This window comes from Streptomyces sp. NPDC001056 (assembly GCF_053598955.1).
Genome location: NZ_JBSFLI010000013.1, coordinates 1 through 55,132, shown reverse-complemented (window position 1 = coordinate 55,132; position 55,132 = coordinate 1). Strand labels below are relative to the sequence as shown.

The following is a 55,132-nucleotide window of genomic DNA, read 5'->3' as shown; positions in this document are numbered from 1 at the left end:
CAGGCGTCCGACTACGTCATCACCATGGGCTGCGGCGACGCCTGCCCGGTCTTCCCCGGCAAGAAGTACCTGGACTGGGCCCTGGAGGACCCGGCCGGCAAGGGCGTCGAGGCCGTCCGCCCCATCCGCGACGAGATCAGGACCCGTATCGAGGCCCTGATCACCGAGATCACCGCGGCACATGCAGGGCAGGTGGGTCCGGGAGACGGCACGGACCGGTGAGGACCACGGCCGCCACGGCCCGCGGCGCCCGACCGGCCGACGCCGGCAGGGAGTTCCGCGGCGGGCTCGCCGTGCCGCTGCGGGGGCTCGGCGACCAGGCCGTACGGGTCAGGCCGACCGGAGCCGGTCCGCCGGGCCCGCCTCCCCGAAGGCCGTCTCCACGTCCCGTCGCGGCTCCGTGAAGTGCTTCTCGATCGCCTCGCGCGCCTCCGCCCCGGGCCGCGGCTCGGCGGCGAAGCGGCCGTGGGCGTACGTCACCGGGACGGTGGCCACCGACGCGTCCCACTCCGCCGTCTCGGCGCACGCCGCCTCGTCGCCGGTGAGGGCCGCCACCGGCAGCGCCCAGGGCCGCCGCCGTGGCGTGGGCGAGGCCGATCTCGCCGGTCGGGCGGCCGGCCAGCCGGATGTCCTCGATCTCGTGGCCCATGAAGCCGTGGCTGAGCACGCCCGGGGCCCCGGCGCGGGCGTGACGGCCGACACACACCACGGCGTCGTACTCCCCGGTCAGCCTCTCCAGCGTGATCATCTGCTTGGGCCTGCCGCGCACCAGGCGGGCCGCGGGGTGCGGGCCGTCGGGGCGCAGACGGCGCATCGGGCCGTGGGCGTCGTCGACGAGGACGTCGCTCGCGCCGGCCGCCAGCGCGCCGCGCGCCGCCGCGCTCCCGTCCTCCGCCATCATGGAGCGGCCCCGCTCGTGGTCCCGGCCGCCCGGCTGGACGTCGTCCGCCTCGACGAGGCCCGTGACGCCTTCCATGTCCGCACACACATACACACGCATGGCGTCGACCGTCATGGACCCTACGTATTGTAGGTTCCCAATCGGCCACAGCCCCAAGGCCGTTCACACACCCGTTCCACCACGTCCTACGGGGGACCCATGCAGGACACGGAGACGGTGCCCGGCGGCGAGGTCTGCGCACGCAGCCTCGCGCCGACCCTCACCGTACTCGTCGTCAGCCTCTTCGTCGCCGCCGTCGGCGTGTACGAGCTGTGCGGCTTCGGGCTGCACAGCCTCGACCGGCGCCCGCACCTGTTCAGCGACGGCCTCGCCACCGGCGGGGTGATCGTCGCCGCGGTGGCCGCCGGGGCCGCGGCGGGGGACCTGGCCTGGATGCTGGCCTCCGCCCGGCGCGGCACGGAAAGGGCCGGGTAAGAAGCGGTCCCGGTACGCTCCTTTACCGTAGACCGACCGGGCGAATTTCCCTACACGCTGTAGGGTCACGCCCGTAGGCACCGTCCTCCTCCCCAAGGTGACCAGTCACCATGCCCGCTCCGCAGTCGACCGTCCCCTCCCCGCACGCCCCCGCCCGGCGCACCCCGCGCCGCGAGTTCCCGACGATCACGCCCGGCCCCCGGCTGCGCGCGGCGGCGGCCTCGGCCACGGTGTGGTACCTGCGGCTGATCGCCGTGCTCAACGTCCTCGCGGTCCTCTCCCTGCCGTTCCGCGAGGAGGTCCACGAGCACAACACCAGCAAGCTCTTCAACCAGGAGCACCCGCACCACCACGTCGGCGCCTTCTTCACGCCGTACCTGGCCACCGGCGGGCTGGTCTCGGCCGCGCTCGCGATCCTCCTGATGCTGGTGATGCGGCGCCGCAAGCGGGCCGCCTGGCTGACCAATCTCCTGCTCGCCGGGCCGCTCTTCGCGGTCTACGTCGTCGGGCTCACCCAGGACCGGTACGCCGACCACCTCTTCAACTGGGTCTCCGCCGCCCTGACCGGCCTGTTCGTGGCCGCCCTGGTGATCGGCCGGCGCGAGTTCAACGCGGTGGGCGACCCCTCCAACCCGAAGCTGGCGCTCGCCGTCGGCGCGGGCGGGCTGCTGGTCACCGGCGGCCTCGGCACCCTGCTGGTGCACGCCACCAACACGCTGCCCGGCGCGGGCCTCGCCGACGAGATCGTCTACACCTATCTGCGCGGCGTCAGCGTCGGCGTGTTCGCCGACCGCATCGAGCATGTGCACGCCCCCCGCTGGACCGACATCACGGTCAACGCCCTGCTCGCCGCGGCCTTCTGCGCCGTCGTCTACGCCTGCTTCCGCTCCCCGCGCGGCAAGCAGCTGCTCACCGCCGACGACGAGGACAGGCTGCGCGCGCTGCTCGAAAAGCACGGCGCCCGCGACTCCCTCGGCTACTTCGCGCTGCGCCGCGACAAGGCCGCGATCTTCTCCCCCAGCGGCAAGGCGGCGATCACCTACCGCGTCGTCGGCGCCGTCTCGCTGGCCTCCGGCGACCCGATCGGCGATCCCGAGGCCTGGCCCGGCGCCATCGACGCCTGGCTCACCGAGGCCCGCCGGCACGCCTGGATCCCCGCGGTCATGGGCGCGAGCGAGGAGGCGGGCACCGTCTACGGGCGGCACGGCCTGGACGCCCTCGAACTCGGTGACGAAGCCATCGTGGACATCGCCGACTTCACCCTCGAAGGCCGTCCGATGCGCGTGGTCCGCCAGGCCCACAACCGGGTCAAGCGGGCCGGCTACAGCGTGCGCATCCGCCGCCACGAGGACATCCCGGCCGAGGAGATGGCCCACCTCGTCGACCGCGCCGACCGCTGGCGCGACGGCGCCACAGAGCGCGGCTTCTCCATGGCGCTGGGCCGCCTCGGCGACCCGGGCGACGGCCGCTGCGTGATGCTGGAGTGCCGCGACGGCGACGGCCAGCCGCGCGCCCTGCTCAGCTTCGTGCCCTGGGGCGAGCACGGCCTCTCCCTGGACCTGATGCGCCGCGACCGGGACTGCGAGAACGGCCTGATGGAGTACATGGTGGTCGAACTCCTGCTGCGCGCGAAGGAACTGGGCGTCCAGCGGGTGTCGCTGAACTTCGCCATGTTCCGCTCCGTCTTCGAACGCGGCGCCCGCCTCGGTGCCGGCCCGGTGCTGCGGCTGTGGCGCTCGATCCTCACCTTCTTCTCCCGCTGGTGGCAGATCGAGTCCCTCTACCGCGCGAACGCCAAGTACCGGCCGGTGTGGGAGCCGCGGTTCCTGCTCTTCGCCAAGTCCAGCGACATCCCGCGGATCGGGCTGGCGAGCGCGCGGGCGGAGGGGTTCCTCACCCTGCCGGGGATGGGCGGGCGGTCGTAACCTCCCCGTCCGGCTCGCCCGCGGGGGCCATGACGAGACCGGGGACGCGGGGCAGGACGGCGCGGACCGCGTCGGCCACCCGGGGGAGATCGACGCCGAGCCCAGGTCCGCCGGGTCCACGACGCACAGGTCGGCGACGGTCCAGGCGTGTTGCACCTGGAGCAGGAAGGGGAGCAGGGCGATCAGCGCGGCCTCGGCGGCGGACAGCGAGGGGGACTCAAGGGCGCCCCGGATGCCGGCCAGGGTCCTGCGCGCACCGCGCCTTGATCTCGTGGGCGAGCCTCTTCGCAGTGGGTGAGCCGGCCGCCCGGTACAGCCGCTTCAGTTCGTCCTCGTACCGCTTCCGTCCCGTCATCGCGGCCCCCTCCGCCCGCCCTCCTGATCATCGCGGCGGCCGCCGTCCTGATCGTCCGCTCCGCCCTCACCGACACCGACTCCGAGGACCGGGCGTCGGTCCTGGGCGCGGTGGCGGAGGTGGTGCGGGCGCTGCGGGGGAAGCGGTGAGGGTGCGGGGGACGGGTGCGGGAGGCCCGGAACCGCTAGCCCCCGCCCACCGTGAAGCCGATCACCGCGCCCCCGCCCTCCCGCCGGTACGCGAAGGGCGCGCCCCCGTGAGCCATCGCGACCTCCCGCACGATGGACAGGCCGAGCCCCGACCCCGGCAGGGACCGCGCGTCCGCGGCCCGGTAGAAGCGGTCGAAGATGCGGATCAGGTCGCCCTCCGCGATCCCGGGCCCCCGGTCCAGGACCTCCACCCGTACCGTCCCCGGTCGCGCCGGCCCCTTGACGTGGACCTCGATCGGCGCCTTGCCGCCGCGGTCGAACTTGGCGGCGTTCTCGACCAGGTTGGACATCGCCCGCTGGAGCATCCCGGGCCGCCCGTCGGTCGTCGTGTCGCCGCTCACGCGCAGCACGATCTGCCGTCCGGTACGCCGCGACGCCAGCCCCACCACGTCCTCCGCGATGTCCGCGAGGTCCACCCGCTGCGGCGGCTCGGTGTCGGACTGCCCGGCTGCGAGGTCGACCAACTCGTTGACGAGATCGGTGAGTTCGCGCGCCTCCTGGGTGAGGTCGGCGACCAGTTCGTCCCGGGTGTCGGGAGGCAGTTCGTCGATGCGGCGGAGGAGGGAGATGTTCGTGCGCAGCGAGGTGAGCGGCGTACGCAGCTCATGGCCCGCGTCCTGGACCAGCCTCCGCTGGTCCTCCTCCGACTGCGCGAGCCGCCCCAGCATCCGGTCGAAGGCCCGCCCGAGCCGCCCCACCTCGTCGAGCCCGGCGACCGGCACCTCGATGCCCAGCCGGCGGGTGCGGGCGACGTCCTCCGCGGCGGAGGTGAGCACCACCAGGCGCCGGGTGATCCGGCGGGCCAGCCACCAGCCGAACAGCCCGGCCGCCACCACCACCGCCGCCATCAGGATCAGCGTCCGCTGCTGGAGCGTGCGCAGCAGGTCCTCGGTGTCGCTGAACTCCTGCGCCACCTGCACCGCGCCCCGCCGGTCGCCGAGCGAGACGGTGGCGATGCGGTAGAGGTCTTCGCCGACCTGCACGTCCTTGTGCTCGACCGCCTTCCCGGCCGACCGCGCGAGCGCCATCGCCCTGTCGCGGGAGGTGACGGGGAGCGAGGGGTCGCCGTGGTCCACGATCTCGCCGTGCGCGCCGAGCACCTGCACATCGGTACGGGCGGGCCGGACCAGGTCGTGGCCGGGCCGGGAGGAGGAGAAGTCCTCCGGCACCATCGTGTGCTGCCGTACCTCGTCCCGCACGTCCTGCACGACCTGGCTGAACACCGACTGCTGGTCGACGCGGACCAGCCGGGCGGCCGAGCCGTACGACACGATGCCGACGAGGATCGCGACGGCAGCGGTGACGGCGGCGAAGGAGACGGCGAAGGTGGTGCGCAGGGAGACCAGCTTGGGCCGACGCCGAGCGAGCATCCGGCGCAGGCGGCCCACTCAGTCCTCCCGCAGCACGTAACCCACGCCCCGCACCGTGTGGATCAGCTGTGGGGCGCCGGGCTCGTCCAGCTTGCGGCGCAGGTAACCGACGTAGACGGCGAGGTTCTTGGAGCCGGGGCCGAAGTCGTAGCCCCAGATGCGGTCGTAGATCGTGGAGTGGTCGAGGACGATGCCGGCGTTGCGCACCAGCAGTTCGAGCAGCTCGAACTCGGTACGGGTCAGTTCCAGCTCCCGCCTGCCGCGCCAGGCCCGGCGGGCCTGGAGGTCCATGCGGATGCCGGCGGCCTCGATCTGCCGGTCGGAGAGCTGGGGCTCGCCCCGGCCGCCGCCGTCGCCGCCGGCCGGCCCGGCGGGGACCGGGCTGGTGCGGCGCAGCAGGGCGCGCAGCCGGGCGAAGACCTCCTCGACGTCGAAGGGCTTGACCACGTAGTCGTCGGCGCCTGCGTCCAGGCCCGCGATGCGGTCGGCGGTCTCGACGAGGGCGGTGAGCATGAGGATGGGGGTGCGGTCGCCCTCGGCGCGCAGCACGCGGCAGACCTGGAGGCCGTCGATGCCGGGCATCATCACGTCGAGCACGAGGACGTCCGGCGGGGTCTTGTGGGCCTGTGCGAGCGCCTCGACGCCGTCGGCGACCGCCGTCACCTCGTACCCTTCCAGGGTCAGGGCACGTTCGAGGGCGTGGCGGATGGCGCGGTCGTCTTCGGCGAGGAGCACAGTCTGGGGCACGCACCCAGTCTGCCAAGGCCTCCGGCGGTTCGGCCGGGGTGGTTGGGCCTACGATCACCCTTTTTACCGGCCTCTCACCGTCGAACGGGCAACCGCATCGGGTCGCCTACCCTCTTCTCACCGAACGGGGGCCTGCTCCCCCGGCCGGACCGCGGCCAGTGCCGCCAGCCGCTCCGCGAAGGGCACCACCGGCGCCTCCCCCCGCCGTTCCGTCTTCGGCATCAGCGCGGCCAGTTCCTCCGCCGCCCGCTCGATCCGGTCCGGCAGTCCCTCCGCGCCCCAGTCCTCCGAGGCCGCGTAGACGCCGGTCGGGACGACGACGGCTCGGAGGTGGGAGAAGAGGGGGCGCAGGGCGTGGTCGAGGACCAGGGAGTGCCGTGCCGTACCCCCGGTCGCGGCGATCAGTACTGGCTTGCCCACCAGCGCGTCCTTGTCCAGCACGTCGAAGAAGGACTTGAACAGCCCGCTGTACGACGCGCTGAACACCGGCGTGACGACGATCAGCCCGTCCGCCCCCGCCACCGCGTCCTGCGCGGCGGCGAGCGCCTTGCCCGGGAACCCGTTGGTGAGGTGGTGCGCGATCTCGACGGCGAGGTCACGCAGCTCGATCACCTCGGTGCCCACGGGGGTCCTGCGGTCCACCGCCGCCGCCAGCCGGTCGGCCAGCAGCCGGGTGGACGACGGGACACTCAGCCCCGCCGACACGACGACGAGCTTCATCGGGCGCTCTCCTCCTTCTCCTCCGCCGCCTTCGCGGCCAGCAGCGACTGGTGGGTCGGCGCCTCGGGAACGTCCGCCGGGCGGCCGAGGGCGAACTCCTTCCGCAGCACCGGCACAACCTCCTCGCCGAGCAGGTCCAGCTGCTCCAGCACGGTCTTCAGCGGCAGCCCCGCGTGGTCCATCAGGAACAGCTGGCGCTGGTAGTCGCCGACGGTCTCCCGGAACGACAGGGTCCGCTCGATCACCTGCTGCGGGGAGCCCACCGTGAGCGGGGTCTGCTCGGTGAAGTCCTCCAGCGAGGGCCCGTGGCCGTACACCGGCGCGTTGTCGAAGTACGGCCGGAACTCGCGCACCGCGTCCTGCGAGTTCTTCCGCATGAACGCCTGACCGCCGAGGCCGACGATCGCCTGCTCGGGCGTGCCGTGCCCGTAGTGGGCGTACCGCGTCCGGTACAGCTCGACCATCTGCCTGGTGTGCTCGGCCGGCCAGAAGATGTTGTTGTGGAAGAAGCCGTCGCCGTAGTACGCGGCCTGCTCCGCGATCTCCGGCGAACGGATGGAGCCGTGCCAGACGAACGGCGCCACGCCGTCCAGCGGCCGCGGGGTGGACGTGAAGCCCTGCAACGGTGTGCGGAACGTGCCCTCCCAGTCGACGACGTCCTCGCGCCACAGCCGGCGCAGCAGGGCGTAGTTCTCGATGGCGAGGTCGATGCCCCGGCGGATGTCCTTGCCGAACCACGGGTAGACCGGGCCGGTGTTGCCGCGGCCCGTCATCAGGTCGACGCGCCCGTCGGCCAGGTGCTGGAGCATCGCGTAGTCCTCCGCGATCTTCACCGGGTCGTCGGTGGTGATCAGCGTGGTGGACGTGGAGAGGATCAGGTTCTCGGTCCGCGCGGCTATGTAGCCGAGCATCGTGGTCGGGGACGACGGCACGAACGGCGGGTTGTGGTGCTCGCCGGTGGCGAAGACGTCCAGGCCGACCTCCTCGGCCTTGAGCGCGATGGCGACCATGGCCTTGATCCGCTCGCGCTCGGTCGGCGTGCGCCCCGTGGTGGGGTCCGGCGTGACGTCGCCGACCGTGAAGATCCCGAACTGCATGGTCGCTCACCCTCCATGTTGTTGACCGTTCAACTATATCGCGGCCAACAGTCCCCCCTCCCCGGATATTCCGGAGGCCTCAGAAGGCGTACGTGTCCCCCGTGTCCAGCACCAGCACCAGCACCAGCACCGACAAGCGGTCGTTCGTACCGTCCCGGTCCGCCGCGCCCCCGGCCCACACGGTGTCCACCTCGACGGTCACCTCCGCGGCCCGCTCCCGCAGCCGCACCGGCACCCGAAGCCGCTGGCCCGGCCCGTCCGCCGGCAGCGCCCCCGTCCCGCACAGCACCGTCCGCTCGTCCTCCCGCACGCACCGCGCGGGCAGCCGCTGCGCGTCCGCCATCGGCACCGACCAGCGCAGCCGCACGTCGGCGACGGCGACGGCGACGGCGACGGCGACGGCGACGGCGACGGCGACGGCGACGGGATCGGGTCCGAGGTCGTACGGGGTGATCCGGACGTCCATCCGGTCCCCGTCCATGGTCGCGGTGCCGTGGAGGGCGAGATCCGCCTCGGGCCCGGCCCCCGCCCAGGCGCCGTCCAACAGGTGAACCCCCTCGCCCGGCCGCTCCCGGCCCCGTGCGAAGCTGCCGCCATGCCGGTCCTCCGCTCCGCCGCCCTGTTCGTCCTCGCCGCGGTCTTCGAGATCGGCGGGGCCTGGCTGGTGTGGCAGGGGGTGCGGGAGCACCGGGGCTGGCTGTGGGCGGCGGGCGGGGTGCTCGCGCTCGGGGCGTACGGCTTCGTCGCGACCTTCCAGCCGGACGCGCACTTCGGGCGCGTCCTGGCGGCGTACGGCGGGATCTTCGTGGCGGGCTCGGTCCTGTGGGGCGTGGTCGCGGACGGTTACCGGCCGGACCGCTGGGACATCGCCGGGACGCTCGTCTGCCTCGGCGGGATGGCGCTGATCATGTGGGCGCCGAGGAACGGCGGCTGAGCCTCGCCTACATTGGTGGGAGCCCGCCGACCAACCCGAGGAGCAGCCCATGGCCACGCCCGCCCCGTCCGCAGCCTCCCGCATCGCCGTCGTCACCGGTGCGAGCAGCGGAATCGGCGCCGCGACGGCCCGGCGGCTCGCCGCGGCCGGTTACCGGGTGGTGCTCACCGCCCGCCGCAAGGACCGTATCGAGGCCCTGGCCGAGGAGATCACCGCGGCAGGCCACTCGGCGACGGCCTACCCGCTGGACGTGACCGACCGCGCCGCCGTGGACGAGTTCGCGACCGCGTTCCGTACCGTCGGCGTCCTGGTGAACAACGCGGGCGGCGCGCTCGGCGCCGACCCGGTGGCCACCGGCGACCCGGCCGACTGGCGCACGATGTACGAGACGAACGTCATCGGCACCCTGAACCTCACCCAGGCCCTGCTGCCCAAGCTGGAGGCGAGCGGCGACGGCGTCGTGGTGGTGGTCTCCTCCACCGCCGGGCACGCCACCTACGAGGGCGGCGCCGGCTATGTCGCCGCCAAGCACGGCGCCCATGTGCTCGCCGAGACCCTGCGTCTGGAGATCGTCGGCAGCCCGGTGCGCGTCGTGGAGATCGCGCCCGGCATGGTCAGGACCGAGGAGTTCGCCCTGACCCGCTTCGGCGGCGACGCGGAGAAGGCGGCGAAGGTCTACGCGGGCGTGGCCGAGCCGCTGACCGCGGACGACGTGGCGGACACCATCACCTGGGCGGTGACCCGGCCCAGCCACGTCAACATCGACCTCCTGGTCGTCCGCCCGCGCGCCCAGGCCTCCAACACCAAGGTCCACCGGGAGCTGTGATGGCCGACGACACCGCCGGCGCCCCGGCGCCGCTCACGCCCGACGAGGAATTCGACCAGCGCCGCCTCGCCCAGGAGAAGAGGGACGAGCGCAAGGTCTGGTACTTCCTCGCCTACTTCCTCTTCGGCATCCACGTGGTGGCGTTCGTCATGATCTACGCCGTACGGCACGCCAAGTAACCGGCTCGCCCGTTCACTCGGCGTGGCACGTCGCGGTCACTTGGCGTGGCACGTCGGGTCGTCCACGACGACCGCGTGCGCCGGGATGATCGTGACGTCGTCCTCGTCCTCGGCCTGCACGAATCTGGTCGTGGCGTATGCCCGCCTGCCCTCGCCGACGCACTTGGTGGCGAGGTTCCCGAACCCGTCGGGGAAGTTGTAGACCTCGGCGGGCGTGTCCTCCCCGGCGCGGCCCGCCACCGGGGCGTCCGCCTTGCCGCGCTCCTCGTAGTGCTGCCGTGAGCAGCCGCCGAGCAGCAGCGCCGCGCAGAGGCCCGCCACGGCGAGCCCCGCGCTCAGCCGGCGCACGCCTTGTCCTCCACGATCTGCACGTTGGACGGACCGCCGGCGTTGGTGGTCACGTACGCCCGGAACCCGTGCCCCACGCACTTCGTGGCCAGGTTCCCGAACCCGTCGGGCATGTTGTAGACCTCGGCGGGCGTGTTGTCGCCCGCCCTGCCCTGCACGGGCGCGTCACCCTTGCCGCGCTCGTCGTTGTAGCTCTGCGAGCACCCCGCGAGCAGCCCCGCCACGATCACCGCCAGACCCGCGGCGCGGATCGCCCCGCCTGTGCGCACCCGGCTCATCGGCCGTCCCTCCCCACCGAGTCGATGCCTGCACCAGGAGGACGGCGCAGGGGGCCGGTGCGGTTCCGGCCCCCTGCGCCGGCGCGCTCGCCTCAGCCCTTGACGCAGACGACCTGCTTCAGCTTCGCCACGACCTCCACCAGGTCCCGCTGCTGGTCGATGACCTGGTCGATGGACTTGTAGGCGCCCGGGATCTCGTCCACGACGCCGGAGTCCTTACGGCACTCCACGCCCCGCGTCTGCTCCTCCAGGTCCTTCGCCGTGAAGCGCCGCTTGGCCGCGTTCCGGCTCATGCGCCGGCCCGCGCCGTGCGAGGCCGAGTTGAAGGAGCTGTCGTTGCCCAGGCCCTTCACGATGTACGAACCCGTGCCCATGGAGCCCGGGATGATGCCGAGGTCGCCGGAGCCGGCGCGGATCGCGCCCTTGCGGGTGACCAGCAGGTCCATGCCGTCGTACCGCTCCTCCGCCACATAGTTGTGGTGGCAGGAGATCTCCGGCTCGAAGAGCGGCTTGGCCTTCTTGAACTCCTTGCGGATCACGTCCTTCAGGAGCGCCATCATCAGCGTGCGGTTGTACTTGGCGTACTCCTGCGCCCAGAACAGGTCGTTGCGGTACGCCGCCATCTGCGGGGTGTCCGCGACGAAGACGGCGAGGTCGCGGTCGACCAGGCCCTGGTTGTGCGGGAGCTTCTGGGCCACGCCGATGTGGTGCTCGGCCAGCTCCTTGCCGATGTTGCGGGAACCGGAGTGGAGCATCAGCCAGACCGCGCCGGTGGTGTCGGTGCAGACCTCCACGAAGTGGTTGCCGCTGCCGAGCGTGCCCATCTGCTTGGTGGCCCGCTCCTGGCGGAAGTGGACCGCCTCGGCCACCCCGTCGAACCGCGCCCAGAACGCGTCCCAGCCGCTGGTCGCGAGCCCGTGGAAGCCGCCCGGGTCGACCGGGTCGTCATGCATGCCGCGGCCCACCGGGATCGCCTGCTCGATCTTCGAGCGCAGCCGGGACAGGTCGCCCGGCAGGTCGTTCGCGGTCAGCGAGGTCTTCACCGCGGACATCCCGCAGCCGATGTCCACGCCGACCGCGGCCGGGCACACCGCGCCCCGCATCGCGATCACGGAGCCGACCGTGGCGCCCTTGCCGTAGTGCACGTCCGGCATCACGGCCAGGCCCTTGATCCACGGCAGGGTCGCGACGTTCTGCAACTGGCGCAGGGCGCCGTCCTCGACCGTCGCCGGGTCGGTCCACATCCGGATCGGTACCCGGGCGCCCGGCATCTCCACGTACGACATGGCTTACTCGTCCCCCCGAAAACGACAACAAATGGCTTTGAAGCAACAAAAAGGAAAAGCAGCGCCAAGCGCATCGAAAGAGGACCGCGGACCGGCATCCACGGCGGCGCGTGCGATACACATTGTCTCCAGGCCCGCCCCCGCCGCGGCAAGCGAATAACCAGCGGGGACACTGAAGCGACCATCGCGCGCATCCGTCGGAGCGCATCCGTCGGAGCGCAGCCGTCGAGAGGAGTCCGCCCGTGCAGCGGAAGGCGTACGTACCCGGCACCGCCGCCCTGCTCGCGGCGCTGCTGGCGGGCTGCACCGGCGGGTCGGGCGGCTCCGGCACCGCGGACGACGCCAACCCCGGCGACGCCGGGACCTCCGCGGTGGCCGCCCAGCCCGGCAGGTACCGCACCCTCCCCGAGCCCTGCGGCGCGGTGAGCCACGGCACCCTCGACGCGCTGCTGCCCGGCATCCGGCAGATCACCGACCCCGACCAGCGGAACAAGGCCTACCAGGGCGAGGCCGAGCTGACGTACGACACCGACCGCAAGGTCGGCTGCCGCTGGAAGGTCGCCTCCACCGCCGCCACCGACCGCCTCTCGGTCGACCTGGAGCGCGTGGTGTCGTACGACAACACGGTCAGCGACGACGACCAGGCCCGGCAGTTGTTCGAGCAGAAGGAGACGGCCGCCGACCTCCCCGCGCCGAGCGGCACCTCGCCGGCGCCGACGCGGAGCGAGGACCCGGGCGGCACCCCCTCGGGCTCCCCGTCCCCCGGCGCCTCCGCTTCCTCCTCGGCCTCCCCCTCCGGCGGCGCCGCCCCGGAACTCCAGCCGCGCACCCTCTCCGACCTCGGTGACGAGGCGTACCTGGACGACCGGCTCGGCACGTCCGGTTCGACCGCCGCGCAGCGGACGGTGACTGTGGTGTTCCGCACGTCCAACGTCGTCGTCACCATCCAGTACGAGGAGCAGCCGATGGCCGCCGGCGCGGTACCGGACAGCAAGGAATTGCAGGACAGGGCGCGGAATCTGGCCGCCGACCTGGACGACGCGCTGGGTGGCTGATCCACTTCCGCACCCCGTCCGCCCCCGCCCGCGAAGCTCTCGAACGGAAACCGCACAGCTCCTTCACCGCGTACGGTGGGGCCCCGCAGGAACCCGCACGAACACCGAGCGTCATGAGTGAAGGAACCATGCAGCGAGCCATGCGAGACGACCGTGCCCAGCCGAACCGGCAGCGAACCAGGCGTCTGCGCCGTGCCCTTGTCTGCGCGGCAGCCGTTCCCGCGGTGCTGATCACCGCGGCCTGCTCCTCGGACTCCGGCGACTCCAAGCCCAAGAGCGACGGCGCGAGCGCCACGAAGTCGGCGAGCGACAGCACGACGCCGTCCGCCGACTCCTCCCCGACGGTGGCGCCGGCCGCGTACAGGACGCTGCCGAACCCGTGCGAGGCGCTGTCGCACAAGACCCTGGGCGACATGGTCCCGAAGGCCGACACCTCGGGCAAGAAGGGCAGTTCGGACGATCCGTCGTCCCGTGCCTCCTGCTCCTGGAGCAGCCTGAGCAACAACGGCGTCAAGGGCTCCCAGTTCCGCTGGCTGAACGTCTCCCTGCTGCGCTTCGACTCCGACACCGCCCGCGGCTCGGCCGACACCCAGGCCCACGCGTACTTCACCAACCAGGTCAAGGACGCCCAGTCGGTGGGCGGCGCCAAGAACGCCAAGGTCGTCCCGGTGTCCGGCGTCGGCGACGAGGCGACGTCCGTGCGCTACGACCTGAGCAAGAAGGAGGGTCTCTTCAAGCAGGAGACCATCGTCGCGCGGGTCGAGAACGTGGTCGTCACCCTCGACTTCAACGGCGCCGGTCTCGCGGGCGACAAGACGCCCGACGCCGAGGACCTCGCCAAGTCCGCGGAGAAGGCCCTCAAGGAGGCGGTGGCCTCGGTGTCGTCGGCCAACAGCGGCTCCGGTTCCGGGAGTTCGTCCCAGGGCTCGTCCGCGAAGCCCTCCGGCAGCGCCTCGCCGTCCGCGTCCGCGAAGAAGAGCTGACCGGACGGGCTTAGGCACGACCGGCACCACGTGCGCCGCACACGTGTGCCACCCTGTTGCGCGCAACAACAGGCAACGGGAGGGGAGTACGAGTGGCCGCGCCACCGCAGCTGACTCGGATGCACCGGATACTCATCGGCGTGGTCGTGGGCGGTGCCCTGATCATCGCGGGCATCGGCTTCGCCGGTTCGTACGCGGCCGTCCGCGAGCTGGCCCTGAAGAAGGGCTTCGGGAACTTCGCCTATGTGTTCCCGGTCGGCATCGACGCGGGTATCTGCGTCCTGCTGGCCCTGGACCTGCTGCTGACCTGGATCCGCATCCCCTTCCCGCTGCTGCGCCAGGCCGCCTGGCTGCTGACGGCGGCGACGATCGCGTTCAACGGCGCCACCGCGTGGCCCGACCCGCTCGGCGTCGGCATGCACGCGGTGATCCCGATCCTCTTCGTCGTCGCCGTCGAGGCGGCCCGCCACGCCATCGGCCGGATCGCCGACATCACGGCCGACAAGCACATGGAGGGCGTCCGGCTCACCCGCTGGCTGCTCTCCCCGCTGCCCACGTTCCTGCTGTGGCGCCGCATGAAGCTCTGGGAACTGCGCTCCTACGAGCAGGTCATCAAGCTGGAGCAGGAACGTCTCGTCTACCAGGCCCGCCTGCGCTCCCGCTTCGGCCGCGCCTGGCGCCGCAAGGCCCCGGTGGAGTCCCTGATGCCGCTGCGCCTGGCGCGCTACGGCGTCCCGCTGGCGGAAACGGCCCCCTCGGGCCTGCTGGCGGCGGGGATCGAGCCGGCGCTGCTGCCGCCGGCGCCCGCCACGCCGGAACTGACGGCGGCGATACCCGCGGCGGCCGCCACGGCCGCCGCACCGGCCCCCGCCACGGACCCGGCCACCGCCGCGCCGGCCCCCGTCGCAGCCCCGGCGGGTCCGGCCGCCGCGGGTCCGGCCGCCGCGGGTCCGGCCGCCGGAGGTCCGGCCGCCGGAGGTCCGGCCGCCGCGCCGGCCCCCGCCGCCGCACCCGCCAACGCCGCTGCCGCCCCCGCGCCGCACGGCGCCCAGCGCCCCGAGGGCCCCCCGCCGGAGGAGCAGAGCCCCTGGTTCCAGGCTCCGCGCGAGGTCGAGTACCACGGCGGGTACGACCCCTCCTTCGAGCCGCCCCCGGACCCCCAGTACGACCCCGAGGAGCAGTACGAGGACTGGTACGAGGGCCAGCCCGCGGAGCGGTTCCAGCAGCCCTCCCCCGAGGAGACCGGCAGCTTCCCCATCCCCGTCGGACCGGGCCGCACCCGCGAACTGGGCGAAGGCGGCGGCACCCCCGCCACCGAACCGGACGAGGACGCCTACTACCAGGTCTTCCGCCAGTCGATAGACGGCAGCTACCCCACGCCCCACATCCTGGGCGAGAACATCCAGGCGACGTACGGCACCCAGCTCAGCCCCGCCGAGCTGAAGAACCTCACCGCCCGCTTCCAGCAGCGCCACTCGGCGGAACTGGAAGAGGACCACATCGCCTGACGCTCCGTGGGCCGCTCCCCGGAGCGGCCCACGGAGCGACACGGAGCGGCACCCGCCCCTCCACACCCCCTGGCCAACGCGCGTAGCAACGAGCATCATGGCTTTCGCCAACGCACCATCCCGCACAGTGTTTTCGCGTCTCTTTTGTCATGCACCGGTCAACACTGCGACGAAGGGAACAGCAATGGCTTGCGGATCCACCAGCCTGTGGGCAGGCGAGACCTCCTGGTTCTGCTGCGGCAGCTCCTGGGGCCCCTGCGGCAGCACCGGCACCGGCGCCTGCGGCACCTGCCAGTCCGGCAAGAACATGGCCGCCTGGCCCAACCTCTCCTCGGCCTGCTGGAGCGTCACCGATCCGGCCGCCTGCGGAGAGAACATGCCCAGACGCGGCTGCGGTTCGGTCGTGAACGTCAAGCACCAGTGCTCCGGCGCCGCCGTCTGCGTCACCCTCGCCGACTGCGGCCCCAACACCCAGATGTGGTGCAGCGAGCAGACCTGCTGCAACGGCTCGTGCCGTACCCACCGGGTCATCGACCTGACCCCGGCGGCCTTCTCGGCCATCGGCAGCCTCAGCTCCGGCCTGCTTCCCGTCTACATCTACGAGTGAGGGGGAACCACCATGACCGGACGTAACGGCATCGACCGCCGCCGCCTCCTGACCAGCGCCGCGCTCGGCGGCGCCACCATCGTGGGCGCCTCCGCGCTCGGCGGCCTCGACGCGGACGCCGCCTTCGCCGCCCCCATGCCCTCCCTGGACCCGGCGATCTCCCGGTCGTCGTTCGTCGACGGCCGGGTCGGCCGGATCAAGGGCAGCACCCTCGACGTCGTCGAGGCCGACGGCACCCACCGGCTCATCCAGCTCACCAACGCCACGAGCATCTGGAAGCTGGAGACCGTCACCGCCGAGGCCATCGAGACCGGCGACGGCCTGTACGCGCGGGGCGTCGAGATGCCCGACGGCAGCGTGGCCGCCGACGCGGTCTGGGTGAACATCGTCAACCTCTACGTCACCGTCCGCGGCATCGAGCGCACCCGGCTGCACCTGAGCCACGGCCGCAACGCCCTGGTCGGCAACATCGTGGACAAGCGCACCACCGCGTCCTTCCGCGGCGGCGCGCTCACCTCCAACCTCTCGCAGCTCAAGATCGGGCACCACGCCCAGGTGCTGGGCGCCTGGCGGCCCGCGGACGACAGCGTGGACATCGCCCGCATCAGCGTCGGGCACTGACGAGGGGACTGCGATGGCATCGCTCACCACCGACCTCGCGCCCCTGCTGCTCGGCGTCCTGCTCGCCGCCACCGGCGCGGGCAAGGCGTTCGGCAGGCGGGTCGCGGGGCAGGCGGCCGGCACCGTACTGGTCCGCGTCCTGAACGACGGCCGCCGCGCCACCTGGGTCCTGCGGTCCACCGGGGCCGTGGAACTCGTCGTGGCCGCGGGCCTGTTGGCCGCGCCGGCCGGCACGGTCCCCGGCATCGCGGCGGCCGTCCTGGGCGTCGGGTTCCTCGGCTACCTCGGGTACGCCCGCGCGACCGCCCCGGAGTCGTCCTGCGGCTGCACCGCCCGCGGCAACGGCCCGATCACCTGGCGGGCCTTCGTCCGCGCGGGCCTGGTCGTGCTGGGCGGCGCCGCGGCCGCCGGGGCCCGGACGGCCTGGTGGACCCAGGGCGCCCGGCATCCGCTGGCGTCGCTCGCGTTCCTCGTCGTCGCCACGGCCGTCCTGGCCGCGGTCTCCAGCGACCTGGACCATCTGTGGCTGGTTCCGCTGCGCAGGACCCGGCTGAGGATCTTCGGCCACCCGCTCGTCCCGGGCCGGGACGAGGAGGTGCCGGTGGCCGCCTCCGTCGAACTGCTGGAGCGCTCGCTCGCCTGGGTGGCCGCCGCGCCGGTCGTCCGCTCCGGGCTGATCGACCACTGGGAGGCCGACGGCTGGCGCTTCCTCCAGTTCGCCGGGGTCCACGACCCCGACGGCGCGGCGCGCCCGGTCACCGTGCTGTTCGCGGTGGACCCGCGCGCGACGAAGGACACCACCGACAGACCGGCGGTCCGGGTCACCCTGATCGACGACCGCACCGACGAACCGGTCCCGGTGGACCTGCTCGCCTGACGCGGCGAAGCCGCACAGGACGAGGGGCCCTCCGAACGGAGAGCCCCTCGTCCCTGTCCGCCCGTGTCACTCCCCGAGCAGCGCCCGCACCCGGTCCTGCCCCACCGCGAGCAGCAGCGTGGGCAGCCGGGGACCGGTGTCCCGGCCCACCAGCAGCTGGTACAGCAGCGCGAAGAACGTCCGCTGGGCGGTCTTGATCTCCGGCGGCAGCTCCTTGGGCGTCGCGTCCGCCGAGAACCCGGCCTGCACCTTCGGCACGCCGTAGACGAGGTGCGTCAGCCCGTCCAGCGACCAGTGCTCGGCGAGGCCGTCGAGCAGCAGCCGCACGGACCGCTGGGACGCCTCGTCCAGCGACTTCAGCAGCTCGGCGTCCGGCTCCTCGCGCACGATGGTCCGCTGGTCGGCGGGCACGTGCGTGTTGATCCACGCCTCGGCCTTGTCGTACCGCGGCCGGGCCTCCGCCAGCGAGGCCAGCGGCCGCTCCGGGTCCAGCTCGGAGAGGATGCGCAGGGCCTGGTCCTCATGGCCGGCCGTGATGTCGGCGACGGACGCGAGCGTGCGGTACGGCAGCGGGCGCGGCGTCCTCGGCAGCTCGGCGGCGGCCGTGCCGACCGCGCGGGTGTACGCGGCCACGTCACCCGGCAGCGCGGCGCCGTCGGCGACCTTGGCGGCGAGCTTGTCCCACTCGTCGTAGAGCCGCTGGATCTCCTGGTCGAAGGCGATCTTGAAGGACTGGTTGGGCCGGCGCCGGGCGTACAGCCAGCGCAGCAGCTGCGGCTCCATGATCTTCAGCGCGTCGGCCGGGGTCGGCACACCACCGCGCGAGGACGACATCTTGGCCATGCCGGAGATGCCGACGAAGGCGTACATCGGGCCGATGGGCTGCTCGCCGCCGAAGATGCCGACGATCTGGCCGCCGACCTGGAAGGACGACCCGGGAGAGGAGTGGTCGACACCGCTCGGCTCGAAGACCACGCCCTCGTAGGCCCAGCGCATCGGCCAGTCGACCTTCCAGACCAGCTTGCCGCGGTTGAACTCGGCGAGCCGGACGGTCTCGGTGAACCCGCACTCGTTGCAGACGTACGACAGCTCGGTGGTGTCGTCGTCGTACGAGGTGACGGTCGTCAGGTCCTTCTCGCAGCTGCCGCAGTACGGCTTGTACGGGAAGTACCCGGCGGTGCCGGCGGAGCCGTCGTCCTCGGACGCGGCGCCGGAGCCCTCCTCGGCCTCCAGCTCGGCCTCGTCCACGGCCTTCTGCTGCGGCTTCTTCGCCTTGGGCTTGGTGCGGTACTGGGCGAGGATCGCGTCGATGTCGCCGCGGTGCCTCATCGCGTGCAGGATCTGCTCGCGGTAGACGCCCGAGGTGTACTGCGCGGTCTGGCTGATGCCGTCGAACTCGACGCCCATCTCGGCCAGCGACTCGACCATCGCGGCCTTGAAGTGCTCCGCCCAGTTCGGGTACGCCGAGCCCTTCGGGGCCGGCACCGAGGTCAGCGGCTTGCCGATGTGCTCGGCCCAGGAGTCGTCGACGCCCGCGATGCCCTTCGGCACCTTGCGGTAGCGGTCGTAGTCGTCCCAGGAGATCAGGTGCCGGACCTGGTGCCCGCGGCGGCGGATCTCGTCGGCGACCAGGTGCGGGGTCATGACCTCGCGCAGGTTGCCCAGGTGGATGGGGCCGGAGGGAGAGAGTCCGGACGCGACCACGACGGGTTTGCCCGGGGCCCGGCGCTCCGACTCCTCGATGACCTCATCCGCGAAACGGGAGACCCAGTCGGTGGTCTCGGTGCTCTGAGCCACGATCGGCACGTCCTTCTTTCTCCATCGGGCAGCCGTTGCGGTCGCACGGCTGACCGCTTCATTGTCCCAGGCGGGCCCACATCCGCGAAAACGCCTTTTCAACGCGTTGGACGGCCTTTCCGCGGCCCGCGTTCACCCGCGCACCGGAAAATTCGCTTCACCCCCCGTGGGATACTGGGCGTGACTATCCATCCCCACGAGGAGAACGGCACCTCACCTATGGCCTCGGTCACGTCCCTCAGCGACTCCGTCCAGCAGCAGCTCGCGTCCGCCCTCTCGGCCACCCTGCCGGAGGCCGCCGGCGCGGACCCGCTGCTGCGACGAAGCGACCGGGCCGACTTCCAGGCCAACGGGATCCTGGCCCTCGCCAAGAAGGCGAAGGCGAACCCGCGGGAGCTGGCCGCGCAGGTCGTCTCCCGGGTGACCACCGGTGCGGTGATCAAGGACGTCGAGGTCTCGGGCCCCGGCTTCCTCAACCTCACCATCTCCGACCGGGCGATCACCGAGAACCTGGCCGCGCGGTACGCGGACGAGACCGGCCGCCTCGGCGTGCCGTACGCCGCGCACCCGGGCACCACGGTGATCGACTACGCCCAGCCGAACGTGGCCAAGGAGATGCACGTCGGCCACCTGCGCTCCGCCGTGATCGGCGACTCGGTGGTCCAGCTCCTGGAGTTCACCGGTGAGAAGGTGGTCCGCCGCCACCACATCGGCGACTGGGGCACCCAGTTCGGCATGCTCATCCAGTACCTGGACGAGCACCCGCACGAGCTGGACCACAAGGCGTCCACCGAGGACACCGCGGCCTCCGGCGAGGAGGCGATGTCCAACCTGGACCGCCTCTACAAGACCGCGCGCAAGCTCTTCGACTCCGATGAGGAGTTCAAGACCCGCGCCCGCCGCCGGGTGGTCGACCTCCAGGCCGGCGACCCGCACACGCTCGCCATCTGGCAGAAGTTCGTGGACGAGTCGAAGATCTACTTCTTCTCCGTCTTCGAGAAGCTGGACATGGAGGTCCGCGACCCCGACATCGTCGGCGAGTCCGGGTACAACGACATGCTGGCCGAGACCTGCCGCCTCCTGGAGGAGTCCGGCGTCGCGGTCCGCTCCGAGGGCGCGCTGTGCGTCTTCTTCGACGACATCAAGGGCCCGGAGGGCAACCCGGTCCCGCTGATCGTCCAGAAGTCCGACGGCGGCTACGGCTACGCGGCCACCGACCTCTCCGCGATCCGCGACCGCGTCTTCAACCTCAAGGCCGACACCCTCCTGTACGTGGTCGACGCCCGCCAGGCCCTGCACTTCCGCATGGTCTTCGAGACGGCCCGCCGCGCCGGCTGGCTGAACGACGACGTCAAGGCCATCCAGCTGGCCTTCGGCACGGTGCTGGGCAAGGACGGCAAGCCGTTCAAGACGCGCGCGGGCGAGACGGTCAAGCTCCAGGACCTGCTGGACGAGGCGGTCGACCGGGCCACGGCGGTGGTCCGGGAGAAGGCCGAGAAGGTGGGCCTGACCGAGCAGGAGATCGAGGAGAACGGCCGCTACGTCGGCGTCGGCGCGGTCAAGTACGCGGACCTGTCGACCTCGGCGGTGCGGGACTACAAGTTCGACCTGGACCAGATGGTCTCGCTGAACGGCGACACGTCCGTCTACCTCCAGTACGCCTATGCCCGTATCCAGTCCATCCTCCGCAAGGCCGGCGAGGCCCGCCCCGCCGCCCACCCGGAGCTGGAACTGGCCCCGGCGGAGCGCGCGCTGGGCCTGCACCTGGACCAGTTCGCCGAGACGGTCCTGGACGTGGCCGCGTCCTACGAGCCGCACAAGCTGGCCGCCTACCTCTACCAGCTGGCCTCGCACCTGACGACCTTCTACGACCAGTGCCCGGTCCTGAAGGCCGACACCCCCGCCCAGATCGAGAACCGCCTCTTCCTGGTCGACCTCACGGCCCGCACCCTCCACCAGGGCATGTCCCTCCTGGGCATCAGGACGCCGGAAAAGCTCTGACCGGCGAACCCCCGGACCTCCCCGGACAGAACAGCTAGGGCGAGTTCTCGGCCACCCACTCCCGCGCCCGCCGCACCACGGCCTCCCGCACCTCGTCCGGCGCCAGCACCCGCAGCGGCGTGCCCAGCGTGAGCAGATAGCGGGCCAGCCCGTCCGCGTCCGGGCCGCCGATGTCGACCAGGGTCGCGGAGGGGCCGTCGGGGCGGTGGGTGCCGATGGTCGGGGGGACGAGGCGGAGGGCCTGGTCGAGGGGGAGGGGGAGGCGGATCGTGGCGGACAGGGGGTAGGGGCCGTTCGCGATGTTGCGGGAGACCAGCTGGGCCGGGTCCGGCGGGTCGGTGAGGTCGGCCGGGTGGCCGGTGGACTGGAGTCGGTCGACGCGGTCCGCCCGGAAGGTGCGCCACCGGCCGCGCGCGACGTCCCGGGCGACCAGGTACCAGAGCCGGCCCGTGTGGACCAGCCGGTACGGGTCGATGTCCCGGACCGTGGAGCGCCCCTCGGCGTCCGTGTACGACAGCCGGGCCCGCTCCTCCCGCCGGCACGCGCCCGCCAGCTCCAGCAGCAGGCCGGGACTGACCCCGGACCCGTCGGCGCCGGGGAGTCGTACGAAGGCGTCGTCCAGTTCGCCCAGGCGGTCCGCGACGCGGCGCGGCAGGACCTGGCGGAGCTTCAGCAGGGCCGAGAGCGCGGCCTGGTCGCTGCCCAGGGCGCGGTTCAGGGCCGCCTCGCTGAGGCCGACCGCCACGGCCAGCGCCTCCTCGTCGTCCAGGATCAGCGGCGGCACGCGGGAGCCGGCGCGCAGGCGGTAGCCGCCCCAGGGGCCCGCCTCGGAGTCGACGGAGTAGCCGAGTTCGCGCAGGCGGGCGATGTCCCGGCGGACCGTGCGGTCGGTGATCTTCAGGGACTCCGCCAGTTCGGCGCAGGTCCACGAGGGGCGGGAGGACAGGAGGGACAGCAACCCCAGCAGACGGGCGGACGCGGCGATCACGGCCGGAAGTCTGGCACATCCCGTCCATGACCAGGACCGTAACTGTCCGGGTCACGTCGTAGCGTCGCCTCCATGACAACGCACACCACTCCCGCCTTCCGCTACGTCGCCGTCACCTTCGACTGCGCGGACCCCGCCGAACTCGCCCGCTTCTACGGCGCGTTGCTGGGCTACGGAACTCTCTACGCCACCGATGACTTCGTCCTGCTCGGCGAGGAGGGCGCCCCCGGCCTCGGCTTCACCCGGATCGACGGCTACCGGCCGCCCACCTGGCCGGACCCCGCCCAGGGGAAGCAGGCCCACATCGAGCTGGGCGTGGACGATCTGGACGCCGCCGAGAAGCGTGTCGTCGAACTCGGCGCGACGAAGCCGGAGTGCCGGCCGGGCGAGGAGCGGTGGCGGGTGCTCCTCGACCCGGCCGGACACCCGTTCTGCATCACGACCCTGGCCTAGGGGCCTCGCGTCAGTTCGACGTGCAGCTGAACGTCGGCCAGGTGGTGGAGCCGTTCTTCTGCACGGTCAGGCCCCAGTTGTCCCCGCTCCCGTTGGGTTTGGCGACAAGCACCTGGGCGCTGGGATAGCTCGCGGTCACGTTCCAGGTGGCCATGACCTTCTCGGGCGCCGGGACGTTCGCGGTGACGGTCCAGTTCCCCGAACCGCTCACCGCGACGTCGAGGTTGTATCGGTCGTCCCACACCTGCCCCGCGGTGACGGTCGCCGTACAGCCCCCGGTACCGCCGCCTCCCCCGCCACCGCTCCCGTCGGGGGCGACGGCGCGGCCGGTCTGCGGGGAGATCATCCCGGAACACATCCCGCGGCTCGCGAGGTTCTGGGCGATCCGCGGGATGGCGGCCAGGGTGTTGGCGGGCCACTCGTGCATGAGGATGACCTGGCCGTCGCCGAGCCGGGAGACGGCCTGGACGATGGCGTCCGTGCTGGCGCCGTTCCAGTCCCCCGAGTCGATGTCCCAGATCACCTCGGTCAGGCCGTACTTGGCCTCGACGCTCTTCAGCGTCGCGTTGGTCTCGCCGTACGGCGGCCGGAACAGCTTCGGCGTCCCGCCGCCGGCGCTCGCGACGGCCTGCTGGGTGCGGGAGAGTTCCGAGTCGATCTGGGCCTGGCTCAGCTGGGTCAGGTGCGGATGGGTGTAGCTGTGGTTCCCCACCCACATCCCGGCGTCGACCTCGGCCTTGACCTGGGCCGGGTACGAGGCCGCGTACTGGCCCTCGTTGAACATGGTGGCCCGCAGCCCGTTCTGCCTCAGCGCGTCGAGGACGGCGGGTGTGTGGTCGTTGGACGGGCCGTCGTCGAAGGTGAGTCCGACATACCCGTTGCAGGTGGCGGCCTGCGACGGGGCGGCCCCGGCGGTCAGGGTGCCGGCCGTCGCCGCCGCGAGGGCGGCGGCGACGGCGACGGCGAGTCTGGCGGTGCGCACGCGTGTGCTCCTTGTCTCAGGCGGGCGTCAGTTGGCGGTACAGGTGAACGTCGGCCAGGTGGTCGATCCGTTCTTCTGGATGGTCAGGCCCCAGTTGTTGCCGCTGCCGTTGGACTTGGCGGTCAGCACCTGGGCGCTGGGATAGCTCGCGTCCACGTTCCAGGTCGCCATGACCTTCTCCGGGGACGGGACGTTCGCGGTGACGGTCCAGTTGCTGGCGCCGCTGACCGAGACGTCGAGGTTGTACCGGTCGTCCCACGACTGACCCGCGGTGACGGTCGCCGTGCAGCTGCCGGTACCGCCGCCCGTGCCGCCGCCCGTGCCGCCCGAACCCGAGCTGTCCAGGGTGATGTTGGAGCTGCCGCTGCTCTGGTAGCCCTCGGTCGCCATGATCATGTAGTAGTTGAAGCTGCCCAGGTTCATCCCGTGGCTGGCCCACGCGTCGAAGTGGTTGCCGGTGGTGATGGTGCCGCCGGTCCGCTTGGACTGCCGCACGCTCCAGTACTGGTTGAAGGTCTTGGTGCCCTCCACCGACGGGGCGTTGGTGCGGGTCGTCTCGTAGATGTCGTACGTGCCGCCGTCGCTGGTGACCGTGCCCTTGAAGGTGCCGGTGGGCCGGTAGGTGCCCCAGTTGTCGACGATGTAGTACTCGACCAGCGGGTTCGAGGTCCAGCCGTACAGCGACAGGTACGCGTTGCCGGACGGGTTGAAGCTGCCGGAGTAGGTGACGGAGCGGCGGCCGCCGTTGCTCCAGCCCTTGCCGGCCACGAAGTTGCCGACGTTGCTCCAGTTGGTGCTGTAGTTGCCGGCGGACCCCAGGTTCATGGAGACGGTGCCGCCACCGTCGGTCCAGAACGAGTAGTAGTAGCCGTTGTTGGTGCCGGTCTGGTTCGAGGTGATGACCGTGTCGGCGCTGGCGATGCCCGCGCCGGGCAGGGTCAGCGCCCCCACGGCGAGCAGGACGATGGCGCAGACACCTCTGAAGAGCGAGGTGAGGCGGCCCCGTGGGCCGGTTGCCCTTCTGCTGCGGATCTTCATGGACGTGCTTCCTCCTCATGGATCGGATGGAGCCGGATGAGGGTGGAGCGACGCGCTGCGCGATGGTGCCTCAGTGTTGGGGCGCACAGAGCGACAGTCAATGGTTTCGGTACTTATTTCGAAACATTCGGGTTATCAACGACCCGTATCCTGAAGGGTTTTGGCTGGTAAACGGCCTTTACGGAGGGGAGTCACAGCATCCTCCGAGGCGGTCGAACGACTGGGGCCGAGGCGGGGCAGGCCCCCATCGAAAGTTTCGAGACCCGTGGGAAGGCGTTGTCAGACCCTCCCCCTACAGTCACTCCCATGGCGACTCTTCCCAACCCGCTGCCCCGGCTGGCCACCGACCCCAGCGGCCGCAGCCTGGGGCTCAGCCTGCCGCCCGGCAGGCTGCTCGACACGACCCACGACGGCCCGTACCACGAGCCCCTGCTCTGGGTCGCGGACAAGCCGGCCGCCCCCGGCACCTGGACCGCCCTGGGCGTCCCGGCCGCGCGCGCCGGGCTGCTGCCCGTGCTGGTGGAGACGAGCGGCCCGCAAGGCGGCCCGGAGGAATGGGAGTTGATGCCGGACGACATGTCCTACCCGGGGGACCACGACCCGGAGGAGGTCCTCGCCGAGTACTGGGAGGAGGACGGGGAGGACGACGAGGACGAGGAAATCGGCGACATGCTCGCGCCGTTCGGGGCGGAATGGCCCGGACTCGCCCCCGCGAGGAAGCTCACCGTCGACCCGGCGACCTGCGCGGCGCGGGCCGCCGACGAACTGACCGGCGACCAGGGCCAGTCCGTGTTCCCCGCCGCCCGCCTCGCCCTCGTCCCCGCGCGCCGCTCCGCCGACGTCCCGGCCGCGATCGGCTGGACCGGCCCGCTGAACCACGAGAACGACGTGGCGCGGCTGTGCGCGGTCCTGCGCTCCTGGGAGGACCGGTTCGGCATACGGGTCGTCGCACTCGGGTTCGACGCCCTGCTGCTGTCCGTGGCCGCCCCGCCGACCGACCTGGCCGAGGCCGAGGCGGTGGCGGCGGAGCACTTCGCCTTCTGCCCCGACAACATCACGCAGGGGGCGGACACCCTCCACGCCTACGCGAAGGAACTGGTCGGCGAGACCACCTGGTTCTTCTGGTGGGACTGAGGACGGACGGCACGGGGGCGGTCCCGGGTCAGCCCTGCGCGGGCGCCCACTTCTCGCCGCCCAGCGGGAAGGCGTAGGACGGGCGCCCGTTGTCGCCGCTCGTGCGGAAGGGCCGGCCCTTGTCGCCGATGAGTACGGTGCCGTGCCGGCCGCCGCTGGACCAGGACAGTTCCAGGTACCAGCTGACGTCGTACGCCGAGGCGTCCGCGGTGACGTAGAAGACCTCGGGGTCGGACTCGCTCACGCTGAAGGGGAAGCCGCGCTGTCCGGCCACCGGCTGGACGGCCGGCCGCAGGGCGTCCAGCGCGACGGTGAAGGAGTGGGTGGGCACCCCGCCGCCGCAGCCGACGCCGGGGTAGCCCATGGCGTAGTCGTTCCACGCGAGCGGGGCCCGCTTGCCCGCCATCCGCACCGACATCCCCTCCAGCACCACGGTGTCCTTGCCGCTGCCCTGCACGGTGAGCGTGACGAACTGTTCCCCCGCCGAGACGGCCTGGTGCACGGCCACCCACGCGGGCGCGTCGTTCTCGACGGGCGGCGGTGACACCGCCGTGGGCGGCCGGTCGATCAGGTAGTGCTGGGAGCAGGGGCTCTCCCAGGAGTACGGGTGGGTGGTGACGGTGAGGGGGACGCCCGAGGCGGTCGGCCCGCCACTCACGCCCGGCGGCCCGCTCGTGACGGCGTCCGGCCCGGCGGCGTTCCCCGGGGTGGCGGACGCCGAGGGGTGCCGGGCGGAGCCCGAGGGGGAGGGTGAGCGGCTGTCCCGGGTGCGCGGTGCGGCGCCGACCGCCGAGGACCGGCCGGGCGCGGAGGCGGTGGCTCCCGCGGCGGCGCCCCGCCCGTGGTCCCCGTCGTCGGGCAGCCCGAACGCGAGGGCCACGGCACCGAGCACTGCGGCTCCGGCGACGAAGGCCACGAGGACGGGGCGGCGGCGGCGACGGAACCGGCGGACGGCGGTCACCGGCACCGGGGCCGGCTCGGGCACGGGTTCCGTCGCGGGCCCCGCGTCACCGCCCTCGGCCACCGCACCCTCGGCACTCCCGGCACCCACGGCGTCCGCCCCCTCGCCCCCCTCAGGCGCCGGACTCCCGTCCCCCGAAACCTCGTTCGTCGCCCCCTCGGCCGCCGCCTTCTTCCCTCTCCCCGCGTCCGCCAGCACCCAACTCCGGTGCAGCGCCACGAGTTCCGCCGCCGACGCCCCGCACAGCCGCGCCATCCGCTCCACCGGGGCGTAATCCGTCGGTACGGCATCCCCGTTGCAGTAGCGGTGCAGCGTCGACGTGCTCATGTGGAGGCGCTTGGCGAGCATCCCGTAGCTGTGCCCGGAGCGCTCCTTCAACTCCCGCAAGCGCTCGGCGAATCCGGTCCCCCCGGTGCTTTCCGGCACTGTCCTTCCCCTCCCCCTGTCCCGTTCCCCCGTTCCAGGGACGGGACGTTCTTGCAGGTCATCGCCCATGTGACCGTTCCAGCGTCCCGGATCGGCCGCCGGGGCTGGCGGGCGGGACAAAACGCCCCGCAGGCTGTGGCCATCCAAGCACTCCACGAACCGGAAGCGAGAAGCGCCATGCGCAACCGCCGTACCCGCCGCACCCGTACTCCCCTGCTCGCCGCGGCCGCAGCCGCCCTCGCCGCCCTCGCCCTCACGGCGTGCGACAACGGCACGGGAACCAAGGACGAGGGCGCCGCCCGGAACACCCCGTCGGCGAGCGCGAGCACCGACAAGCCCTCCGCCGACGCGAAGGAGCAGCAGGGGACGACCGGCTCCACGACAAACGGCACGCAGACCTCGGCCGGCACCCACCGCGGCACCGGCGGCACCGGCGGCACCCAAGGAACCCACGCCTCCGGCGGCTCCGGCGGTTCCAAGACCTCGGGCCACCCGTGGGACCCGGAGAACCGCGTCCTGTGCGACGGCTCCAACACCAGGGTCACCGCGCAGGTGCTGTCCCGCCCGCTCAACCACATGCTGCTCACGGTCAAGAACACCGGCTCGAAGTACTGCGACCTGACGTACTACCCGGTGCTCCGCTTCGACGGCATGCAGTGGGCGCCCGCTGCCGACGAGTCGACCCATCCGCAGGCGGTCACCACCCTCGCGCCCGGCGAGTCCGGCTACGCGGGCGTGCTGCTGTCCGCCGCCGACGGCAGCGGCGACGGCGGACAGACGGGCCACAAGCTGACCGTGTACTTCCAGGGCAGGACGCCGCACAGCGACGGCGGCGCCACGGCGAACGTCGCGCTGCCCTCGAAGGGCGTGTACTACGACAGCACGCTGAAGGTCACCTACTGGGTGCTGGACCCCTCCGACATCGCGAGCTGGTGACCCGGACGGGCCCCCGGAACGCCCTCGGGGACGACGGCCTAGTAGGCGATGGAGATGTGCGCCCGGGGATGCGCGTCCCGCTCGATCTCGTCCACGACGGCCAGCGCGAAGTCGGCGCCGGAGATCTCCGACCTGCCCTGCTCGTCCAGGAGGGCGACCTCCCCGCCGACGCGGTAGGTCCCGGTCCGCTCGCCCGCGGCCCAGGCGCCGTAGCCGCCCGCGGGAGAGACCAGGGTCCAGTCGAGCGAGCCGGGCGCGGCGGTGGTGAGCCACTCCCGGATCGCGTCCATCTCGCGCGCCTCCGACCGGAACCGCTCGGGGAGGTCCCCCTCGGCGAACCGGGGCTCGCCCGGCGCGGGGCGCAGCGAGGAGAAGCCGCCGATCACGATCAGCCGGGCGCCGGCGGCGTCCGCCGCGGCGGCGATGTCCTGGTACAGGCCGAGCAGCCGGCCCACCAGGTCGCCGCGCGGCGACAGGGCCGCGACCACCGCGTCCTGGCCGGGGACCAGCCGCGCGGCGTCGTCGGCCGCACCCCGCGCGTACGTCACCCCGTCGACCGGGGCCTTGGGGGCCGACCGCGCGTACGACGCCACCTCGTGGCCCCGGGCGACGGCCTCGGCCGCGATGTTGGTGCCGGTGTAGCCGGTCCCACCGACGATCAGGATCTTGCGCACGGCGACTCCCGCGGGTCAGGGCCAGGTCAGCGCCGGCCGAGCGCCGGTGCGACGTGGGTGAGGACGTTCTCCAGGACGTGACTGTTGTGGTCGACGCCGAGTTGGTTCCGCACGGTCAGCCCCCCGGCCGCTCGGCCTGTCGGCCGCTCACCCCCCGGCCGCTCACCCCTCGGAGACTCCCGCGCCTCAGCGCAGCTTCCGCGCCGCCTCGGTCGCCCAGTACGTGAGGATGTTCCGCGCCCCGGCCCGCTTGATCCCCGTCAGGGTCTCGAAGATGGCCCGGTCCCGCTCGATCCAGCCCTTCTCGGCCGCGGCCTCGATCATCGAGTACTCGCCGGAGATCTGGTACGCCGCGACCGGCACGTCCACCGCGTCCGCGACCCGCGCGAGGATGTCGAGGTACGGCCCGGCCGGCTTGACCATGACCATGTCCGCGCCCTCGGCGAGGTCCAGCTCCAACTCCCGCAGGGACTCGCGCCAGTTGGCGGGGTCCTGCTGGTACGTCTGGCGGTCGCCCTGGAGCGAGGAGGCGACGGCCTCGCGGAAGGGGCCGTAGAAGGCGGAGGAGTACTTCGCGGTGTAGGCGAGGATCGCCACGTCCTCGCGGCCGATCTGGTCGAGCGCGTCGCGGATGACGCCGATCTGACCGTCCATCATCCCGCTGGGACCGACGATGTGGGCGCCCGCGTCGGCCTGCACCTGGGCCATCTCGGCGTACCGCTCCAGGGTCGCGTCGTTGTCGACCCGGCCCTCGGCGTCCAGCACACCGCAGTGCCCGTGGTCGGTGAACTCGTCCAGGCACAGGTCGGACATGACGAGCAGGTCGTCGCCGACCTCGGCGCGCACGTCGCGCAGGGCGACCTGGAGGATTCCCTCGGGGTCGGTCCCGGCCGTGCCCTGGGCGTCCTTCTTGCCGTCCTCCGGCACGCCGAACAGCATGATCCCGGAGATCCCGGCCTCGACGGCCTCCAGCGCGGCCTTCTTCAGGCTGTCGCGGGTGTGCTGGACGACGCCGGGCATCGCGGCGATCGGCACGGGTTCGCTGACGCCCTCGCGGATGAACGCGGGGAGGATCAGGTCGGCGGGGTGCAGGCGCGTCTCGGCGACCATCCGCCGCATGACGGGCGAGGTGCGCAGCCGCCGGGGACGCGTACCGGGGAAAGATCCGTACTTCGTCATGTCTCCTACGCTACGCCCGCCCACCCCCCTCCTTTACCGACGCCCTGTCGGGCCCTCGGTCCGGCATTGAGGGGCAAACCGGAACCACGATACCGAGTCTTTGCGCCCCCCTGGTCATCTCTCGATCCGCACGCCTCCCCAGCGTTCTACGCGCGTGGTGTCATGCACCCGACACCCACCCGCCCCCCACTCCCGCATCCCACAAGGAGTCACGCAATGCTGCGGAAGGCCCTCACCCGCGCCGCCATCGCCCTCGCCGCCGGCGCCGCCACCGTCGCCGTCGCCGCCGTCCCCGCGAACGCGGCGAGCTACTCGGCGTTCGCCTTCTCCCAGGCCGGCACCGGCCAGCCGACGATCTACGACTTCATCAACTCGGCCACCACCAAGCTCGACATGACGATGTACGAGCTGGAGGACACGACGGCGGTCAACGACCTCGTGGCCCTTGAGAACAAGGGCGTCACCGTCCGGGTCGTCCTGGACCAGGCGCACAAGACCGCCAACAACTCGGCGTACACGACGCTGACGAACGCGGGCGTGGGCGTGGCCTGGTCCTCCTCGGCCTACGTCTACACCCACCAGAAGACGATCACCGTGGACGGCGTCAAGTCCCTGGTGATGACCGGCAACCTGACCTCGCAGTACTACACGACCAGCCGTGACTACGGCGTCTTCACCGACGACACCCGCGATGTCGCCGCGATCGAGAAGGTCTTCGACGCCGACTACGCCGGCACCTCGATCACCCCCACCGACGGCGACCACCTCCTGTGGTCCCCCACCGACTCCCGCAGCCGGCTGGTGTCCTTCATCAACGCCGCGACCAAGACGCTCGACGTGCAGGAGCTGGAGTTCAGCGACAGCACGGTCGTCAACGCGATCGTGGCGCGCGCCAAGGCCGGCGTGAAGGTCCGCGTCGTACTGGAGAACCCCTCCAACTACGCCAGCCAGGTCTCGGCGGTCAAGGCCGCGGGCGGCACGGTGGTCGGCTACTCCGACCCGAACGGCTTCTACATCCACGCCAAGGCCATGGTCGCGGACTACGGCCTGTCCACCCAGGCGGTGGAGGCCGGCTCCATGAACATCAGCAGCAACTCCCTGAGCAACAACCGGGAGCTGGGCATCATCCTGACCGGTACGGGCGTGGCCCAGCCGGTGGCGCAGACCATCGAGACGACGTTCAGCGGCGACTACGCGGGCGGCACGGCGGCGTAACGGCCGCGGCTCGACCGCGCTCGATCGGCCCGGGTGGGACGGCCAAGCCGTCCCACCCGGGCCCGTCCTTTGTCCAGGCCGTTTACATATGGTTTACGCAACCCTATCCTCCCAAGGGTGGGAGCGCTCCCACGGCACTTCGCACACGCACCTGTCCTGCACAAGTCGATCTGCGAAAGGTCTTCTCCCCCCATGATCAGACGCAGCAGAACAGCGGCCCTGCTGGCCGCGGTCGCCGCCACGATCTCCGCCCTGGGGCTGATCCTCCTCGGCTCGGGGACCGCGTCGGCCCACGGCGTCGCCATGTTCCCCGGCTCGCGCACCTACCTCTGCTACAAGGACGCCATCACCAGCACCGGCGCGGTCGACCCGACCAACCCGGCCTGTGCGGCGGCCATCGCGCAGAGCGGGTCGAACTCGCTCTACAACTGGTTCGCGGTGCTGGACTCCAACGCCGCCGGCCGGGGCGAGGGCTACGTCCCGGACGGCACCATATGCAGCGCGGGCGACAAGTCGCCGTACGACTTCAGCGGCTACGACCTGGCCCGCGCCGACTGGCCCAGGACGCACCTGACCTCGGGCTCCACCATCCAGCTCCAGTACAGCAACTGGGCCCAGCACCCCGGTGAGTTCCGGGTCTACTTCACCAGGCAGGGCTGGTCGCCGACCACCCCGCTCGCCTGGTCGGACCTCCAGCTCGCCTCGACGGTCACCAACCCGCCCGCGTCCGGCTCGCCCGGCACGGACGGCGGTCACTACTACTGGAACCAGGCGCTGCCCTCCGGTCGTTCGGGCGACGCGATGATGTTCATCCAGTGGGTGCGCTCGGACAGCAACGAGAACTTCTTCTCCTGCTCCGACATCGTCTTCGACGGCGGCAACGGCGAGGTCACCGGCATCCGCGACAGCGGCACCACGACCCCGCCCCCGGACGGCGGCGGCACCACGCCTCCCCCGACCGGCAGCGGCTCCTGCATGGCCACGTACAACGTGGACAGCTCCTGGAGCGGCGGCTTCCAGGCCACGGTCACCGTGATGAACCACGGCACCGCGCCGATCAGCGGCTGGCACGTGGGCTGGACCCCGGGCAGCGGCACGACGATCAGCAGCGTGTGGAACGGCGTCCTGTCCACCGGCTCGGGCGGCGCGGTGACGGTCGCCAACGCCGACTACAACGGCACGATCCCGGCGGACGGCAGTACGACGTTCGGCTTCACCGCGACGTCGTCGTCCGGCGCCGACCTCCCGTCCGGCACCCTCGACTGCACGACCCCGTAAGGCGCTTCGGCCTGTGGGCGCCCGCACGGACGCCCACAGGCCCCGGACGGCGTCCGCTCACCCCGACAACAGCGGAACCCAGTGCTCCCTCACCCGGCGCAGCCGCCGGCGGTGGTCGGCGATCCAGTCGTCCGGCGGGACGACCGGGACGCGCACGGTGACCATGGACCCGGACCCGTCCTCCACCACCACCTCCGGACACCCGCGCTCGCCGTCGAGCCGGACGGACAGGGACGGCCCCCTGCCCATCTCCATCCAGGCCGCGTCCTGCCCGGCGTCGAGCCGGTCCAGCGCCTCGTCCCAGCGCTCCAGCCGCGAGCGGTACAACCCGAGGTCGAGACGACCGGACACGAACGGCGTCCTGACGACGATCTCGGCATCGAGCCCGGCGGCCCACCTGGGGCTGCGCCCCAGCACGTCGACCCTGACGCTGTTCCCCTCGTCATCGGCGAGGTGGATCAGCTCCCTCGGCGGACCGTCCCCCATGGCTGCCCTTTCGTCGGCGCGTCATGAGCGATCCTCGCCCGGTCGCGGGGCGACTTCCACCAGGTTTCCGCCCCTCTCCACCGACCGGCCGGCGGAGGAGCCGAGCGGAGCGAACGCGCACTCCGCCCACACCGTCTTGCACGGTACCGGGCCCAGGCGGACGCCCCAGCGGTCGGACAGGGTCTCGACCAGGAGGAGGCCGTAACCGGACTCGGAGGGGGCGGCGGGGGCGGACGCGCGCACGGGGAGGGCCTCGGCGCGGGTGTCCGTGAGTTCGACGCGCAGGAGGCCCGCGACAGGCACCGTCAGGGTCAGGCGGAAGAGGCGGCCCGGGACCCTGCCGTGCAGCACCGCGTTCGTCGCGAGTTCCGCCACGATCAGGCGGGCCGGGTCCAACGGGACGCCCCACGAGTCCAGTTGCTCGGCCGCGAGGAGCCTGGCCAGGCGGGCGCCTCGGCGGGTGGCCGACAGCGGCACGGAGAACTGGTGCGGGGGCGTCCGCGCCATCACGGTCTGCTGACTTCGCTGATTCACATCACGCAGCGTGTCCGTACCTGCGTAGCCTGTGAATATTCGTGGCCCGTGCGACCAGTGCCTGTCCGTGAGCCGTCCGGTTCCGTCCGGCCTGTACGGCGTGACCGGGCACGGGCACCCACGGTTGGACCCGGGAGGGACGTCGGGAGGGTGGCAGATGTGAGCGACTGGGACGCGGAGCTGGAGGACGAGGAGGCCGGGGCCGTGATGCGCACGGTCGCCCGGCAGCTGAAGCTGTGGCGCGAGGCGGCGGGCCTCACCCAGACCGAGTTCGGAGCGTTGATCGGGTACGGGGAGGAACTCGTCTCCTCCGTGGAGCGCAGGCGGCGTATCCCCCGGCCCGAGTATCTCGACGCGGCGGACGAGGCGTTGGGGGCCGACGGCAGGATCTCCGCGATGAAGGCCGACCTGGAAGAGGTCCGGTACCCGAAAAAGGTGCGGGACGTGAAGCGCCTTGAGGCCGAGGCGGTGGTGATCAGTTCTTACAACAACTCCGTGGTGGACGGGCTTCTCCAGACCCGGGAGTACGCGCGGGCCGTCATCGGATCACGACGGCCACCGTTCACCGTGGACGAGTTGGAGCGGCGGGTGGCCGCGCGACTGGCTCGTCAGGAGATCATCAGCGCCAAAACGGCCGAGCCGCTCTTCAGCTTTGTGCTGTGCGAGTCGACGCTGCGGCGGCTGATCGGGGGGAAGATGGTGATGCGCGGGCAGCTCGAACGACTGTTGGAGGTGGCCCAGTTGCCCAACGTGGACCTGCAAGTCCTTCCCCTCGGCAGCGAAGAGAACTCGGGCCTCAGCGGTCTGTTCCGGCTGCTCAAACTCAAGGACGGGACCAGCGTGGGGCTCAGTGAAGCACCGCTCGTCAGTCGAGTCTTCTGCAACCCCAAGGAGACCATCGTCCTCGACATGCGCTATGGGATCATCCGAGCGCAGGCTCTCACGCCAAGGGAGTCACTGGCCCTTATCGACAAAGTACTTGGAGAGACATGAGCCCCAAGCTGGAGTGGATAAAGAGCAGCTACAGCACGGACGACGGCCCGTCCTGCGTCGAGGTGGCCACCATCCCGGACCACATCCTCGTCCGCGACTCCAAGAACCCCACCGGCCCCCGCCTCACCCTCACCCCCACCACCTGGGCGAGCTTCCTGCCGTACGCCGCCGGCCGCTGATGCGGCGAACAGCCCTGGCCTGCACCGGAACTCCTGGTGCAGGCCACGTCGGCGAACACGCCGCGGTCACAGCCCCCTGACGACCCGAGCCCTCCCCTGCGTGCGGAAACCCAGGGCATGCCGATAGATCTCGGGCATCCGATAGCGCCCGTCCGTGTCCCTGGCCAGCGCGCCCCACTCTTCGAGGGCTTCCACCTCGTCGGGACGCAGACCGACGTCGGACGCCTCGAACGGCATCTTCACCGACTCCGAGAAACTCGACATGTGCCGAAGAAGCTTCCCCAGACGGGGGTTCTCCTGGCCGATCTCCTCGACCTTGGCACGGCTGCACGCCACCAGTGCCCTGCGCATCGCCGCCGGGGTCAGTACTCGGTCGGACCAGCGACCGTCACCCACGGACGCCTTGGCCGCCTCGCACAGGAAGCGCACGACGTCGCGTGCCTGGATCTGCTCCTTGAAGTCCGCGAGGGCCGCCGGCACCCACCGCTCGGTCCAGGCCTCCCGGGAGGCGTCCGTGCCCAGCTTCGCTCCCCACAACGGCAGCAGATCGCCGACGATCTCGTCGAAGCCCATGTCCGCGATCGCCCGGGACGGCTCTCCGACCGCGCCCGTGTTCACCGCCACCCACAAGGAAAGCCGCAGTGCGTCCTCGGTGTCCCAGCGAAGTTCGTAGGGCGAGTAGCGGTCAAGGAACTGTCCGAGGTTCTGTCGGATCGCCGTGCGGACCAAGTCCTGCCGTACGAAGACAACGACGCCGAGCGAGCGGCTGCGCAGTCGGCGCAGCCAGGCCGGGACCTCCATCAACAGCGCCCGCAGGGCGATGCGTTTGGGCTCGGAGTCCAGCGTCTCCAGCCAGTCCTCCAGTCCGTCGATGACGAACAGTTGGGCGTCCGACGCGTGATTGGTCAGGATGAGGAAGTCCTGGGCGGGGTCGGCCTCGGCCGCGCCCGCCGCGCGAGCCAGGCACTCCAGCCAGCGGTCGCGCCAGAACTCCGCTTCCTCCGCACGCTCGTGGCGCAGACCGGCATTGAGATGTGCACGGATCTCGTCCGCGGTGATGCCGGTGCCGCCCGCCGCCGCGTCGCGCAACTGCTGGGGTGACGCGGCACCCTCTTCCGCGATGTTTGCGGGGTCCAGCACGGGCACCACTCGCGCGGAGCGCTGGACCTGCTGATCGTTCTCAGCGGCGAAGCGCTCCCACGTCTTCTGGGCACACATCCGCGCGAAGGTGAACGTCTTGCCCGACCCCTTGGCGCCCACCACGACCGCCACAGGGAGGTCGGTGCTGTGGTCGGCGATGAGTCGGCGGACCGGCTCGGTGGTGAGGAACTTGAGGCCCAAGTCCGTGCCGTGTTGCTCGGCGAAGACCAAGCGGCCCGCGCCGGCCGCCAGGGCATGCCGACGGTCGTCCAGCCTGTCGGGCGCCTCTTCCCGCACGTGGAGGAAACCGGAGAACGTCGCGCCGGGGGCGAACTCTTCCAGCAGGTCCGGCAGTCCGCACCGCCGCACTACCTCCAGCACCGCGTCCCAGCTCTGCGGCAGGGCGAGCAGTTCCTCGCGGAAGGGGCTCAACACCGGTTCGGTGAGGACCTGTTCATCCACAGCCAGCTCGTCCGGAGAGGGAGTCCCCTCCCCCGCCGTCTCCGGCACTGCGAAGGTTGTCGACAGGGCGGCGGACAGCCGCGTCCGCGCTTGCTCGGCCTGGCCGTCATGAACGTCCAACCGGTACTGGGTGATGACGGCACCCGGTGCGGGATCGATCCCGGCCACGGCCGGCGACTGCCCGCCCAGCTGCCGGATCAGCGCTTCGGTGCCTTGAAGGGACTGGCTGCTGATCGTGGTGACGAACACCCTCATGACGCGGGGGTCGAGCAGGATCGGGGCAGCCAGTTCGGACGCGCCCGCCCGAAGATCGAGGACGACCGTGTCCGCGCCGGCCGCCTCGGCCAGCGCGGCGAGCGACTCACTCAGGAAGTACGGCGACCGGTCTTCGGTCAGCAAGTCTGCCGGAGCGATCCGTGGCGGACCGAGCCGCGCCCGCCGGCTGGCGGGCAGCACCGTCACGCATCCGGTACCCGGATACCTCGACACTCGCTGGTTCGGCAGAAAGGCTGCGGCGATCTCCACGGCCCGCGTCGCGTCGCCCTGCTGGGACGAGTGCAGCAGCGCGAGGAGGTCCTCGTACGCGATGTCGCAGCGACCATGCTGTGCCTGGTACATCCAGGTGATGCCCGGTGCCTCCAGGTCCGCGTCGACGAGGAGGACGTGCTGTCCCCGCATGGCCAGGTGATCGGCCAACGCCACCGTGTGCAACGTACGCCCCACCCCGCCCTTGAAGGAGTGGAAGGCGATGAGCTGCTTGCCGCCCCGGAATTCGGCACTCTGGGGACGGGGCAGCGACTCGCCCAGTTCCCGGATGACACGCCGCTCGCTGAGTCGGGGGCGCCGCGTCACCTCTTCACGCTGCCCCGCCTCGATGAGCCTCACCTCAAGGGCGGCCGGGGCGTGGGAGCCGGGCCGGTCCAGGCCCAGTTCGAGGACGCCGTCTCGTTGTGCGATGGAGCCCAGGCCGAACAAGCCGTCCAGCCACTCCTGGACCTCGGCCTCCGCGGTCCCCGGCCGCACGGACAGCTCCAGCCCGTCCCACCAGGCGTCGGCCTCCAGCAGCCAGGCGGGCCACTCGCCCGTGATCGCGGCCTGTGCCAGGTGGGCGTCCACGTCGACCCAGGTAAAGAGCCTCTCGGCCATAACGCTCAAGTTCCCTTCCTGGCGTCGTTCAGCAGCGACTTCAGGGCTTCCAGCGCCGCTTTCTGATCATCCGCACGCAGCTCTGCACCATAACGCCACGCCTCGTGCAGTTCGCGGCACTCGATCCAGGTACCGCCTCTGTGCCGTCGGCACCTCAGCGGGTCGGGACCGGGCCCGGGATCCTTCAGATTCAGCGCCTTGGCCAAGCGCCGCAGATCGTGCGAGCGCAGATCGCTCGGCAGACCCGCTGTGTCATTGCGGTTGAGGACGCCGCGCAGCAACTCGGCCTTCAGGCCGCACTCAGCCGCGTAGAACAACAGCAGCCCGCTCGCCGGAATCTCCCCCGCTTGTTCGGCGGCCCGCGCCTGCCCCGCCAGTCTGTCGCGGCTGCGACGCAGCTCGCTCACCCCCACCTCGACCATGGGGCCAGAGTACTGACAACCGGAGGGGTGGTTCCTCCGACCAGCGGTCGAACCCGGGAACGCCAAGCGTCCCGCACCACGCGGGGGTGCGGGACGCTTGCGGCATCCGTGGGTCAGGTCGTCGAACGACGCCTGCGCGCACCCGGCCGACGCTCACTCGGACGCGTCACCGGGTCCCCCGACTCCAGCGCCGCGTCGCGGCGCTTCGCGCCGAAGTCGGCCAGGGCCGCGGCCAGCTTCTGCACCGAGGGCTCCGGGGCCATGACGTCGACACGGAGGCCGTGTTCCTCGGCCGTCTTCGCCGTCGCGGGGCCGATGCACGCGATCACCGTCACGTTGTGCGGCTTGCCCGCGATGCCGACCAGGTTGCGGACCGTGGAGGACGAGGTGAACAGGACCGCGTCGAAGCCGCCGCCCTTGATCGCCTCGCGGGTCTCGGCCGGCGGGGGCGAGGCGCGCACGGTGCGGTACGCCGTGACGTCGTCGACCTCCCAGCCCAGCTCGATCAGGCCGGCCACCAGCGTCTCCGTGGCGATGTCGGCGCGGGGCAGGAAGACGCGGTCGATCGGGTCGAAGACCGGGTCGTAGGGGGGCCAGTCCTCCAGGAGGCCCGCCGCCGACTGCTCACCCGACGGCACCAGGTCCGGCTTGACGCCGAAGGCGATCAGCGCGCGAGCCGTCTGCTCACCCACCGCAGCCACCTTGATACCCGCAAAAGCCCGAGCGTCAAGGCCGTACTCCTCGAACTTCTCCCGTACGGCCTTCACCGCGTTGACCGAGGTGAAGGCGATCCACTCGTAGCGGCCGGTGACCAGGCCCTTGACCGCGCGCTCCATCTGCTGGGGCGTGCGCGGCGGCTCCACCGCGATGGTCGGGACCTCGTGCGGCACCGCGCCGTAGGATCGCAGCTGCTCGGAGAGGGAAGCCGACTGCTCCTTCGTCCGCGGCACGAGCACCTTCCAGCCGAACAGCGGCTTGGACTCGAACCACGACAGCTGGTCCCGCCGGGCGGCGGCGGAGCGCTCGCCGACCACCGCTATCACCGGGCGGCCGCCGTCCGGCGAGGGCAGCACCTTCGCCTGCTTCAGCGTCTGCGCGATGGTGCCGAGGGTGGCGGTCCAGGTGCGCTGGCGGGTCGTCGTACCGGCGATGGTGACCGTCAGCGGGGTGTCCGGCTTGCGGCCGGCCGAGACCAGCTCGCCCGCCGCGGCGGCCACCGCGTCCAGGGTCGTGGAGACGACCACCGTGCCGTCGGAGGCGCCCACCTCGGTCCAGCAGCGGTCGGAGGCGGTACGGGCGTCCACGAACCGGACGTCCGCGCCGTCGGCGTCCCGCAGCGGCACACCGGCGTAGGCGGGGACACCGACCGCGGCCGCGACGCCGGGTACGACCTCGAAGGGCACCCCGGCGGCGGCGCAGGCGAGCATCTCCTCGGCGGCGTCCGTGTCGAGCCCGGGGTCACCGGACACCGCACGTACGACCCGCCTGCCGCCCCGCGCGGCCTCCATGACAAGATGAGCGGCATCCCGGGCAGGAGACGGGGCAGCGGCGGTGGCTGACGTGCCGTCAACCACCGTGAGCTGCGGCGTGCCCGGCGGCGACGTGGACAGGTTCCCGTCGGTGTGCACGACGGAGACGCCCTGCCGTGCGTGCGTCCGGATCACATCGAGCACGTCGGGCTCGGCGATCAGGACGTCCGCGTTCGACAGTGCCTCCACGGCGCGCAGAGTCAGCAGTCCCGGATCCCCGGGTCCGGCACCGAGGAAGGTGACGTGCCCGTGTTCCGGACCGGCGGCAGGAAGGGCGGTGGGGCTCAATGTGCTCGCTCCCCCATCAGACCGGCCGCGCCCTGGGCGAGCATCTCGGTGGCGAGGTCGCTACCGAGTGCCAGCGCACCCTCGTGCGTCCGGGGCACGGGACCGGTGGTGGACAACTGCACCATGCGGGTGCCGTCGGTGGTCCCGACGACGGCGCGCAGGCGCATTTCCTTGACAATCTGCCCGCCCCCCAACAAGTCGGCCAACGCACCCACAGGTGCGCTGCAACCGGCCTCCAGGGCGGCGAGCAGTGACCGTTCGGCGGTCACGGCGGCCCGCGTGAACGGGTCGTCGAGCTCGCCGAGCGCCGCGATCAGGTCCGCGCGCTGGGCCGCGCACTCGATCGCCAGGGCCCCCTGGCCGGGGGCGGGCAGAACCGTGTCGACCGACAGGAAGTCGGTCGCCTCCTCGATGCGGCCGAGCCGGTTGAGCCCGGCGGCCGCCAGCACGACCGCGTCCAGCTCGCCGTCCCGGACGTACCGGATGCGGGTGTCCACGTTGCCGCGGATCGGGACCGTCTCTATGTCCAGGCCGTGCGCGCGGGCGTACGCGTTCAGCTGCGCCATGCGGCGCGGGGAGCCGGTGCCTATGCGGGCGCCGCGCGGCAGGTCGGTGAACTTCAGGTCGTCGCGCGCGACGATCACGTCCCGGGGGTCCTCGCGCACCGGCAGCGCGGCCAGGACCAGCTCCGCGGGCTGCTGGGTGGGGAGGTCCTTGAGCGAGTGAACGGCGAAGTCGACCTCGCCGCGCACCAGCGCGTCGCGCAGCGCCGTGACGAACACGCCGGTGCCGCCGATCTGCGCGAGATGCTCGCGGGAGGTGTCGCCGTACGTCGTGATCTCGACCAGCTCGACCGGTCGCCCGGTCACCCGGCGCACGGCCTCCGCCACCTGCCCGGACTGGGCCATGGCGAGCTTGCTCCGCCTGGTCCCCAGTCGCAGTGCCTTGTCACTCATGCCGGTCGGTCCTTCGTTTCTGTGCTGTCCTCGGCCCGGGAGACGGAGGCGACCGTCTCGGCGTCGAGGTCGAACAGGGTGCGCAGCGCGTCCGCGTACCCGGCGCCGCCGGGCTCGGCCGCGAGCTGCTTGACCCGCACGGTCGGCGCGTGCAGCAGCTTGTCGACGACCCGGTGCACGGCCTGGCGGATCTCGCCGCGCTGGCGTTCGTCCAGCTCGGGCAGACGGCCGTGCAGGCGCCCGACCTCGGCGGCGACGACGTCGGCGGCCATGGTGCGCAGCGCGACCACGGTCGGCGTGATGTGCGCCGCCCTCATGGCCGCCCCGAAGGCCGCGACCTCGTCGGAGACGATACGCCGGACCTGGTCCACGTCGGCCGCCATCGGCGCGTCCGCGGAGGCCTCGGCGAGCGACTCGATGTCCACCAGCCGCACCCCGGCCAGGCGGTGCACGGCCGCGTCGATGTCGCGGGGCATGGCCAGGTCGAGGAGGAAGACGGCGGGCGCGGGACGCTCGGCGACCGGCTCGGGGCGGCGCCGCTCGGGGATCCGGCCCACGGTGGCGGCGGTCGCGGCGAGCGCGGTGATCAGTTCGGCGTCCGCCTCGGGGGTACGGCCGCCCGCGGTGCGCGTGTTGCCTCCCGCGGCCCACGTCGCGTGCTGCTCCAGCGTGGCCGCGTCCATCCCGGCCACGGCGGCCTCGCCCATGACGGAGAAGCCGGGCTGTGCGGCGGCCAGGTCGAGGGGGCAGTTCTCGTCGGCGGCGGGCTGCGGGGTCTCGGTCCGCACGGCGGTGTCGGCGGTGTCGGCGACGAGCGGCTGCCCGGTGCGGCCCTCGACCGCCTGCGCGACCGACTCCGCCGTGAGCACCAGGCCCGTCGCCCCGGTACAGGAGACGACGACGTCGGCACGTGTCAGCTCGTCCGGCACGGCGGCCATCCGTACCGCACGGGCGGTCACCGTGTTGTCGTCGGCCGCCACCAGGATCTCGGCGAGGCGCTCGGCGCGGTCGAAGGTGCGGTTGGCCACGACGATCTCGGCGACCCCGGCCCGCGCGAGCGTGGCGGCGGCCAGCGAGGACATCGAGCCGGCGCCGATGACCAGCGCCTTCTTGCCCCGCGCCCAGGCGGGTACGGCGATGCCGGTGGCCAGCTGTTCGAGACCGAAGGTGACCAGCGACTGACCCGCGCGGTCGATGCCGGTCTCGGAGTGGGCGCGCTTGCCGACCCGCAGCGCCTGCTGGAACAGGTCGTTCAGCAGCTTGCCGGCCGTGTGCAGCTCCTGGGCGCGGGCCAGGGAGTCCTTGATCTGGCCGAGGATCTGGCCCTCGCCGACGACCATCGAGTCCAGTCCGCAGGCCACCGAGAAGAGGTGGTGGACGGCCCGGTCCTCGTAGTGGACGTACAGGTAGGGGGTCAGTTCCTCCAGGCCGACGCCGCTGTGCTGGGCGAGCAGCGTGGACAGCTCGGCGACACCGGCGTGGAACTTGTCCACGTCGGCGTACAGCTCGATGCGGTTGCAGGTGGCGAGCACCGAGGCCTCGGTGGCGGGCTCGGCGGCGACCGTGTCGTGCAGCAGCTTGGTCTGGGCGTCCGCGCTCAGCGCCGCCCGCTCCAGCACGCTGACCGGGGCACTGCGGTGGCTCAGTCCGACGACGAGGAGGCTCATGCCGGCATCACGGCGGGTACGTCCCCGTCGGGCCCCTGGTCGGAGGAGTCGCCGGGCGGGGTGACCGCGGCGGCGGCCTTGGCGCCCTCACCGGCCGCGATCTCCTCGCCGGACTTGCGCTGCTCGTGGAAGGCGAGGATCTGGAGTTCGATCGACAGGTCGACCTTGCGCACGTCGACGCCGTCCGGCACGGACAGGACGGTCGGCGCGAAGTTCAGGATGGAGGTGACCCCGGCGGCCACGAGCCGGTCGCAGACCTGCTGGGCGGCGCCGGCCGGGGTGGCGATGACGCCGATGGAGACCCGGTCGGCCTTGATGATCTTCTCAAGGTCGTCGGTGTGCTGCACGGGGATGCCCGCGACCGGCTTGCCGGTCAGCCCCGGGTCGGCGTCTATCAGCGCGGCGACCCGGAAGCCGCGGGAGGCGAACCCGCCGTAGTTGGCGAGGGCGGCGCCGAGGTTACCGATACCGACGATGACAACCGGCCAGTCCTGGGTGAGGCCGAGTTCGCGGGAGATCTGGTAGACGAGATACTCCACGTCGTAGCCGACACCGCGCGTTCCGTAGGAGCCCAGGTAAGAGAAGTCCTTGCGCAGCTTGGCGGAGTTGACCCCCGCGGCCGCGGCCAGCTCCTCGGAGGAGACCGTGGGTACCGAGCGCTCGGACAGCGCGGTCAGGGCTCGGAGGTACAGGGGAAGCCGGGCGACGGTGGCCTCGGGAATCCCTCGGCTGCGGGTCGCCGGTCGGTGTGTTCGGCCAGTTGCCACGGTGCTCCTGCGGGTAGAGCGGGGCTGCGGGCGGTCATAGCTCCCCAGACCGCCCCGTCGAAAGCAGGCTATGTCTTTGTGAACGCGTGCACAAAGATGGTGTCCGATTTGCCCGGCAGAAGTGACCGGGGTCACGCGCCTTTCGCGCCGTTGGCGGGAACCGGCGCACACACACCGGCGCACCTTCGTTACTGGGGGCAAAACCGCACACGCTCCTCACGAATCCCGCCCCCGAGACCTAACCGCCCGTAGATCCTAAGCGACTTTAGGGATCAGTTGGACTACTCGGTCAGTGCGCGACGAAGCCGGTCGGCGTTCACGCGCCAGAAGGTGTGCTGTTCACCGTCGACGAGTACGACGGGGATCTGCTCCCAGTAGCGGTCGTACAGCTCCTTGTCCTCGCTGATGTCCTTCTGGTCCCAGGGGACCCCGAGTTCCCCGCAGACCTTCTCGATCACGGCCTGCGCGTCGTCGCACAGATGGCAGCCCGGCTTGCGGATCAGCGTGACCAGCCGCTCACCGGGCTCGGTCTTCTCGCTCTTGCGTCGGAAGAGTGGACTCATACCGGCCATTCTCGCGCGCCGCCCCGCGCAACCGGTTTAACCCTCGCCTCACCCAGAGTTCACGGGGTTCGAACCTCTCGGCTCCGGAAGCACCGGACGGACTGGCTATGCTCACGGCATGGCCGCTCTCGGATGGCTCACTCCCCGTAGGCGCTCCGCCACGGCGCGGAGCGTGTTGGCAGGCGAGGCCTCGGCGGAGGCCGCACGCAAGTCCTCGGAGGAGACGCGGGAGACCGCGCGGGCCGACGCGGACGAACCGGAGTTCCCGGTGATCGGCGACGTCCACGCGGCCGCGTTCTTCGACCTCGACAACACCGTGATGCAGGGCGCCGCGATCTTCCACTTCGGGCGGGGCCTGTACAAGCGGAAGTTCTTCGAGACCCGCGACCTGGCCCGGTTCGCCTGGCAGCAGGCATGGTTCCGGCTGGCCGGCGTCGAGGACCCCGAGCACATGCAGGACGCGCGCGACTCGGCGCTGTCCATCGTCAAGGGCCACCGCGTCGCCGAGCTGCAGACCATCGGCGAGGAGATCTACGACGAGTACATGGCCGACCGGATCTGGCCGGGCACCCGTGCCCTCGCGCAGGCGCACCTCGACGCGGGGCAGAAGGTGTGGCTGGTCACGGCGGCGCCGGTGGAGATCGCGACGGTGATCGCGCGCCGGCTGGGCCTGACCGGGGCGCTCGGGACGGTCGCGGAGTCGGTGGACGGCGTCTACACCGGCCGGCTGGTGGGCGAGCCGCTGCACGGGCCCGCGAAGGCGGAGGCGGTGCGCGCGCTGGCCTCGGCGGAGGGCCTGGACCTCGCCCGCTGCGCCGCGTACAGCGACAGCCACAACGACATCCCGATGCTGTCCCTCGTCGGCCACCCCTACGCCATCAACCCGGACGCGAAGCTGCGCAGGCACGCGCGGGAGAAGGACTGGCGGCTCCGGGACTACCGCACGGGGCGCAAGGCGGCGAAGGTGGGGATTCCGGCAGCGGCGGGCGTCGGCGCGGTCGCCGGCGGCACCGCCGCGGCGATCGCTTTGAGTCGCCGGCGCCGATAAGTATCGGTCGACCCGGTACGGACCACCGCCGCCGGGGTTCGGGCCGACCTCCGAGCGATGACCGTCGTGACTGGTCGCGCGGCTCCCCGCACCCCCGCCGGGCGCTTCGCCACGCGCCCGGAATTATGCCGCGGCCATTTCAACTTGTCCTGGAGTTCACCGAAACACGCCCTTTTTCGGTCAAGAAATGATCAGGATGCGTAACGGGATGTGGCAACAATCGGTTACAGATGCGACGCAATCGGTGATTTGAGCAACTCGGTGTAGCAGCGCCTGTACGAAGCGTTATTCTCCTCAGACGCAAACCGGTACCCCTCCGTCGCCACGACGGGTGAACGGTTCCGCACTGCACGTGATGAAAGCTCTGCCTCTGGGAGTCCCGTGTACCCACACGTCGGGGTTGACGCCTCGGGCCTGGCTACGCTGCGCGCATCTGTCGCAACGGTCAAAGAGACGCTGCGCGGCCTGGTCCCCACCGCGCTCGCCGTCCCCGCCTTCGCCACCGCCGTACCCACGGGCCCGTGCTACGCACTGGCCGACGGCGGCGCCGCCGTCGCCAGACGAGGGCGCTCCGCCGGGACGAGCGGCGCCACCACCGCCCGCCGGCCGGCCGCCGACAGCGACAGCGCCCGGATGATGGACCTGGTCGAGCGCGCCCAGGCGGGCGAGGCCGAGGCATTCGGACGGCTGTACGACCAGTACAGCGACACCGTCTACCGGTACATCTACTACCGCGTCGGCGGCCGCGCGACCGCCGAGGACCTGACGAGCGAGACCTTTCTGCGCGCCCTGCGCAGGATCGGCACCTTCACCTGGCAGGGCCGCGACTTCGGCGCCTGGCTGGTGACGATCGCCCGCAACCTCGTCGCCGACCACTTCAAGTCCAGCCGCTTCCGCCTGGAGGTCACCACCGGCGAGATGCTGGACGCCAACGAGGTCGAGCGCTCCCCGGAGGACTCCGTCCTGGAGTCCCTGTCGAACGCCGCGCTCCTGGACGCCGTACGTCGCCTCAACCCGCAGCAGCAGGAGTGCGTGACGCTCCGCTTCCTCCAGGGGCTCTCGGTGGCGGAGACCGCCCGGGTCATGGGCAAGAACGAGGGTGCGATCAAGACCCTCCAGTACCGCGCCGTCCGCACGCTCGCCCGGCTGCTGCCGGACGACGCCCGCTGAAAGCACCCGTCCCCGCCCCACCACTCCGGGCGACCGCCAACTCACCTTCCGTCAAGGCACGTTGGCGTTCCGGACGGATCATCCGGGGTCCGTAACCCAAGTGCCGCGCCAGTCGTTGAGCGGGATACAGGCTCCCTGTGGTCACGTCCCTGCCGCCCCATCGCTCGATCGGGTGGAAGCGGTCGGGGTGTGCAACCCTCAGGACCCCCTGGGGAGTCGACCGTCATGACGAGAGGAGGTGCCGCCAGTGATCGCGAACGTATCGGCGCACCGGCGGGCGAACGCCTTCGCCCAGGCCCTGGAGGAGCAGTCCGACCGGGACACGGCGGCCGAGCAGTCCGACGCACCGGCGGGTTCCCCGCCGACCACCGAGGAACTGACCGAGCGGGGCCGGCTGCTGGCCCTCGCGGACGGCCTCGGCGCGCTGCCCCGGCCGCAGCTCGACCCCGACGTCAAGGTCGTCCAGCGCGCTCAGCTGGTGGCCGCGATGGAGGCCATGCTCCAGGAGGGGGCCGGGGCGGGGGACGCGACCGTACCCGGTCAGCGAAGGGCCAAGGGCGCGCACCGGGCGAGTCCGTTGGGCAAACTCCGGCCGCGGTCCAGGCTGACCAAGGGCCTCGCGGCCGGCGGGCTCAGCGTGGGCGTGGCCGCGGGGGCCTTCGGCGGGGTCGCCGCCGCCAGCTCCCACGCCCTGCCCGGCGACCAGCTGTACGGACTGAAACGCGGCATCGAGGACTTCAAGCTCAACTACCTCAGCGACGGCGAGGACCAGCGCGGCCAGGTCTACCTCGACCAGGCCTCCACCCGGCTCGGCGAGGCCCGCCGACTGATGGAGCGCGGCCGCGGCGGCCACCTCGACCACGAGTCCATCGGCGAGATCCGCCGCACCCTGTCCGGGATGCAGCACGACGTCAGCGAGGGCCACCGGCTGCTGCACGCGGCCTATGAGGCCGACCCGGACCAGCTGGGCCCGATCCAGGCGCTGTCCACGTTCTCCCGGTCCCATCGCGAGGCATGGAGCGCGCTCAGCGACAAGCTTCCGGTGCAGCTCGGGGACGTCAAACAGCAGGTGTCGTCGGTCTTCGACGCCATAGACCAGGAGGTCGCCCCGTTGCAGTCCCTGCTGCCGCAGCAGCCCTCCCAGGGCGGCGACGGCACGCGCCGGGACTCCGGCCCGGCGTCCCCCGGCACCCACCGGTCGACCCAGCCGAGCCACCGCACCCCGTCCGCCGGTCGCACCGGTACCGGCAACCCCACCGGCACCGCCACCGGCAGCACGGACGACGGACTGCTCGGCGGCAGCACCGGCGGTCTGCTGGACCCGCCGAGGTCCAGCGGCGACAGCAGTACCCCGTCCACCACCAAACCCCCGAGCCCCGCCCCCGACGTCACCCTTCCCCCGCTCCTGCCCGGCCTCCTGCCGGGCCTGGGAATCGACAACGACGAGGCGAACTAGGGCAGTACGACCGTGGGGGCGCCCGATTTCGCGCGGGCGCCCCCATCGTCGTACGACCGGTCGTCAGAAGCCGGTCAGAAGAAGACCGATCGCCGCTGGACCAGCAGCTTGTAGAGCGTGTGCTGGATCTGTTCCCGCACCTGGTCCGTGAGATTGAACATCAGCATCGGGTCCTCGGCCGCCTCCGGCGGATAGCCGTCCGTGGAGATCGGCTCACCGAACTGGATCGTCCACTTCGTCGGCAGCGGCACCGCACCGAGCGGCCCGAGCCAGGGAAACGTCGGCGTCAGCGGGAAGTACGGGATGCCCAGCACCCGCGCGAGCGTCTTCGCGTTGCCGATCATCGGATAGATCTCCTCCGCGCCGACGATCGAACACGGAATGATCGGCACGCCCTGCCGCATCGCCGTCGACACGAACCCGCCCCGCCCGAACCGCTGGAGCTTGTACCGCTCGCTGAAGGGCTTCCCGATGCCCTTGAACCCCTCGGGCATCACCCCCACCAGCTCACCCTGGCCCAGCAGCCGTTCCGCGTCCTCCGCGCACGCGAGGGTGTGCCCGAGCTTGCGCGCCAGCTCGTTGACCACCGGCAGCACGAACACCAGGTCCGCCGCGAGCAGTCGCAGATGCCGGTCGGCCGGATGGTGGTCGTGCACCGCGACCTGCATCATCAGCCCGTCCAGCGGCAGCGTCCCGGAGTGGTTGGCGACGATCAGCGCCCCGCCCTTGTCCGGGATGTTCTCGACGCCCTTCACCTCGACCCGGAAGTACTTCTCGTACACCGGCCGCAGCATCGACATCAGGACCTGGTCGGTCAGCTCCGCGTCGTACCCGAAGTCGTCGACCTCGTAGTCCCCGGTCAGCCGTCGCCGCAGGAACGCCAGCCCGGCCGCCACCCGCCGCTCCAGGCCGTCCTCCTCACCGGGCGCGGGCCGCTCCACCGGCGTGTCGTCCTCGCCCACCGGCCCGTCCTCCCGCACCGGACCCCGCCCCGGCAACCGCTGCACCTCGCCCATCTCCCCGGACCCGGACCCGGCGTCGCCGCGACCGCCGCGCCGGGCGCCCGCGCTCCACCGTCTCCCGGACCGCTGTGGACCGCCACCGCTCCCGCTCCCCCGGGACCGGTCGTCGTCGAAGGGAATGACCTTGGCGTCCGCCATCGTTACCGCGCTCCTCGGTTGGCGCTAGTCGGCGCTGTGCGTCGTGGGCCGGCCGCCCCGCAGGGCCAGCGCGGCGATCCGGTCGACGGCTCCCGCGACGGCCTCCGGCGGCAGCAGCCCCGTGCCCTGGACGCGGGCGAAGTCCGCGAACGTCTCCGCCGTCGTGTAGCGGGGGGTGAATCCCAGCGTCTCGCGCATCTGGGCGGTGTCCACGACCCGCCCGTGGGTCAGCAGCCGGAACTGCTCCGGTGAGAAGTCCGTCATACCCAGCGTACGGACCAGGGAGCCGGCCCAGGTCACCGCGGGCAGCAGCAGCGGCACCGTGGGCCGCCCGAGCCGCCGCGAGCACTGCGACAGCAGCAGCACCCCGTCCCCGGCGATGTTGAAGGTCCCGCTGTTGAGGGTGCCCCGGCGCGGCTCGTGCGAGGCGAGCCGCAGCACCTCCACCACGTCGTCCTCGTGCACGAACTGGAGCCGCGGGTCGTAGCCGAACACGGTCGGCAGCACCGGCAGCGCGAAGTACGAGGCGAGCGGGGTGTCCGCGGACGGCCCCAGGATGTTGGCGAACCGCAGCACGCACACGGCCACGTCGGGCCGCCGCCGCGCGAACCCCCGTACGTATCCCTCGACCTCGACGGTGTCCTTCGCGAACCCGCCGCTGGGCAGCGACTTGGCCGAGGTGGTCTCGGTGAACACGGCGGGGTCGCGCGGCGCGGAGCCGTACACATTGGTGCTGGACTTGATCACCAGCCGTTCGACCGCCGGCGTCTTCTGGCAGGCGCCGAGCAGCTGCATGGTGCCGATGACGTTGGTCTCCTTGACCGTGGCCCGGCTGCCGCCGCCCAGCGCGGTGCCCGTCACATCGAGGTGTACGACGGTGTCGGCGCCGGTCTCGGCGAGGACGCGGGCCATGGTCGGCTGCCGGATGTCGACCTGGATGAAGTCGGCCCCGCCCAACCGGTGCGCGGGGGGCACCGCGTCCACCGCGATCACCCGCTCGACCTCCGGGTCCCGCTGGACCCGCCGCACGAACCGGCCGCCCAGTTGCCGGGCCGCCCCGGTGACGAGCACGACCTTGCCCAAGATCAGCGCCTTTCTTCCCGCGTGACTCACGTTCCGCGTTCCCCGTGGGGGCCAACTTAGCGGGTGGACGTTGCACTGTGATGACTGCCCGATGCGCGAGGTGACGGAAATTCCCCGGCTGGAGTCGGCCGGATGACCCGGGATACGCCTGTGGCCCTCCATCGTTGCCGATGGAGGGCCACAGGACACGCTCTCGCGGAGCGTCGCTCACGGTGCGCCCGCGCGGACGCGGGGACCGTGCTTACTTCTTGTTGCGACGCTGAACGCGCGTGCGCTTGAGCAGCTTGCGGTGCTTCTTCTTGGCCATCCGCTTGCGCCGCTTCTTGATAACAGAGCCCACGACTACCCTCGCTCACTTCTCATCACTCGGTTGTTTGGGCGCCATGGGCCCACACGACCTACGAGGGGCTAGCCTACCCAACCGAGCGCCGAGGTCGTAATCGAGGGTCTCCGGGACCCCCCGGAGGGGGTCGTCAGGCCGTCTCCACCCCCACATAGCTGTCGCGGAGGTACTCGTGGACCGCTTGCTCGGGGACGCGGAAGGACCGCCCCACCCGGATCGCGGGCAGATGACCGCTGTGCACCAGGCGGTACACGGTCATCTTCGACACTCGCATCACCGTGGCGACCTCCGCCACGGTCAGGAACTGAACCTCGTTCAGAGGCCTCTCGCCAGCTGCAGCCATGACACACCTGCACCTTCCGCACTCGACGGCCACCGGCTTCCCCTTCCGGTGACTCTTCGTCGCTGCGTGCTCACTCCCCAGACTAGGGGCGGGTGATGCGAGTGGGGAAGAGGTGCACCCATCGGCGGCCTACTGTGACAGACACGCGCGTTTGAGTACGTAGCGGGTGAGTGGCAGGTAGTGACTAGACCGGACTCCGTCGTCCAGGGGTACGACGACGGCGACGGTGCCCTCCGCCTCGCCGACGAACGGCGCGGGATCGTCGGCGTCGGCCGGGCCGATCGCCTCGAACCCCAGCTGACCTGCGCCGCAGAGCCAGCCGTGATCACCGACGACCAGCTCGGGCAGCGGGCCGCCGGCGGCCGCGGCGGCCGCCAGCACGACCCGGACGGGCAGCGGTGAATGACAGTGCGCGCCAGGCTCACAACCGGGGCGCCCGGCGCCGGTTTCCCGCACCAACGCGACGCGTCGTACGTAGTCGATGCGGTGCGTGCGTAGACCGAACCGGGTCAATATGTCGACACAGCGACCCTGCGCGGGGGTGAGGACCTCACATCCCGCCGCCGAGAGGGCGTCCGCGAGGGCGGCGTAGAAACCGAGCAGCGGGCGCGGGTGGCCGGTGCCGAACAGCACGGGTGCGTGACGCTGTGCTGCCGCCGCGAGTCTTTCCGCGAACGCGTCCAGCGCGGCGAGCGTCCGCGCCGGGTCGATCGCGTCCGGCCCCGAAAGGTACCGGGGATCGGCCGAGACACCACACCTGTCCGCCATCAGGCCGAGCAGCTCCGGCAGTCCCCAGGGCCCTTGCGGGTCGATCCCGATCAGGGCGCGGGGATCGCGGGCCGCGAACTGACGGTACCTCCGCAGACTCCGCTCCCGGGGGGTCTCGACGACCCCGGCCAGCCCGGCGGCGGACAGGTAGGCCAACACGCTTGCGATGGTGGCGTACGGGATGGCCGGGCAGGGGAAATACCCGGGTATTCCGCACGGTTGGCGTAATGGACCCTAGGGCAGCAGCCCCCGCAGCGGGAACGCCGCCCGGCGGGTCGCCAGGACCGACTGGTCCAGGCGGTCCGCGGGGTCGTAACCACCCTCCCAGGAGGACCAGGGGACCGGCCAGCGGCCGTCCGTCATCCGCTGGGGGCCGAGTTGCCGGGTGCGGGCGTAGACGTCCTGGCGCCAGCCCTCGGGGATCACCGTCTCCGGCGCGAGGGGCCGCCCCGCGGCGATGGCCACGAGATGGGTCCAGGATCGGGGTACGACGTCCACCACGGCGTAACCGCCACCGCCGAGCGCGACCCACTTCCCGTCGGCGTACTCGTGCGCCAGCTCATGGCACGCCATCTGCACCGCCCGCTGCGCGTCCAGCGAGACCGCGAGGTGTGCCAGCGGGTCCTCGAAGTGCGTGTCGGCCCCGTGCTGGGAGACCAGCACCTGCGGCCGGAAATCCGCGAGCAGCTCCGGCACCACCGCGTGGAACGCCCGTACCCACCCCGCGTCCCCCGTCCCGGCCGGCAGCGGCAGGTTCACCGCCGCCCCCTCCCCCGCCCCGCCGCCGGTCTCCTGCGGCCACCCGGACTGCGGGAACAACGTGCGCGGATGCTCGTGCACCGAGATCGTCAGCACGCGCGGGTCCTCCCAGAACGCGGCCTGCACCCCGTCCCCGTGGTGCACGTCCACATCCACGTACGCGACCCGCTCGGCCCCCAGCTCCAGCAGCCGCGCGATGGCGATCGCCGCGTCGTTGTACACACAGAACCCGGAGGCGGCCCCGGGCATCGCGTGGTGCAGCCCGCCGGAGAAGTTCACGGCGTGCAGCGCGTCCCCCCGCCACACCGACTCCGCCGCCGCCACCGACTGCCCGGCGATCAGCGCGGACACCTCGTGCATCCCGGCGAACGCCGGATCGTCCGCCGTCCCGAGCCCGTACGACCCGTCGGCCCCCGCCGGGTCCGCCGACGCGGCCTTCACCGCGTCGATGTAGTCCTCCCGGTGGACCAGCCGCAGCGTCGACTCCCCGGCCGGTTTCGCCGCGACGATCTCCAGCTCCCGGTCGACGCCCAGGGCACCGACCAGTTTCCGGGTCAGTGCCAGCCGTACCGGATCCATCGGATGGCCCGGGCCGAAGTCATAGCCCGTTACTGCCTCGTCCCACATCAGCTGTGCGCGGCCGCTCATGCCCGCCACCGTATCCGCCCGGACTCGTCGCGAACGACCTGGCGTACACGAGCGTCACCAGCACCAACACCATCGGCAGCAACATCGCCCCGCGATAGCTCCAGGCGTCGCCCACCGCCCCCACCAACGGCGATCCGACCAGGAATCCGACGTAATTGAAGACGTTCAGGCGCGCGACGGCCGCGTCCGAGGCCCCCGGGAACAGCCGCCCCGCCGCCGCGAAGGTCTGCGGCACCAGCACACACAGCCCCAGGCCCAGCAGCGTGAACCCGAGCATCCCCAGCCACGCCCCGGGCGCCGCGGCCACCACCGCGAACCCGCCGGCCGCCACCAGCGCCCCGAGCCGTACGACCGCCGCCGCGCCGAAGCGCCGTACCCCGAAGTCCCCCAGGGCCCGCCCCACGAGCGTGGTCACCATGTACACGTTGTACGGCACCGTCGCCAGCTGCTCCGAGCTGCCCAGCACGTCCTTCAGGTACTTCGCGCTCCAGTTGGAGACCGTGGAGTCCCCGATGTAGGCGAAGGTCATCACCAGGCACAGCGGCAGCAGCAGCCGGAAGACCACACCCCCGCCGCCGCTCCCCTCCGCCGCCCCCGTGTCCCCGTCGACGTACCACCGGCTGCCCACGAGCGTCGCCGGCAGCAGGACGGCCACCACCGGCAGGTACGAGACCCACAGCGCGAGCTGCCAGTGCGCCCCGGCCCACGCGAGCGACGCCCCGACGATGCCGCCCAGACTGTAGGTGGCGTGGAAACCGAGCATGATGCTGCGCCCGTACGCCCGTTGCAGGCTCACCCCGAGCATGTTCATGGAGGCGTCCAGCGCCCCCACCGACAGCCCGAAGAACCCGAGCGCCACCGCCACGGCGGCCAGCTGCCCCTGCCCGCCCGCACCAACGCCCAGCAGCGCGAGCAGCGCCACCGGCTGGGACCAGCGCAGCAGCCGGCTGGGCCGAACCCGCTTGACCAACTGCTCGGCGGCGACGCTGCCGACGCCCGCGAGGACCGGCACGGCGGCCAGGAAGACCGGCAGCAGCGCGTCGGAGATGCCGTACCGGTCCTGGATGGCGGGGATGCGCGTCACCAGCAGCGCGAAGGCGGCGCCCTGGGCGAAGAACGCGAACGCCAGCGAGGCCCTGCCGCGCCGCAGCACATCTGTCATGGCGGCGAGCGTAGGGCCCCGGACTACTTGTGGGTAGACACCGCCAAAGATGAATTTCCTTCAGCTTCGAGGGAGTTCCACCAGGCGGTCGCCTCGTGCGCCGTGCCGTCCGCCGTCTCCGTCACCTCGGCGGCGAGCATCCTCTCCATGGGCTCGGCGGCCAGCGCGCCGCTCGCCACGAAGGCGATCACCATCGCGGCGATCAGGAAGACGGTGCCGAGCCAGACCATGGTGTCCACGGGCACGATGTACGCGCCGACGACCCGGGCGACGCACTCGGCGAGCAGCGCCAGGCCCCAGACGGCGGAGAACACCTTCTCCCGCTGCCGGAAGGCCGCGGACCGGGCCGAGACGCCGGAGACGAGCCGCTGCCAGGCGGCCTCCTTCGCCGGGTCCCCCTTGACCAGGAAGGGCATCATCGCGGCGCTCATCATCGGCCGCCCGAGCCGGACCGAGAGCAGTATGCCGATGCCGAGGGTGCTGCTGACCGCGCCGTCCTTGGCCAGCATCAACCGGGGGTCCCCGGCGACCAAACTCACCAGCAGCGAGACGACGTTGACCACCAGGATGAGCAGGGCCAGCGCGTTGGCCCGGCGCTCGCGCACCAGGCCCCATACGGTCCGCGCCGCCGGTACGACGCTGCTCCAGGCGAGCGCCGCGAGGGTGCTCGCGCCGAGACCGTCCCTGAGCAGGTAGTACGCCCCGAGGGGCACGGCCACGTCCAGGAGGAGCGGCCTGAGGGTGTCCAGCATGCCGGGGTTCTGCTTCCGGTTCTTCCGCGTGCGCCGGCCCTGGGCCCCCGTGTTCTTCGTCATGCCCCCAGCTTCGCGGCCGGCGGGGGTCCCCCGGTAGAAACGATCGTCCGGACGACGGCATGACGGATGTCAGGCCCCGGCGGATGGCAAGGGTCATGCCACGGCCCGGAGCAGGCTCAGATCAGGGGTCGTATCAGCAGGTCGGGCAGCTCCCGCATGGCGGCGAACAGCCGGGTCGCCCCGGTGAGGCGTTCGGCGGGGGTCATCGCGGTGAACCCGTACACGTCCATCCCGGCCGCCACGGCCGCCTGGACGCCCAGCGGGGAGTCCTCCACGACCGCGCACCGCTCCGGGGCGACGCCCATCCGCTCGGCCGCGTGCAGGAAGAGGTCGGGCGCCGGCTTGCCCTTGCCCACGTCCTGCGAGCTGAAGATCCGCTCCTCCTCGAACCACCGGTCGAGTCCGGTGGTCCGGTGCCCCACCCTGATCCGCTCATGGCTTCCGGAGGAGGCCACGCAGTACGGAACCCCGTCCGCGGCCAGCTTCTCCAGCACCTCGGCCGCGCCCCGCACGGGCTCCAGCTCCCGCTCGAACGCGGCGAAGACCCGCGCGTGGAAGACGTCGTCGAAGTCCTCCGGCAGCCGGCGCCCGGTGCGCTCCAGGACCAGATCGTGGATCCGGTGCATCGCCGAGCCCATGTAGTCGCGCAGGGAGTCCTCGTACGACGTCGGTACGCCCAGTTCGGTCAGATGGGCCGCCAGGAGCCGATTGGAGATCGGCTCGCTGTCGACCAGGACGCCGTCGTTGTCGAAGATGATCAGTTCATAGCGCATGGACCAACCCTAGGAGTAAACGCAGAAAACCCCCGCACCACTGGTGCGGGGGTTTTCCCAAAAATTGTTCGGCGGCGTCCTACTCTCCCACAGGGTCCCCCCTGCAGTAC

At 71.8% G+C, this 55,132-nt stretch carries 56 protein-coding genes and 1 pseudogene (1 of these 57 cut by a window edge); 23 read left to right on the top strand and 34 right to left on the bottom strand.

Annotation, left to right across the window (positions count from 1 at the left end; all coding sequences use genetic code 11):
• On the top strand, window positions 1–222 hold the final stretch of the coding sequence (locus ACWDD7_RS17520; RefSeq protein WP_351864590.1) for an arsenate reductase ArsC. The gene continues 228 nt to the left of window position 1, outside the view; the window shows 222 of its 450 coding nt (coding positions 229–450); its start codon lies beyond the left edge, outside the window; the stop codon is at window positions 220–222.
• Window positions 223–408: 186 nt separating this feature from the next.
• Here the strand turns inward: ACWDD7_RS17520 and ACWDD7_RS17515 are convergent.
• Window positions 409–1,000: pseudogene (locus ACWDD7_RS17515) on the bottom strand (M55 family metallopeptidase); the annotation flags it as partial.
• A gap of 99 nt (window positions 1,001–1,099) precedes the next feature.
• On the opposite strand from ACWDD7_RS17515, the gene ACWDD7_RS17510 reads away from it, so the two are divergent.
• Together ACWDD7_RS17510 and ACWDD7_RS17505 are read left to right on the top strand one after the other, a co-directional pair.
• Window positions 1,100–1,375: a hypothetical protein gene (locus ACWDD7_RS17510; RefSeq protein ID WP_392214689.1), complete on the top strand. Its 276-nt coding sequence runs from the start codon at window positions 1,100–1,102 to the stop codon at window positions 1,373–1,375.
• A gap of 110 nt (window positions 1,376–1,485) precedes the next feature.
• A complete protein-coding gene (locus ACWDD7_RS17505) occupies window positions 1,486–3,300 on the top strand; it encodes a phosphatidylglycerol lysyltransferase domain-containing protein (RefSeq protein ID WP_450457940.1) in 1,815 nt (604 codons plus the stop codon).
• A gap of 539 nt (window positions 3,301–3,839) precedes the next feature.
• On the opposite strand, the gene ACWDD7_RS17500 is transcribed toward ACWDD7_RS17505, so the two are convergent.
• From ACWDD7_RS17500 to ACWDD7_RS17480, 5 genes are all read right to left on the bottom strand, one after another.
• Window positions 3,840–5,234: a sensor histidine kinase gene (locus ACWDD7_RS17500; RefSeq protein ID WP_392214743.1), complete on the bottom strand. Its 1,395-nt coding sequence runs from the start codon at window positions 5,232–5,234 to the stop codon at window positions 3,840–3,842.
• 18 nt (window positions 5,235–5,252) lie between these two features.
• A complete protein-coding gene (locus tag ACWDD7_RS17495; RefSeq protein ID WP_450458023.1) occupies window positions 5,253–5,969 on the bottom strand; it encodes a response regulator transcription factor in 717 nt (238 codons plus the stop codon).
• 129 nt (window positions 5,970–6,098) lie between these two features.
• Entirely contained in the window at window positions 6,099–6,701 is a 603-nt protein-coding gene (locus ACWDD7_RS17490; RefSeq protein WP_351864601.1) for an FMN reductase, read from the bottom strand.
• Complete coding sequence (locus tag ACWDD7_RS17485; RefSeq protein ID WP_450457939.1) at window positions 6,698–7,798, bottom strand: LLM class flavin-dependent oxidoreductase; 1,101 nt, start codon at window positions 7,796–7,798, stop codon at window positions 6,698–6,700. Before ACWDD7_RS17485 ends, ACWDD7_RS17490 begins: the two co-directional genes overlap by 4 nt.
• A gap of 79 nt (window positions 7,799–7,877) precedes the next feature.
• Complete coding sequence (locus ACWDD7_RS17480) at window positions 7,878–8,342, bottom strand: hypothetical protein (protein WP_450457938.1); 465 nt, start codon at window positions 8,340–8,342, stop codon at window positions 7,878–7,880.
• Window positions 8,343–8,393: 51 nt separating this feature from the next.
• On the opposite strand from ACWDD7_RS17480, the gene ACWDD7_RS17475 reads away from it, so the two are divergent.
• The 3 genes from ACWDD7_RS17475 to ACWDD7_RS17465 are packed head-to-tail and all read left to right on the top strand — an operon-like array spanning window position 8,394 to window position 9,737.
• The gene (locus ACWDD7_RS17475; protein WP_351864608.1) at window positions 8,394–8,732 is read left to right on the top strand and encodes a YnfA family protein; all 339 of its coding nucleotides are present in this window, start codon (window positions 8,394–8,396) and stop codon (window positions 8,730–8,732) included.
• Between the two features lie 49 nt (window positions 8,733–8,781).
• Entirely contained in the window at window positions 8,782–9,558 is a 777-nt protein-coding gene (locus tag ACWDD7_RS17470) for an SDR family NAD(P)-dependent oxidoreductase (RefSeq protein WP_351864611.1), read from the top strand.
• On the top strand, window positions 9,558–9,737 hold the full coding sequence (locus ACWDD7_RS17465; protein ID WP_351864614.1) for a hypothetical protein: 180 nt from the start codon (window positions 9,558–9,560) through the stop codon (window positions 9,735–9,737). The genes ACWDD7_RS17470 and ACWDD7_RS17465 overlap by 1 nt, the downstream gene beginning before the upstream one ends.
• A gap of 36 nt (window positions 9,738–9,773) precedes the next feature.
• Here ACWDD7_RS17465 and ACWDD7_RS17460 read toward each other — a convergent pair whose 3' ends face one another.
• The 3 genes from ACWDD7_RS17460 to ACWDD7_RS17450 all read right to left on the bottom strand — a co-directional run bounded on the left by ACWDD7_RS17460 (window position 9,774) and on the right by ACWDD7_RS17450 (window position 11,649).
• Entirely contained in the window at window positions 9,774–10,085 is a 312-nt protein-coding gene (locus ACWDD7_RS17460; protein ID WP_450457937.1) for a hypothetical protein, read from the bottom strand.
• Window positions 10,073–10,363: a hypothetical protein gene (locus ACWDD7_RS17455; RefSeq protein WP_351864619.1), complete on the bottom strand. Its 291-nt coding sequence runs from the start codon at window positions 10,361–10,363 to the stop codon at window positions 10,073–10,075. Before ACWDD7_RS17455 ends, ACWDD7_RS17460 begins: the two co-directional genes overlap by 13 nt.
• Window positions 10,364–10,455: 92 nt before the next feature.
• Complete coding sequence (locus ACWDD7_RS17450; RefSeq protein ID WP_351864621.1) at window positions 10,456–11,649, bottom strand: RtcB family protein; 1,194 nt, start codon at window positions 11,647–11,649, stop codon at window positions 10,456–10,458.
• Between the two features lie 242 nt (window positions 11,650–11,891).
• On the opposite strand from ACWDD7_RS17450, the gene ACWDD7_RS17445 reads away from it, so the two are divergent.
• The 6 genes from ACWDD7_RS17445 to ACWDD7_RS17420 all read left to right on the top strand — a co-directional run bounded on the left by ACWDD7_RS17445 (window position 11,892) and on the right by ACWDD7_RS17420 (window position 17,300).
• On the top strand, window positions 11,892–12,704 hold the full coding sequence (locus ACWDD7_RS17445) for a DUF3558 domain-containing protein (protein ID WP_450457936.1): 813 nt from the start codon (window positions 11,892–11,894) through the stop codon (window positions 12,702–12,704).
• Window positions 12,705–12,844: 140 nt separating this feature from the next.
• Window positions 12,845–13,687, top strand: a complete 843-nt coding sequence (locus tag ACWDD7_RS17440; RefSeq protein ID WP_351864627.1) for a DUF3558 domain-containing protein — start codon at window positions 12,845–12,847, stop codon at window positions 13,685–13,687.
• A gap of 119 nt (window positions 13,688–13,806) precedes the next feature.
• On the top strand, window positions 13,807–15,195 hold the full coding sequence (locus tag ACWDD7_RS17435; protein WP_450457935.1) for a DUF2637 domain-containing protein: 1,389 nt from the start codon (window positions 13,807–13,809) through the stop codon (window positions 15,193–15,195).
• A gap of 184 nt (window positions 15,196–15,379) precedes the next feature.
• Complete coding sequence (locus ACWDD7_RS17430; protein ID WP_285562126.1) at window positions 15,380–15,802, top strand: RlpA-like double-psi beta-barrel domain-containing protein; 423 nt, start codon at window positions 15,380–15,382, stop codon at window positions 15,800–15,802.
• A 12-nt stretch (window positions 15,803–15,814) separates the two neighbouring features.
• Window positions 15,815–16,423, top strand: coding sequence for a cell wall protein (locus ACWDD7_RS17425; RefSeq protein ID WP_450457934.1), 609 nt, complete (start codon window positions 15,815–15,817; stop codon window positions 16,421–16,423).
• A 13-nt stretch (window positions 16,424–16,436) separates the two neighbouring features.
• Window positions 16,437–17,300 (top strand): MauE/DoxX family redox-associated membrane protein, encoded by an 864-nt coding sequence (locus ACWDD7_RS17420; protein WP_351880457.1) that lies wholly within the window; start codon window positions 16,437–16,439, stop codon window positions 17,298–17,300.
• A gap of 66 nt (window positions 17,301–17,366) precedes the next feature.
• On the opposite strand, the gene lysS is transcribed toward ACWDD7_RS17420, so the two are convergent.
• Window positions 17,367–19,106 carry a lysine--tRNA ligase gene (lysS, locus tag ACWDD7_RS17415; protein ID WP_450457933.1) on the bottom strand — a complete coding sequence of 580 codons (1,740 nt, stop codon included), beginning with the start codon at window positions 19,104–19,106 and terminating at the stop codon, window positions 17,367–17,369.
• Between the two features lie 210 nt (window positions 19,107–19,316).
• On the opposite strand from lysS, the gene argS reads away from it, so the two are divergent.
• The gene (argS, locus tag ACWDD7_RS17410; RefSeq protein WP_351880468.1) at window positions 19,317–21,098 is read left to right on the top strand and encodes an arginine--tRNA ligase; all 1,782 of its coding nucleotides are present in this window, start codon (window positions 19,317–19,319) and stop codon (window positions 21,096–21,098) included.
• A 34-nt stretch (window positions 21,099–21,132) separates the two neighbouring features.
• Here argS and ACWDD7_RS17405 read toward each other — a convergent pair whose 3' ends face one another.
• Entirely contained in the window at window positions 21,133–22,086 is a 954-nt protein-coding gene (locus ACWDD7_RS17405; RefSeq protein ID WP_450457932.1) for a helix-turn-helix transcriptional regulator, read from the bottom strand.
• Between the two features lie 72 nt (window positions 22,087–22,158).
• Here ACWDD7_RS17405 and ACWDD7_RS17400 point away from each other — a divergent pair, with 72 nt between their 5' ends.
• On the top strand, window positions 22,159–22,539 hold the full coding sequence (locus tag ACWDD7_RS17400; protein ID WP_450457931.1) for a VOC family protein: 381 nt from the start codon (window positions 22,159–22,161) through the stop codon (window positions 22,537–22,539).
• 10 nt (window positions 22,540–22,549) lie between these two features.
• Here the strand turns inward: ACWDD7_RS17400 and ACWDD7_RS17395 are convergent, their stop codons facing one another.
• Together ACWDD7_RS17395 and ACWDD7_RS17390 are read right to left on the bottom strand one after the other, a co-directional pair.
• The gene (locus tag ACWDD7_RS17395; protein ID WP_450457930.1) at window positions 22,550–23,521 is read right to left on the bottom strand and encodes a polysaccharide deacetylase family protein; all 972 of its coding nucleotides are present in this window, start codon (window positions 23,519–23,521) and stop codon (window positions 22,550–22,552) included.
• Window positions 23,522–23,548: 27 nt separating this feature from the next.
• The gene (locus tag ACWDD7_RS17390; RefSeq protein WP_392214710.1) at window positions 23,549–24,559 is read right to left on the bottom strand and encodes a glycoside hydrolase family 11 protein; all 1,011 of its coding nucleotides are present in this window, start codon (window positions 24,557–24,559) and stop codon (window positions 23,549–23,551) included.
• Window positions 24,560–24,865: 306 nt separating this feature from the next.
• Between ACWDD7_RS17390 and ACWDD7_RS17385 the strand changes: the two genes are divergently transcribed.
• On the top strand, window positions 24,866–25,693 hold the full coding sequence (locus ACWDD7_RS17385; RefSeq protein ID WP_450457929.1) for a DUF4253 domain-containing protein: 828 nt from the start codon (window positions 24,866–24,868) through the stop codon (window positions 25,691–25,693).
• Between the two features lie 28 nt (window positions 25,694–25,721).
• Here ACWDD7_RS17385 and ACWDD7_RS17380 read toward each other — a convergent pair whose 3' ends face one another.
• Window positions 25,722–27,080, bottom strand: coding sequence for a helix-turn-helix domain-containing protein (locus tag ACWDD7_RS17380; RefSeq protein WP_450457928.1), 1,359 nt, complete (start codon window positions 27,078–27,080; stop codon window positions 25,722–25,724).
• 177 nt (window positions 27,081–27,257) lie between these two features.
• On the opposite strand from ACWDD7_RS17380, the gene ACWDD7_RS17375 reads away from it, so the two are divergent.
• A complete protein-coding gene (locus tag ACWDD7_RS17375; RefSeq protein ID WP_450457927.1) occupies window positions 27,258–28,016 on the top strand; it encodes a DUF4232 domain-containing protein in 759 nt (252 codons plus the stop codon).
• A gap of 38 nt (window positions 28,017–28,054) precedes the next feature.
• Here ACWDD7_RS17375 and ACWDD7_RS17370 read toward each other — a convergent pair whose 3' ends face one another.
• Both ACWDD7_RS17370 and hemB read right to left on the bottom strand, forming a co-directional pair.
• Window positions 28,055–28,690 carry an NAD(P)-dependent oxidoreductase gene (locus ACWDD7_RS17370; RefSeq protein ID WP_351875902.1) on the bottom strand — a complete coding sequence of 212 codons (636 nt, stop codon included), beginning with the start codon at window positions 28,688–28,690 and terminating at the stop codon, window positions 28,055–28,057.
• Between the two features lie 186 nt (window positions 28,691–28,876).
• Window positions 28,877–29,869 carry a porphobilinogen synthase gene (hemB, locus tag ACWDD7_RS17365; RefSeq protein ID WP_351875905.1) on the bottom strand — a complete coding sequence of 331 codons (993 nt, stop codon included), beginning with the start codon at window positions 29,867–29,869 and terminating at the stop codon, window positions 28,877–28,879.
• A gap of 216 nt (window positions 29,870–30,085) precedes the next feature.
• Here hemB and ACWDD7_RS17360 point away from each other — a divergent pair, with 216 nt between their 5' ends.
• Together ACWDD7_RS17360 and ACWDD7_RS17355 are read left to right on the top strand one after the other, a co-directional pair.
• Entirely contained in the window at window positions 30,086–31,084 is a 999-nt protein-coding gene (locus tag ACWDD7_RS17360; RefSeq protein ID WP_450457926.1) for a phospholipase D-like domain-containing protein, read from the top strand.
• A 192-nt stretch (window positions 31,085–31,276) separates the two neighbouring features.
• The gene (locus ACWDD7_RS17355; protein ID WP_392214717.1) at window positions 31,277–32,362 is read left to right on the top strand and encodes a lytic polysaccharide monooxygenase auxiliary activity family 9 protein; all 1,086 of its coding nucleotides are present in this window, start codon (window positions 31,277–31,279) and stop codon (window positions 32,360–32,362) included.
• Between the two features lie 57 nt (window positions 32,363–32,419).
• Here the strand turns inward: ACWDD7_RS17355 and ACWDD7_RS17350 are convergent, their stop codons facing one another.
• Window positions 32,420–32,848: a DUF5959 family protein gene (locus tag ACWDD7_RS17350; RefSeq protein WP_450457925.1), complete on the bottom strand. Its 429-nt coding sequence runs from the start codon at window positions 32,846–32,848 to the stop codon at window positions 32,420–32,422.
• Between the two features lie 21 nt (window positions 32,849–32,869).
• Entirely contained in the window at window positions 32,870–33,355 is a 486-nt protein-coding gene (locus ACWDD7_RS17345; RefSeq protein ID WP_450458022.1) for an ATP-binding protein, read from the bottom strand.
• Between the two features lie 186 nt (window positions 33,356–33,541).
• Here ACWDD7_RS17345 and ACWDD7_RS17340 point away from each other — a divergent pair, with 186 nt between their 5' ends.
• Complete coding sequence (locus tag ACWDD7_RS17340; RefSeq protein ID WP_450457923.1) at window positions 33,542–34,375, top strand: DUF5753 domain-containing protein; 834 nt, start codon at window positions 33,542–33,544, stop codon at window positions 34,373–34,375.
• On the top strand, window positions 34,372–34,554 hold the full coding sequence (locus tag ACWDD7_RS17335) for a DUF397 domain-containing protein (RefSeq protein ID WP_351875918.1): 183 nt from the start codon (window positions 34,372–34,374) through the stop codon (window positions 34,552–34,554). Before ACWDD7_RS17340 ends, ACWDD7_RS17335 begins: the two co-directional genes overlap by 4 nt.
• 66 nt (window positions 34,555–34,620) lie before the next feature.
• On the opposite strand, the gene ACWDD7_RS17330 is transcribed toward ACWDD7_RS17335, so the two are convergent.
• The 7 genes from ACWDD7_RS17330 to ACWDD7_RS17300 all read right to left on the bottom strand — a co-directional run bounded on the left by ACWDD7_RS17330 (window position 34,621) and on the right by ACWDD7_RS17300 (window position 43,494).
• Window positions 34,621–37,302 carry a KGGVGR-motif variant AAA ATPase gene (locus tag ACWDD7_RS17330; protein ID WP_450457922.1) on the bottom strand — a complete coding sequence of 894 codons (2,682 nt, stop codon included), beginning with the start codon at window positions 37,300–37,302 and terminating at the stop codon, window positions 34,621–34,623.
• A 5-nt stretch (window positions 37,303–37,307) separates the two neighbouring features.
• A complete protein-coding gene (locus ACWDD7_RS17325; RefSeq protein ID WP_351875924.1) occupies window positions 37,308–37,724 on the bottom strand; it encodes a hypothetical protein in 417 nt (138 codons plus the stop codon).
• 113 nt (window positions 37,725–37,837) lie between these two features.
• Window positions 37,838–39,541 (bottom strand): bifunctional uroporphyrinogen-III C-methyltransferase/uroporphyrinogen-III synthase, encoded by a 1,704-nt coding sequence (locus ACWDD7_RS17320; RefSeq protein ID WP_351875927.1) that lies wholly within the window; start codon window positions 39,539–39,541, stop codon window positions 37,838–37,840.
• Window positions 39,538–40,497: a hydroxymethylbilane synthase gene (gene hemC, locus ACWDD7_RS17315; RefSeq protein ID WP_450457920.1), complete on the bottom strand. Its 960-nt coding sequence runs from the start codon at window positions 40,495–40,497 to the stop codon at window positions 39,538–39,540. The genes ACWDD7_RS17320 and hemC overlap by 4 nt, the downstream gene beginning before the upstream one ends.
• Complete coding sequence (locus ACWDD7_RS17310) at window positions 40,494–42,164, bottom strand: glutamyl-tRNA reductase (protein ID WP_450457919.1); 1,671 nt, start codon at window positions 42,162–42,164, stop codon at window positions 40,494–40,496. The genes hemC and ACWDD7_RS17310 overlap by 4 nt, the downstream gene beginning before the upstream one ends.
• Entirely contained in the window at window positions 42,161–42,931 is a 771-nt protein-coding gene (locus tag ACWDD7_RS17305) for a redox-sensing transcriptional repressor Rex (RefSeq protein WP_351875935.1), read from the bottom strand. Before ACWDD7_RS17305 ends, ACWDD7_RS17310 begins: the two co-directional genes overlap by 4 nt.
• A gap of 281 nt (window positions 42,932–43,212) precedes the next feature.
• Entirely contained in the window at window positions 43,213–43,494 is a 282-nt protein-coding gene (locus ACWDD7_RS17300) for a glutaredoxin family protein (RefSeq protein ID WP_450457917.1), read from the bottom strand.
• A 118-nt stretch (window positions 43,495–43,612) separates the two neighbouring features.
• Between ACWDD7_RS17300 and ACWDD7_RS17295 the strand changes: the two genes are divergently transcribed.
• The 3 genes from ACWDD7_RS17295 to ACWDD7_RS17285 all read left to right on the top strand — a co-directional run bounded on the left by ACWDD7_RS17295 (window position 43,613) and on the right by ACWDD7_RS17285 (window position 47,168).
• Window positions 43,613–44,542, top strand: coding sequence for an HAD family hydrolase (locus tag ACWDD7_RS17295; protein ID WP_450457916.1), 930 nt, complete (start codon window positions 43,613–43,615; stop codon window positions 44,540–44,542).
• A 381-nt stretch (window positions 44,543–44,923) separates the two neighbouring features.
• On the top strand, window positions 44,924–45,712 hold the full coding sequence (locus ACWDD7_RS17290) for an ECF subfamily RNA polymerase sigma factor, BldN family (protein ID WP_351875944.1): 789 nt from the start codon (window positions 44,924–44,926) through the stop codon (window positions 45,710–45,712).
• Between the two features lie 247 nt (window positions 45,713–45,959).
• Window positions 45,960–47,168 (top strand): DUF5667 domain-containing protein, encoded by a 1,209-nt coding sequence (locus tag ACWDD7_RS17285; protein WP_450457915.1) that lies wholly within the window; start codon window positions 45,960–45,962, stop codon window positions 47,166–47,168.
• 74 nt (window positions 47,169–47,242) lie between these two features.
• Here ACWDD7_RS17285 and ACWDD7_RS17280 read toward each other — a convergent pair whose 3' ends face one another.
• The 9 genes from ACWDD7_RS17280 to ACWDD7_RS17240 all read right to left on the bottom strand — a co-directional run bounded on the left by ACWDD7_RS17280 (window position 47,243) and on the right by ACWDD7_RS17240 (window position 55,022).
• The gene (locus ACWDD7_RS17280; protein WP_450457914.1) at window positions 47,243–48,328 is read right to left on the bottom strand and encodes a lysophospholipid acyltransferase family protein; all 1,086 of its coding nucleotides are present in this window, start codon (window positions 48,326–48,328) and stop codon (window positions 47,243–47,245) included.
• Between the two features lie 24 nt (window positions 48,329–48,352).
• Window positions 48,353–49,411 (bottom strand): NAD-dependent epimerase/dehydratase family protein, encoded by a 1,059-nt coding sequence (locus ACWDD7_RS17275; RefSeq protein WP_450457913.1) that lies wholly within the window; start codon window positions 49,409–49,411, stop codon window positions 48,353–48,355.
• Window positions 49,412–49,652: 241 nt separating this feature from the next.
• Window positions 49,653–49,751: a 30S ribosomal protein bS22 gene (locus tag ACWDD7_RS17270; RefSeq protein WP_003948845.1), complete on the bottom strand. Its 99-nt coding sequence runs from the start codon at window positions 49,749–49,751 to the stop codon at window positions 49,653–49,655.
• Between the two features lie 133 nt (window positions 49,752–49,884).
• Window positions 49,885–50,097 carry a helix-turn-helix domain-containing protein gene (locus ACWDD7_RS17265; protein ID WP_046417307.1) on the bottom strand — a complete coding sequence of 71 codons (213 nt, stop codon included), beginning with the start codon at window positions 50,095–50,097 and terminating at the stop codon, window positions 49,885–49,887.
• 129 nt (window positions 50,098–50,226) lie between these two features.
• Window positions 50,227–51,024: a phosphatase gene (locus ACWDD7_RS17260; RefSeq protein WP_450457912.1), complete on the bottom strand. Its 798-nt coding sequence runs from the start codon at window positions 51,022–51,024 to the stop codon at window positions 50,227–50,229.
• A 75-nt stretch (window positions 51,025–51,099) separates the two neighbouring features.
• On the bottom strand, window positions 51,100–52,272 hold the full coding sequence (locus ACWDD7_RS17255) for an acetoin utilization protein AcuC (RefSeq protein ID WP_450457911.1): 1,173 nt from the start codon (window positions 52,270–52,272) through the stop codon (window positions 51,100–51,102).
• Entirely contained in the window at window positions 52,223–53,434 is a 1,212-nt protein-coding gene (locus ACWDD7_RS17250; RefSeq protein ID WP_392214736.1) for an MFS transporter, read from the bottom strand. The genes ACWDD7_RS17255 and ACWDD7_RS17250 overlap by 50 nt, the downstream gene beginning before the upstream one ends.
• 23 nt (window positions 53,435–53,457) lie before the next feature.
• Complete coding sequence (locus ACWDD7_RS17245; RefSeq protein ID WP_450457910.1) at window positions 53,458–54,249, bottom strand: VC0807 family protein; 792 nt, start codon at window positions 54,247–54,249, stop codon at window positions 53,458–53,460.
• A 116-nt stretch (window positions 54,250–54,365) separates the two neighbouring features.
• Window positions 54,366–55,022: an HAD family hydrolase gene (locus ACWDD7_RS17240; RefSeq protein WP_351875960.1), complete on the bottom strand. Its 657-nt coding sequence runs from the start codon at window positions 55,020–55,022 to the stop codon at window positions 54,366–54,368.
• Window positions 55,023–55,132: the final 110 nt, after the last annotated feature.

Coding starts and splice junctions, on each gene's coding strand:
- ACWDD7_RS17490 (WP_351864601.1), bottom strand. CDS start 6,701: ATGAAGCTCGTCGTCGTGTCGGCGGGGCTGAGTGTCCCGTCGTCCACC.
- hemC (WP_450457920.1), bottom strand. CDS start 40,497: ATGAGTGACAAGGCACTGCGACTGGGGACCAGGCGGAGCAAGCTCGCC.
- ACWDD7_RS17435 (WP_450457935.1), top strand. CDS start 13,807: ATGCACCGGATACTCATCGGCGTGGTCGTGGGCGGTGCCCTGATCATC.
- ACWDD7_RS17400 (WP_450457931.1), top strand. CDS start 22,159: ATGACAACGCACACCACTCCCGCCTTCCGCTACGTCGCCGTCACCTTC.
- ACWDD7_RS17375 (WP_450457927.1), top strand. CDS start 27,258: ATGCGCAACCGCCGTACCCGCCGCACCCGTACTCCCCTGCTCGCCGCG.
- ACWDD7_RS17310 (WP_450457919.1), bottom strand. CDS start 42,164: ATGAGCCTCCTCGTCGTCGGACTGAGCCACCGCAGTGCCCCGGTCAGC.
- ACWDD7_RS17245 (WP_450457910.1), bottom strand. CDS start 54,249: ATGACGAAGAACACGGGGGCCCAGGGCCGGCGCACGCGGAAGAACCGG.
- ACWDD7_RS17500 (WP_392214743.1), bottom strand. CDS start 5,234: ATGCTCGCTCGGCGTCGGCCCAAGCTGGTCTCCCTGCGCACCACCTTC.
- ACWDD7_RS17300 (WP_450457917.1), bottom strand. CDS start 43,494: ATGAGTCCACTCTTCCGACGCAAGAGCGAGAAGACCGAGCCCGGTGAG.
- ACWDD7_RS17510 (WP_392214689.1), top strand. CDS start 1,100: ATGCAGGACACGGAGACGGTGCCCGGCGGCGAGGTCTGCGCACGCAGC.
- ACWDD7_RS17280 (WP_450457914.1), bottom strand. CDS start 48,328: ATGGCGGACGCCAAGGTCATTCCCTTCGACGACGACCGGTCCCGGGGG.
- ACWDD7_RS17425 (WP_450457934.1), top strand. CDS start 15,815: ATGACCGGACGTAACGGCATCGACCGCCGCCGCCTCCTGACCAGCGCC.
- ACWDD7_RS17420 (WP_351880457.1), top strand. CDS start 16,437: ATGGCATCGCTCACCACCGACCTCGCGCCCCTGCTGCTCGGCGTCCTG.
- ACWDD7_RS17440 (WP_351864627.1), top strand. CDS start 12,845: ATGCGAGACGACCGTGCCCAGCCGAACCGGCAGCGAACCAGGCGTCTG.
- ACWDD7_RS17465 (WP_351864614.1), top strand. CDS start 9,558: ATGGCCGACGACACCGCCGGCGCCCCGGCGCCGCTCACGCCCGACGAG.
- hemB (WP_351875905.1), bottom strand. CDS start 29,869: ATGACGAAGTACGGATCTTTCCCCGGTACGCGTCCCCGGCGGCTGCGC.
- ACWDD7_RS17390 (WP_392214710.1), bottom strand. CDS start 24,559: ATGAAGATCCGCAGCAGAAGGGCAACCGGCCCACGGGGCCGCCTCACC.
- ACWDD7_RS17325 (WP_351875924.1), bottom strand. CDS start 37,724: ATGGTCGAGGTGGGGGTGAGCGAGCTGCGTCGCAGCCGCGACAGACTG.
- ACWDD7_RS17265 (WP_046417307.1), bottom strand. CDS start 50,097: ATGGCTGCAGCTGGCGAGAGGCCTCTGAACGAGGTTCAGTTCCTGACC.
- ACWDD7_RS17505 (WP_450457940.1), top strand. CDS start 1,486: ATGCCCGCTCCGCAGTCGACCGTCCCCTCCCCGCACGCCCCCGCCCGG.
- ACWDD7_RS17385 (WP_450457929.1), top strand. CDS start 24,866: ATGGCGACTCTTCCCAACCCGCTGCCCCGGCTGGCCACCGACCCCAGC.
- ACWDD7_RS17240 (WP_351875960.1), bottom strand. CDS start 55,022: ATGCGCTATGAACTGATCATCTTCGACAACGACGGCGTCCTGGTCGAC.
- ACWDD7_RS17255 (WP_450457911.1), bottom strand. CDS start 52,272: ATGAGCGGCCGCGCACAGCTGATGTGGGACGAGGCAGTAACGGGCTAT.
- ACWDD7_RS17360 (WP_450457926.1), top strand. CDS start 30,086: ATGCTGCGGAAGGCCCTCACCCGCGCCGCCATCGCCCTCGCCGCCGGC.
- ACWDD7_RS17350 (WP_450457925.1), bottom strand. CDS start 32,848: ATGGGGGACGGTCCGCCGAGGGAGCTGATCCACCTCGCCGATGACGAG.
- ACWDD7_RS17485 (WP_450457939.1), bottom strand. CDS start 7,798: ATGCAGTTCGGGATCTTCACGGTCGGCGACGTCACGCCGGACCCCACC.
- ACWDD7_RS17475 (WP_351864608.1), top strand. CDS start 8,394: ATGCCGGTCCTCCGCTCCGCCGCCCTGTTCGTCCTCGCCGCGGTCTTC.
- ACWDD7_RS17455 (WP_351864619.1), bottom strand. CDS start 10,363: ATGAGCCGGGTGCGCACAGGCGGGGCGATCCGCGCCGCGGGTCTGGCG.
- ACWDD7_RS17355 (WP_392214717.1), top strand. CDS start 31,277: ATGATCAGACGCAGCAGAACAGCGGCCCTGCTGGCCGCGGTCGCCGCC.
- ACWDD7_RS17470 (WP_351864611.1), top strand. CDS start 8,782: ATGGCCACGCCCGCCCCGTCCGCAGCCTCCCGCATCGCCGTCGTCACC.
- ACWDD7_RS17335 (WP_351875918.1), top strand. CDS start 34,372: ATGAGCCCCAAGCTGGAGTGGATAAAGAGCAGCTACAGCACGGACGAC.
- ACWDD7_RS17450 (WP_351864621.1), bottom strand. CDS start 11,649: ATGTCGTACGTGGAGATGCCGGGCGCCCGGGTACCGATCCGGATGTGG.
- ACWDD7_RS17250 (WP_392214736.1), bottom strand. CDS start 53,434: ATGACAGATGTGCTGCGGCGCGGCAGGGCCTCGCTGGCGTTCGCGTTC.
- ACWDD7_RS17295 (WP_450457916.1), top strand. CDS start 43,613: ATGGCCGCTCTCGGATGGCTCACTCCCCGTAGGCGCTCCGCCACGGCG.
- ACWDD7_RS17430 (WP_285562126.1), top strand. CDS start 15,380: ATGGCTTGCGGATCCACCAGCCTGTGGGCAGGCGAGACCTCCTGGTTC.
- argS (WP_351880468.1), top strand. CDS start 19,317: ATGGCCTCGGTCACGTCCCTCAGCGACTCCGTCCAGCAGCAGCTCGCG.
- ACWDD7_RS17330 (WP_450457922.1), bottom strand. CDS start 37,302: ATGGCCGAGAGGCTCTTTACCTGGGTCGACGTGGACGCCCACCTGGCA.
- ACWDD7_RS17345 (WP_450458022.1), bottom strand. CDS start 33,355: ATGGCGCGGACGCCCCCGCACCAGTTCTCCGTGCCGCTGTCGGCCACC.